Source organism: Brasilonema sennae CENA114, from assembly GCF_006968745.1.
GTDB lineage: Bacteria > Cyanobacteriota > Cyanobacteriia > Cyanobacteriales > Nostocaceae > Brasilonema > Brasilonema sennae.
This window is the reverse complement of record NZ_CP030118.1, coordinates 3,204,422-3,262,092: the sequence shown is the minus strand read 5'-3', so window position 1 is coordinate 3,262,092 and position 57,671 is coordinate 3,204,422. Positions and strand designations below refer to the sequence as shown.

52 protein-coding genes and 1 pseudogene (2 of these 53 running past the window's edge) are annotated in these 57,671 nt (G+C 42.1%); 28 read left to right on the top strand and 25 right to left on the bottom strand.

The annotated features are described in order from the left end of the window. Positions 1–283: the 5' portion of a hypothetical protein gene (locus DP114_RS13875; protein ID WP_169266231.1), read on the bottom strand. The gene continues 209 nt to the left of window position 1, outside the view; only the first 283 of its 492 coding nucleotides appear in the window; it begins with the start codon at positions 281–283; its stop codon lies off the left edge, out of view. A gap of 281 nt (positions 284–564) precedes the next feature. On the opposite strand from DP114_RS13875, the gene DP114_RS13870 reads away from it, so the two are divergent. The 4 genes from DP114_RS13870 (at position 565) to DP114_RS13855 (ending at position 3,768) form a co-directional block, all read left to right on the top strand. After that, the gene (locus tag DP114_RS13870) at positions 565–1,167 is read left to right on the top strand and encodes a superoxide dismutase (RefSeq protein ID WP_171976354.1); all 603 of its coding nucleotides are present in this window, start codon (positions 565–567) and stop codon (positions 1,165–1,167) included. Between the two features lie 245 nt (positions 1,168–1,412). Further along, positions 1,413–1,619 carry a hypothetical protein gene (locus DP114_RS13865; protein ID WP_169266229.1) on the top strand — a complete coding sequence of 69 codons (207 nt, stop codon included), beginning with the start codon at positions 1,413–1,415 and terminating at the stop codon, positions 1,617–1,619. A gap of 91 nt (positions 1,620–1,710) precedes the next feature. Then, a complete protein-coding gene (purM, locus tag DP114_RS13860; protein ID WP_171976353.1) occupies positions 1,711–2,739 on the top strand; it encodes a phosphoribosylformylglycinamidine cyclo-ligase in 1,029 nt (342 codons plus the stop codon). Between the two features lie 342 nt (positions 2,740–3,081). Beyond that, on the top strand, positions 3,082–3,768 hold the full coding sequence (locus DP114_RS13855; RefSeq protein WP_169266226.1) for a PHP domain-containing protein: 687 nt from the start codon (positions 3,082–3,084) through the stop codon (positions 3,766–3,768). Between the two features lie 329 nt (positions 3,769–4,097). Here DP114_RS13855 and DP114_RS13850 read toward each other — a convergent pair whose 3' ends face one another. Both DP114_RS13850 and DP114_RS13845 read right to left on the bottom strand, forming a co-directional pair. Then, positions 4,098–4,739, bottom strand: a complete 642-nt coding sequence (locus DP114_RS13850) for a Uma2 family endonuclease (protein WP_169266225.1) — start codon at positions 4,737–4,739, stop codon at positions 4,098–4,100. Between the two features lie 89 nt (positions 4,740–4,828). After that, positions 4,829–6,097 (bottom strand): hypothetical protein, encoded by a 1,269-nt coding sequence (locus DP114_RS13845; protein WP_169266224.1) that lies wholly within the window; start codon positions 6,095–6,097, stop codon positions 4,829–4,831. 85 nt (positions 6,098–6,182) lie between these two features. Between DP114_RS13845 and DP114_RS13840 the strand changes: the two genes are divergently transcribed. Then, a complete protein-coding gene (locus DP114_RS13840) occupies positions 6,183–7,235 on the top strand; it encodes a hypothetical protein (protein ID WP_169266223.1) in 1,053 nt (350 codons plus the stop codon). Here the strand turns inward: DP114_RS13840 and DP114_RS13835 are convergent. The 4 genes from DP114_RS13835 to DP114_RS13820 form a co-directional block, all read right to left on the bottom strand. Then, positions 7,195–7,560 (bottom strand): tetratricopeptide repeat protein, encoded by a 366-nt coding sequence (locus tag DP114_RS13835; RefSeq protein ID WP_171976352.1) that lies wholly within the window; start codon positions 7,558–7,560, stop codon positions 7,195–7,197. The genes DP114_RS13840 and DP114_RS13835 overlap by 41 nt on opposite strands. Position 7,561: 1 nt before the next feature. After that, positions 7,562–13,045 (bottom strand): nSTAND1 domain-containing NTPase, encoded by a 5,484-nt coding sequence (locus DP114_RS13830; protein WP_171976351.1) that lies wholly within the window; start codon positions 13,043–13,045, stop codon positions 7,562–7,564. Between the two features lie 970 nt (positions 13,046–14,015). Then, positions 14,016–15,368 (bottom strand): ATP-binding protein, encoded by a 1,353-nt coding sequence (locus tag DP114_RS13825; protein ID WP_171976350.1) that lies wholly within the window; start codon positions 15,366–15,368, stop codon positions 14,016–14,018. Between the two features lie 104 nt (positions 15,369–15,472). After that, positions 15,473–16,126: a Uma2 family endonuclease gene (locus tag DP114_RS13820; protein WP_169266219.1), complete on the bottom strand. Its 654-nt coding sequence runs from the start codon at positions 16,124–16,126 to the stop codon at positions 15,473–15,475. A 125-nt stretch (positions 16,127–16,251) separates the two neighbouring features. Here DP114_RS13820 and bchI point away from each other — a divergent pair, with 125 nt between their 5' ends. The 6 genes from bchI (at position 16,252) to rpmA (ending at position 19,976) form a co-directional block, all read left to right on the top strand. Next, on the top strand, positions 16,252–17,373 hold the full coding sequence (gene bchI / locus DP114_RS13815; protein WP_171976349.1) for a magnesium chelatase ATPase subunit I: 1,122 nt from the start codon (positions 16,252–16,254) through the stop codon (positions 17,371–17,373). A gap of 93 nt (positions 17,374–17,466) precedes the next feature. Continuing rightward, a complete protein-coding gene (locus tag DP114_RS13810; RefSeq protein WP_169266217.1) occupies positions 17,467–17,763 on the top strand; it encodes a hypothetical protein in 297 nt (98 codons plus the stop codon). Positions 17,764–17,913: 150 nt separating this feature from the next. After that, entirely contained in the window at positions 17,914–18,111 is a 198-nt protein-coding gene (locus DP114_RS13805; RefSeq protein ID WP_169266216.1) for a hypothetical protein, read from the top strand. Between the two features lie 475 nt (positions 18,112–18,586). Beyond that, positions 18,587–19,048 carry a hypothetical protein gene (locus DP114_RS13800; protein WP_171975125.1) on the top strand — a complete coding sequence of 154 codons (462 nt, stop codon included), beginning with the start codon at positions 18,587–18,589 and terminating at the stop codon, positions 19,046–19,048. 142 nt (positions 19,049–19,190) lie between these two features. Next, positions 19,191–19,664 (top strand): 50S ribosomal protein L21, encoded by a 474-nt coding sequence (gene rplU, locus DP114_RS13795; RefSeq protein ID WP_169267236.1) that lies wholly within the window; start codon positions 19,191–19,193, stop codon positions 19,662–19,664. Between the two features lie 30 nt (positions 19,665–19,694). Next, the gene (gene rpmA / locus DP114_RS13790) at positions 19,695–19,976 is read left to right on the top strand and encodes a 50S ribosomal protein L27 (RefSeq protein ID WP_169267235.1); all 282 of its coding nucleotides are present in this window, start codon (positions 19,695–19,697) and stop codon (positions 19,974–19,976) included. Positions 19,977–20,021: 45 nt separating this feature from the next. Here the strand turns inward: rpmA and DP114_RS13785 are convergent, their stop codons facing one another. Next, positions 20,022–20,447: a hypothetical protein gene (locus tag DP114_RS13785; RefSeq protein ID WP_169267234.1), complete on the bottom strand. Its 426-nt coding sequence runs from the start codon at positions 20,445–20,447 to the stop codon at positions 20,022–20,024. A gap of 326 nt (positions 20,448–20,773) precedes the next feature. On the opposite strand from DP114_RS13785, the gene cruF reads away from it, so the two are divergent. Together cruF and cruG are read left to right on the top strand one after the other, a co-directional pair. Then, entirely contained in the window at positions 20,774–21,679 is a 906-nt protein-coding gene (cruF, locus tag DP114_RS13780; RefSeq protein WP_169267233.1) for a gamma-carotene 1'-hydroxylase CruF, read from the top strand. A 31-nt stretch (positions 21,680–21,710) separates the two neighbouring features. Continuing rightward, positions 21,711–22,907, top strand: a complete 1,197-nt coding sequence (cruG, locus tag DP114_RS13775; RefSeq protein ID WP_171976348.1) for a 2'-O-glycosyltransferase CruG — start codon at positions 21,711–21,713, stop codon at positions 22,905–22,907. Between the two features lie 77 nt (positions 22,908–22,984). On the opposite strand, the gene rnhA is transcribed toward cruG, so the two are convergent. Beyond that, positions 22,985–23,881: a ribonuclease HI gene (gene rnhA, locus DP114_RS13770; RefSeq protein WP_169267231.1), complete on the bottom strand. Its 897-nt coding sequence runs from the start codon at positions 23,879–23,881 to the stop codon at positions 22,985–22,987. 582 nt (positions 23,882–24,463) lie between these two features. Between rnhA and DP114_RS13765 the strand changes: the two genes are divergently transcribed. Next, complete coding sequence (locus tag DP114_RS13765) at positions 24,464–25,111, top strand: S-layer homology domain-containing protein (RefSeq protein WP_169267229.1); 648 nt, start codon at positions 24,464–24,466, stop codon at positions 25,109–25,111. Between the two features lie 109 nt (positions 25,112–25,220). On the opposite strand, the gene DP114_RS13760 is transcribed toward DP114_RS13765, so the two are convergent. After that, positions 25,221–25,475, bottom strand: coding sequence for a hypothetical protein (locus DP114_RS13760; protein WP_169267228.1), 255 nt, complete (start codon positions 25,473–25,475; stop codon positions 25,221–25,223). Between the two features lie 120 nt (positions 25,476–25,595). Here DP114_RS13760 and DP114_RS13755 point away from each other — a divergent pair, with 120 nt between their 5' ends. Beyond that, positions 25,596–26,417, top strand: coding sequence for a carbonic anhydrase (locus DP114_RS13755; protein ID WP_171976347.1), 822 nt, complete (start codon positions 25,596–25,598; stop codon positions 26,415–26,417). A gap of 158 nt (positions 26,418–26,575) precedes the next feature. On the opposite strand, the gene DP114_RS13750 is transcribed toward DP114_RS13755, so the two are convergent. From DP114_RS13750 to DP114_RS13740, 3 genes are read right to left on the bottom strand one after another with little or no spacing between them, the layout of a single operon-like run. Beyond that, positions 26,576–26,863, bottom strand: coding sequence for a hypothetical protein (locus DP114_RS13750; protein ID WP_169267226.1), 288 nt, complete (start codon positions 26,861–26,863; stop codon positions 26,576–26,578). Between the two features lie 38 nt (positions 26,864–26,901). Next, on the bottom strand, positions 26,902–28,371 hold the full coding sequence (locus tag DP114_RS13745) for a ketol-acid reductoisomerase (protein ID WP_171976346.1): 1,470 nt from the start codon (positions 28,369–28,371) through the stop codon (positions 26,902–26,904). 15 nt (positions 28,372–28,386) lie between these two features. After that, complete coding sequence (locus DP114_RS13740) at positions 28,387–29,058, bottom strand: cysteine hydrolase family protein (protein WP_169267224.1); 672 nt, start codon at positions 29,056–29,058, stop codon at positions 28,387–28,389. Positions 29,059–29,179: 121 nt separating this feature from the next. Between DP114_RS13740 and DP114_RS13735 the strand changes: the two genes are divergently transcribed. Continuing rightward, the gene (locus DP114_RS13735) at positions 29,180–30,082 is read left to right on the top strand and encodes a LysR family transcriptional regulator (RefSeq protein WP_169267223.1); all 903 of its coding nucleotides are present in this window, start codon (positions 29,180–29,182) and stop codon (positions 30,080–30,082) included. 324 nt (positions 30,083–30,406) lie between these two features. Here DP114_RS13735 and DP114_RS13730 read toward each other — a convergent pair. Continuing rightward, a pseudogene (locus tag DP114_RS13730) lies at positions 30,407–30,541 on the bottom strand (glutaminase); the annotation flags it as partial. 998 nt (positions 30,542–31,539) lie between these two features. Here DP114_RS13730 and DP114_RS13725 point away from each other — a divergent pair. The 5 genes from DP114_RS13725 to DP114_RS13705 all read left to right on the top strand — a co-directional run bounded on the left by DP114_RS13725 (position 31,540) and on the right by DP114_RS13705 (position 36,976). Further along, positions 31,540–32,655, top strand: a complete 1,116-nt coding sequence (locus tag DP114_RS13725; protein ID WP_169267222.1) for a septal ring lytic transglycosylase RlpA family protein — start codon at positions 31,540–31,542, stop codon at positions 32,653–32,655. A 214-nt stretch (positions 32,656–32,869) separates the two neighbouring features. Next, complete coding sequence (locus DP114_RS13720) at positions 32,870–34,468, top strand: bifunctional pantoate--beta-alanine ligase/(d)CMP kinase (RefSeq protein WP_169267221.1); 1,599 nt, start codon at positions 32,870–32,872, stop codon at positions 34,466–34,468. Between the two features lie 281 nt (positions 34,469–34,749). Continuing rightward, positions 34,750–35,619 carry a DUF5895 domain-containing protein gene (locus DP114_RS13715; protein ID WP_169267220.1) on the top strand — a complete coding sequence of 290 codons (870 nt, stop codon included), beginning with the start codon at positions 34,750–34,752 and terminating at the stop codon, positions 35,617–35,619. A 5-nt stretch (positions 35,620–35,624) separates the two neighbouring features. Then, positions 35,625–35,792, top strand: a complete 168-nt coding sequence (locus DP114_RS13710; protein WP_169267219.1) for a hypothetical protein — start codon at positions 35,625–35,627, stop codon at positions 35,790–35,792. 230 nt (positions 35,793–36,022) lie between these two features. Beyond that, complete coding sequence (locus DP114_RS13705) at positions 36,023–36,976, top strand: M48 family peptidase (RefSeq protein ID WP_246163173.1); 954 nt, start codon at positions 36,023–36,025, stop codon at positions 36,974–36,976. 111 nt (positions 36,977–37,087) lie between these two features. Here DP114_RS13705 and DP114_RS13700 read toward each other — a convergent pair whose 3' ends face one another. Continuing rightward, entirely contained in the window at positions 37,088–37,315 is a 228-nt protein-coding gene (locus tag DP114_RS13700; RefSeq protein ID WP_169267218.1) for a hypothetical protein, read from the bottom strand. A gap of 366 nt (positions 37,316–37,681) precedes the next feature. After that, on the bottom strand, positions 37,682–40,474 hold the full coding sequence (treY, locus tag DP114_RS13695) for a malto-oligosyltrehalose synthase (protein ID WP_171976345.1): 2,793 nt from the start codon (positions 40,472–40,474) through the stop codon (positions 37,682–37,684). Positions 40,475–41,272: 798 nt separating this feature from the next. Between treY and DP114_RS13690 the strand changes: the two genes are divergently transcribed. Beyond that, the gene (locus DP114_RS13690) at positions 41,273–42,265 is read left to right on the top strand and encodes an NAD-dependent epimerase (protein ID WP_171978189.1); all 993 of its coding nucleotides are present in this window, start codon (positions 41,273–41,275) and stop codon (positions 42,263–42,265) included. Between the two features lie 14 nt (positions 42,266–42,279). Here the strand turns inward: DP114_RS13690 and DP114_RS13685 are convergent, their stop codons facing one another. After that, a complete protein-coding gene (locus DP114_RS13685) occupies positions 42,280–42,840 on the bottom strand; it encodes a methylmalonic aciduria and homocystinuria type D protein (protein ID WP_171976344.1) in 561 nt (186 codons plus the stop codon). A gap of 667 nt (positions 42,841–43,507) precedes the next feature. Then, positions 43,508–43,717 carry a glycogen debranching protein gene (locus tag DP114_RS13680; RefSeq protein WP_169267215.1) on the bottom strand — a complete coding sequence of 70 codons (210 nt, stop codon included), beginning with the start codon at positions 43,715–43,717 and terminating at the stop codon, positions 43,508–43,510. Between the two features lie 213 nt (positions 43,718–43,930). Here DP114_RS13680 and DP114_RS13675 point away from each other — a divergent pair, with 213 nt between their 5' ends. Continuing rightward, positions 43,931–44,887 (top strand): peptidoglycan-binding domain-containing protein, encoded by a 957-nt coding sequence (locus DP114_RS13675; protein ID WP_169267214.1) that lies wholly within the window; start codon positions 43,931–43,933, stop codon positions 44,885–44,887. A gap of 87 nt (positions 44,888–44,974) precedes the next feature. Then, positions 44,975–46,456 (top strand): hybrid sensor histidine kinase/response regulator, encoded by a 1,482-nt coding sequence (locus DP114_RS13670; protein WP_171976343.1) that lies wholly within the window; start codon positions 44,975–44,977, stop codon positions 46,454–46,456. 198 nt (positions 46,457–46,654) lie between these two features. Here DP114_RS13670 and DP114_RS13665 read toward each other — a convergent pair whose 3' ends face one another. Further along, positions 46,655–46,792 (bottom strand): hypothetical protein, encoded by a 138-nt coding sequence (locus DP114_RS13665; protein ID WP_171976342.1) that lies wholly within the window; start codon positions 46,790–46,792, stop codon positions 46,655–46,657. Between the two features lie 563 nt (positions 46,793–47,355). Here DP114_RS13665 and ldpA point away from each other — a divergent pair. Together ldpA and DP114_RS13655 are read left to right on the top strand one after the other, a co-directional pair. Next, the gene (gene ldpA / locus DP114_RS13660; RefSeq protein WP_171976341.1) at positions 47,356–48,477 is read left to right on the top strand and encodes a circadian clock protein LdpA; all 1,122 of its coding nucleotides are present in this window, start codon (positions 47,356–47,358) and stop codon (positions 48,475–48,477) included. Positions 48,478–48,584: 107 nt separating this feature from the next. Further along, positions 48,585–50,330, top strand: a complete 1,746-nt coding sequence (locus DP114_RS13655) for a R3H domain-containing nucleic acid-binding protein (RefSeq protein WP_171976340.1) — start codon at positions 48,585–48,587, stop codon at positions 50,328–50,330. A gap of 346 nt (positions 50,331–50,676) precedes the next feature. Here DP114_RS13655 and DP114_RS13650 read toward each other — a convergent pair whose 3' ends face one another. Next, on the bottom strand, positions 50,677–51,027 hold the full coding sequence (locus DP114_RS13650) for a hypothetical protein (protein WP_171976339.1): 351 nt from the start codon (positions 51,025–51,027) through the stop codon (positions 50,677–50,679). Positions 51,028–51,519: 492 nt separating this feature from the next. Here DP114_RS13650 and DP114_RS13645 point away from each other — a divergent pair, with 492 nt between their 5' ends. Then, positions 51,520–51,798, top strand: a complete 279-nt coding sequence (locus DP114_RS13645) for a helix-turn-helix domain-containing protein (protein ID WP_246163171.1) — start codon at positions 51,520–51,522, stop codon at positions 51,796–51,798. A gap of 8 nt (positions 51,799–51,806) precedes the next feature. Further along, entirely contained in the window at positions 51,807–51,962 is a 156-nt protein-coding gene (locus DP114_RS13640) for a hypothetical protein (RefSeq protein WP_169268953.1), read from the top strand. A gap of 67 nt (positions 51,963–52,029) precedes the next feature. On the opposite strand, the gene DP114_RS13635 is transcribed toward DP114_RS13640, so the two are convergent. The 5 genes from DP114_RS13635 to DP114_RS13615 form a co-directional block, all read right to left on the bottom strand. Then, positions 52,030–53,061, bottom strand: a complete 1,032-nt coding sequence (locus DP114_RS13635) for a GUN4 domain-containing protein (protein WP_169268954.1) — start codon at positions 53,059–53,061, stop codon at positions 52,030–52,032. Positions 53,062–53,078: 17 nt separating this feature from the next. Beyond that, on the bottom strand, positions 53,079–53,576 hold the full coding sequence (locus DP114_RS13630; RefSeq protein ID WP_169268955.1) for a hypothetical protein: 498 nt from the start codon (positions 53,574–53,576) through the stop codon (positions 53,079–53,081). An 831-nt stretch (positions 53,577–54,407) separates the two neighbouring features. Then, the gene (locus tag DP114_RS13625) at positions 54,408–55,502 is read right to left on the bottom strand and encodes a Gfo/Idh/MocA family protein (RefSeq protein ID WP_171976338.1); all 1,095 of its coding nucleotides are present in this window, start codon (positions 55,500–55,502) and stop codon (positions 54,408–54,410) included. A 166-nt stretch (positions 55,503–55,668) separates the two neighbouring features. Next, positions 55,669–56,661, bottom strand: a complete 993-nt coding sequence (locus DP114_RS13620) for a nucleotide-binding protein (protein ID WP_171976337.1) — start codon at positions 56,659–56,661, stop codon at positions 55,669–55,671. Positions 56,662–56,765: 104 nt separating this feature from the next. Then, on the bottom strand, positions 56,766–57,671 hold the 3' portion of the coding sequence (locus DP114_RS13615) for a precorrin-8X methylmutase (RefSeq protein ID WP_171976336.1). It continues 201 nt past the right edge of the window; 906 of the gene's 1,107 nt are visible here — the last part of the coding sequence; its start codon lies beyond the right edge, outside the window; it ends in the stop codon at positions 56,766–56,768.

The following is a 57,671-nucleotide window of genomic DNA, read 5'->3' as shown; positions in this document are numbered from 1 at the left end:
TCGCCTTCCTCTCATCCCGACTTTTACGATATACGCCCAATGCTAACCATACTCCTAACACTGAGGTAGGAACGCCGAAAATTAGACCATTCAAAGCAGTATTATCAAGTACATTAACGGCATCCTGATTACGAAAATCATTAAGAGCGATAACCTGTCTTAGACTTGGTTCGATACGCCTGTCCATAGCATTTTTCTGCATTACAGCAGAGGCTGATAGCGACAAAAACATGAATCCGAGTGTCAGTAGCCAACCCGCAGCCAATTTTTCAGCAGTCTTCATAGTTGTTATCTTTCTGATTCAAACCTTGTTTGTGATTCTAACGTCACTTTTTAGAAGCTTCCAGTCATTAGGAAACGTTGACTGTTCCTGGGGGCGATTCGCAATCTCGAACATATCCTACTTATGCATGAGGCTATTGAGGCCACATTTATTAGTAGAATCAAACTGTTTAAGTTTTATCACACAGTGCCAAGCTGTGAGAAGTGCTTAGTACGGGTACGTTTTTCCAAAGCTACCCCATAAGCTCTAAACTAAAATACCCTTAAGAGAGGATTGACACGATGACATTTGAACTTCCCCCACTACCATACGATTACGACGCTCTGTCTCCATTGATTTCAAGTGACACACTAAAGTTCCATCACGACAAGCATCACAAGACTTACGTTGATAACCTCAACAAACTTGTTCAAGATACAGAACTTGCCAACAAGTCATTGGAAGATATCATTTTGGCAACTGCCAATGATTCATCGAAAACTGGTATCTTCAACAATGCGGCTCAAGTGTGGAATCACACCTTCTACTGGAACGGCTTGAAAAAAGGCTCTGGTACACCCACTGGGGAACTCGCTGAAAAAATCAATGCCAGCTTTGGTAGCTTAGATGAATTCAAAAAACAATTCAAAGAAGCTGGTGCAACCCAGTTTGGCAGTGGTTACGCTTGGCTGGTGGTGGATAAGGGTGAACTGAAGGTTGTGAAAACACCAAACGCTGCAAACCCGATGACAAACGGTCAAACTCCCTTGTTAACCGCTGATGTTTGGGAACACGCCTACTATCTGGATTACCAAAATCGTCGTCCGGATTACCTGGAAACTTTCCTAAAGGAGCTGATTAACTGGGACTTTGTAGCCGAACAGTACGCCAAAGCAGGTAAATAACCTGGCAAAACTCGTCTGCCGATAACTTTGTGTTGCATAGTGTCAACAACCACCTAGGGTTTAAAACCCTAGGCTAATAGCTCAAGTCCTCTCAAGAAGACTAAATTCTTTAGATCACTTGGTTTTAAGTCTACTTGAGTAGACTTAAACTATGAGCCAGGAAACACGCTTCCTGGCTGTCTTTAATAAAACTTAATCCAAAATTTACCCAAAATTTACCCAAAATTTACAAGTTTAAAAGGCATATGGATAGTACTGAACTAGCGCAATACATGGAAGCAACTGATAGTATCACCAAACCTTGGCTATTGGTGCAATTGCGACTTAAGAAACTTCAAGAACGTCGAGCAACACTTTCAGACAGTGAGTATCTTCATCAGTTAGCAGACATTCACCAAGATTTGATGAACTTGGGGCAATGGTGGCGTGGTATAGAAGATCAGGTATTTTGAAGTTATCAGTCATTGGTAAATAATTTTGGACTCATTTTGGACGATTGACTGTAAACTTTAGCTACTTGAAGTGATCGCGATGTTTTAACTGATGGATTACAAAGATGCAGGAGTGGACGTTGAGGCTGGGCGAGAGTTTGTAAATCAAATTCGTAATTTGGTTCACAGCACTTTTAGACCAGAAGTTATTGGTGGACTGGGTGGCTTTAGTGGCTGCTTTCAACTACCAAGTGGTTATAAGGAACCTGTTTTGGTTTCTGGAACTGATGGTGTAGGTACTAAGTTAAAAATCGCTCATGCTCTCAAGTGTCACAACAGCGTTGGGATTGATTTGGTAGCCATGTGCGTCAACGATGTGCTGACATCTGGCGCAGAACCGCTATTCTTTTTAGATTATCTGGCAACAGGTCAGTTAGAGAAAGAGCAGCTGACTCAAGTGGTTGCAGGTGTCGCCTCTGGGTGTCAGCAGGCGGGTTGCGCTTTGCTGGGAGGAGAAACTGCAGAAATGCCCGGTTTTTATCAAGCGGGTGAGTATGACTTGGCTGGGTTTTGTGTGGGAATTGTCGAAAGAAGCCAAATGCTGGACGGTTCCCAAGTACAAGTGGGAGATGTGGCGATCGCACTCCCTAGCGCTGGTGTACATAGCAATGGCTTTAGTTTAGTCAGGAAAATTGTCAGCGAAAAAGGATTTTCCTGGAGTGATAGTTTAGAAATATTTGCTGGTAAAACATTAGGAGAAGTTTTCCTCTCACCCACGCGTATTTACGTTAAACCTGTACTGAGCGCACGTCAAGCAGGGTTAGAAATTCACGGTATGGCTCACATCACGGGTGGAGGTTTACCAGAAAACTTGCCCCGTTGTTTGGGTAAAAATCAAGCTGTGCAAATAAACTCTCAAAGCTGGTGTATTCCACCTGTGTTTCAGTGGTTGGCAGAAACTGGTTCTGTTAGTCCCCAAGCAATGTATAACACTTTCAACATGGGGGTGGGATTTGTATTAATAGTACCTCCCCATCAAGCAGAGCAAGTCATAACGTATATGAAGTTACAAAACGTTACAGCTTTTACAATTGGTAAAGTCATTACTGGCTCCGGTGAATTAATTGGATTACCAATATAGGTGACAAGATTTATACAATATAAAATCTTTATTTTTTGTCTGAAAATATGTTGATTTGTCCTATTTTTAAGATTTTCTTAATCTCTGCTGTTGTTAGTAAATGTTGATTAAACGGAGATTTGAGGCAATATTTCTGACTTTGGCTTATAGAACAAATCAAAAATACACATGACCGCTAGCTTTTAAATTTGCTAACGTAGTTTTAACATATTGAAAAATTTTGCCAATGATGCCCAGAAAGTCGCAACCAACACTTAATAACGGTGCTGGTCCAGTCTGGGCTGTTGGTGTCGTTTGTTTTTGTGTCTAAAATCAATTACGTATTTTGGAAAAGAGGGGGTTATGACTGTCAAAATCGTTGAGAAGTTTACTTCAAGAGAAGAATTAAAGCAAGTCTTCCAGACCATTGATGCAAAAAGTTGCCCAACCTATTTTAACTTTCATATGCATACTGTCCACTCCGATGGCAGGTTGCAACCGGTCGCATTGATGGAACAAGCGATCGCCATTGGTTTAAAAGGTCTTGCAATTACCGATCATCATGGTATAGGCGGCTACCAGGTAGCTCAAAGCTGGTTAGAAAACTGGAGGTGGAACAACCCTGGTGCAAACGCTCCCATTCTGTGGACTGGCGTAGAAATTAATGCCAACCTTTTAAATATTGAAGTTCATATTTTGGGTTATGCTTTTGAGCCAGAACACCCCAGCATAAAACCTTACATTCAAAGAAGAGTTACCACAGGGCAAGACTATCAAGCAGCTAACGTGATTTCTGCAATTCAAAATGCAGGCGGGTTAGCAGTACTCGCTCATCCAGTTCGTTACAGGCGATCGCACTTTGAATTAATTCCTGCTGCTGCAGAAGCCGGGATTGATGGTGTTGAAACTTTTTACGCCTACAACAACCCCAACCCTTGGAAACCAAGTGCTAGAGAATCGATGCAGGTGCAACAATTGGCTGATGAATATAGTCTTTTGAACACTTGTGGAACTGATACTCACGGTTTAAACTTGCTACAGCGGTTGTAAGCGGATGTCTATTTTTCTCAGAATACTCCTGGTTCAACAAGCCAGGGGGAAACAATTCAAAATTCAAAGCTATGTCCTCCGGACACGCTACGCGAACGACTTCGCTCAGCTTTGACGTCGAGCGGTTTACATTGAGCGAAGTCGAAATGAGCCGAGACGTCAAAATTCAAAATTCATGGTTGCTGAGCGCAGTCGAAGCAAAATTCAAAATCAAGAAAACCACTCCTAGCAAGTCGTCTTACTCCTAACTCTATGTAAATTAAATGGGTGATAACTCATCTTCAATTGTGGATTCTACATGGTAAAACTTACATTAGAGTTCTGCTAAATTACTGCTGAAATTGGGATAATAACCAAGCGCCAACCTTACTATGATTCATTTCACGAGTACGGCGAAAAGCATCTTGCAAAAGAGAAATTGCTAACCCAGGTAAAACTTGAGATTGAGAAATTTTACGGCTACCACCATTTTCTACAGCAAAAGCAAGAACTTGAACGTTTTTTACATCTATAATCCAGTATTCACCTACCCCTAATTCCTCATATAACAGACGTTTGTCTCCTTTATCATCAGCAAGAGAAGTGTTTGCAACTTCAATGACTAAATCTGGGGCTGGATAGTTATCAAGGTGAATAATGGAAGTACCCCAAGGGATGACGTCTGCATTTTTGCCAATGTAAAAAGACGCATCAGGTTGTGCATCGTCATAGCCTGTTTTCCGGTAGGTGCAATTATCGTTTCCATTCAAATCAATATCTTTGATGCTGGCAAACAAATGTACGGCATAGATAACAATCGAGTGATCTCGTGAATGGTCATTACCTACTGGTGGCATTTCAATCCTCATTTTACCATTGTAGTAGTAGCCTTTGGCTTTTTCATATCCTGGATTTTCAATGATTTGAAGATATTCATTCCAAGTTGCTGGTACCCACGTGTCAGTTGGTAATTTTATTTGTAGGTTACTCATCAAAAAGTTGAGGATAATTACGTTCTTTTTTTATTATGCCTTATACTATCTTCTCAGCTTAGTTCAATATTCCTTCTCAGTACTTACTTTTATTTATTTTTGTCTTTCAAGTAATGGTATAGGTTAGCAACAGTTAAATCAGGTATTTCTTGCCAATTTGAGGCAACCAATCCTTTATAGCCAGTTGCTGTTGCTTTCTGAGTTATATAATCTTCGTAATCTCTGCGCGAATCTGGCTTAATCATAAATTGAAGCTGATTATGTAGAGATGTATAATGAGATTTTTGCTTTAAAGTCTCATATAGTAATAACTCTTTTGGTTCGGTAACAATAGCGGAATCTTGATTATCTTGATAAAGATTAGTAGATGGAAGATCTGAATTTGCGAAAAAATCCTGTTCATGTAGAGATACAGTTTGTATCCAATCAACGTGGTTTTGCCAGGATTCCAACAAAACTAAATCATGCTTGCAAATCCTAGTAATTTCTGGAAATAAAAAATCTAGCTCTTCCTCAGATTCACACCGTTCAATAACAGAAACGCAATCTTGACGGATTTTATCTTGAAGTTGGATCAGGCGATCGCTTACAGCAGCAAACTGGTTCTGCAACTGGTATGTTAAGACGATCGCCTGATCAATCAACCAAGCACATTCCACTCGACGAAGATGCCCAGCCGCAGAAGTTTCTGATAACAAGTGTGGATTGTTATAATCTGCTAAAGCATTTGTTAAAATATGACGTGCAGTTGCTAAGTCAGTGTTTCTGATACTTAGCTCTGTATACAAAGCAGTTTTAATTAGCTTTAGCGCTGCCTGAAACTTTCCGTATGCTTGAATCAAGACTAAACGATGCTGCCTAAAGTTAATATCTTGAGCCACTTGCTCAATTCGTTTGATAATTTCTGCCCCCTGATCTGTTAGGGCTTTTTTCAAGTCAAAAAATCCATCCTTAACTTCGACTCGAAGTTGTTTGATGTCTTCTCTGAGTTTCAATGTTTGATAAAGGTTTACTGCTGATAAGGCTACACCTGCTACAGTTCCTACACCAATCAAAGCTGTAGTTGCTTGTAGAACACCAACATTCTTCTGGAGAGTATTTAAACATAACTGAATTGTATCTAGTTTTTCATAGGTTTTTTGAAAACCTTTATGGACTTGAATCATTTGTACACTGTCAAATATCATCTGTGGTACAGCCAGAAATGGCTGCGTGATCACACCAACAGCATGACCAACAATTTTACCTGTTTCCGTATCTCTAACCATACTCAGTGGAATCCCTGAGGATGATACTACCTGTTTTAGCGTACCATTGGCAAGACCAATCATGTGCTGTGGGCGAAATACAAAAATCATAATATTTATTCCGTTAATGTTTCAAAGAATACATTACTTAATATTGTAGTTTATATAACTTCTATTTTTCTTAGTAATTATACGGATGAATGAATATTTGATTGCATTTCAAAGGATTACCGAATCAGTTGAACCACTGCTGAAGGATGAGCAGAGTTCACTAGAAATTAAGCAAGCTGTTACAACTTTGAAACAGTCAGTTGAACCATGCTTCATAGAGCTTAAGGATTCAGCTACTAAACTCAAGAGCCGCATTCAGTTATGTTTTGAAAATTTGTATCATGCTGAAGATGTTTGGAACAGCAAGCAAAGAATTGTTGAAATACCAACCCTTGAAATCTGGGAAAAAATTGGCGAGTTGAGTGCGCGCACTTTTAGAATTCGTCGTCTAGGAGAGCAATGTGAATCTGAGGCGATTGAAAAAATGAGAAACAATTGGTGTCACCGAGAAAGAATTCTTACCAAAAAATATTTTTATAATCAGACAAATTTTAAAGATGGACTAAATATTTTTGAAAAAAATTACTTAGTGAGTGAATTCAATTTTGAATTACGTTCTCAGTTAGAAGTAGTAAAACAAATTCTTATCAAAAGCACAGATTTAATAATTAATCATGAAATTCAATACCACATCCCATTTATTCAAACATGTATCAATCAACTAGATGAAAAACAAAAATTTGAACTTATTACGAAGCTTAATTCAATATCTGAATCAACCGTGAATATAGTTGAAAAAGCATTTAATGCGCAGTTATACAAATCATCTACTAGTGTTACATATTTAGTTAATTCTGTAAGCAATGCTGCTGATAATTTGGGTAAGGAAGGTCTTTTAGGTATTAGTTGGCACCAGTTTAATAAATGCTCCAAAGAAGTTATGATAAAATTGGAAACAATTGTTGTTATCGTTTTTGAGGAACTAATCAGATTAGCTGAACAAGCGATTGAACAAACACTGGCATTCCATAACGACTTTCTTGAGCGGCAAATGCGATATCGCCAAGAGACACAAGAACAACGTGCAGCAGAAAAAGCTTGGATTGAGCAGCAACTTCAGGAACTGACGCAAGTGCAAAATGGGATAGAAGTTATCCTCAATCATTGCCCAGCAACTTCTTCAACTGTGCATCTGTAAACGGATTTTTCCCAGCACGTAAATCCTTCACCCACCTTTGGCGTTGGAATTTTCGCTCCTTATCATCAGTCTGGGCAATGAATGCCTCAAAATCCTCAATTGCTCCTTGAGTTTTACCTGTCATCGCCCTGGCTAAACCGCGACTATCTCGAATTCCTCCATTGTCAGGAGCAAGTTGCACGGCTTTTTCACAGGCAAACATCACATCAGCAGCGTGGCGATGCAGGCTACCGTACCAGCAAAGTGAGTCCCAAAAATAAGCATCAATTTCAACTTTTGGATCTAGCTCTTGGGCTTTTTTGTAGGCTGCGATCGCTTCCTTCACTTTACCCTCTATAACAAAATTGTTTACTTCTGCGTTTACTTCTGCAAGCAACCAAGCGCTCAGCTTCGCCTTTGTTAGCTAATTCTTGTGCTTTTTCCTTGGGGTCAAATTTTAAGTTAGGATTCCACTGCAAAGCTTTACGGAAAGTTGCAATTGCCTCATCAATATTACCTGCTCTTGCTTGCTGTTCACCTTCTTTAACCAAAAATGGAGCTGCTGCTTTTAAGTTAGATTTATTTTGGCAGACTTCTAGTTTTTCCAATTCTTTAGGGTTGATGACAAAATAATCATCCAGCCATTGGCAACCTTGTGATAAAAGTTCGTCGAAAGTTGTATATTGCCACACCCGCGCGGTTCTGTCCCACGAAGCAGTGAGAATGCGTTTGCCATCTGGGCTAAAACTGGCGCTGAGGACAGAACCTGTATGCCCTTTGAGTTCGGCTAATTGTTTGCCTGCGCTATCCCACACCCGCGCCGTTCTGTCATCTGAAGCGGTGAGAATGCGTTTACCATCCGGGCTAAAAACGGCGCTGTAAACACCAGATGTGTGTCCTTTGAGTTCAGCTAATTGTTTGCCTGTGCTATCCCACAGCCGCGCTGTTGTGTCCCATGAAGCGGTGAGAATGCGTTTGCCATCCGGGCTAAAAATGGCGCTGTTGACATTATCTTTATGCCCTTTGAGTTCGGCTAATAACTTGCCCGATATATCCCACAGTCGTGCAGTATTGTCAGATGAAGCAGTGAGAATACGTTTGCCATCCGGGCTAAAACTGGCGTTGAGGACAAAACCTGTATGCCCTTTGAGTTCTGCTAATTGCTTACCTGTGCTATCCCACACCCGCGCTGTTTTGTCCCATGATGCAGTTACAATACGTTTGCCATCCGGGCTAAAACTAGCGCTGTTGAGATCAGATGTATGCCCTTTGAGTTCGGCTAATAACTTGCCCGAACTATCCCACAGCCGCGCGGTTTTGTCCGATGAAGCGGTAAGAATGCGTTTGCCATCTGGGCTAAAAATGGCGCTGTAGACACCAGAAAGCTTTTTGAGTTCGGTAAATTGTTTACCTGTACTATCCCACAGCCGCGTTGTACTGTCTGAAGCGGTAAGAATGCGTTTGCCATCCGGGCTAAAACTAGCGCTGTTGACATTATCTGTATGCCCTTTGAATTCGGCTAATTGCTTACCTCCACTATCCCACAGCCGTACCCTTCTGTTATTTGAAGCGGTAAGAATGCGTTTGCCATCTGGGCTGAAACTAGCGGTGTTGACAGCAGATGTGTCCTCTTTGAGTTCTGCTAATTGTTTACCTGCGCTATCCCATACTGGTGCGCTATCCGATGAAGCGGCGAAAATGCGTTTGCCATCGCGCTTATAATTTGCAAAATTAGAATATATATCCTCTTTTTCCGGTATTTGCTCCGACATATCCCACAGCCGCGCCGTATTGTCCGATGAAACAGTGAGAATGCGTTTACCATCTGGGCTAAAACTGGTGCTGTAGATAGAACCGCTAGGCCATTTGAGTTGTGCTATTTGCTTGCCCGAGAGATTCCATAGCCGCGCCATGTCATCAGAAGCAGTGAGAATACGTTTGCCATCCGGGCTAAAACTGGCGCTGATGACGCTAGATGTATTCCCTTTGATTTGTGCTATTTGCTTGCCTGAGGTATCCCACAGCCGCACCGTATCATCAGAAGCAGTGAGAATACGTTTGCCGTCTGGGCTAAAACTGGCGCTGATAACGCTAGATGTATGCCCTTTAAGTTGTGCTATTTGCTTCCCCGAGGTATCCCACAGCCGCACCGTGTCATCAGAACCAGTGAGAATGCGTTTGCCATCTGGGCTAAAACTAGCTCTGTTGACGGGAACTGTATCCCCTTTAAGTTCTGCTAATGGCTTACCTGCACTATCCCACAGCCGCGCCGTTTTGTCCGATGAAACAGTGAGAATACGTTTGCCGTCTGGGCTAAAACTGGCGCTGTTGACAGGACCTGTATGCCCTTTGAGTTCGGCTAATGGCTTACCTACACTATCCCACACCCGCGCTGTATTATCCGATGAAACAGTGAGAATACGTTTGCCATCCGGGCTAAAACTGGCGCTGACGACAGAACCTTTATGCCCTTTAAGTTCTGCTAATTGCTTACCTGCGCTATCCCACACCCGCGCCGTTTGATCATCGGAAGCAGTGAGAATCCGTTTGCCATCCGGGCTAAAACTGGCACTGTTGATAGAACCTTTATGCCCTTTAAGTTCTACTAATTGCTTACCCGATATATCCCACAGCCGCGTCGTATTGTCCTCTGATGCGGTGAGAATGCGTTTACCATCTGGGCTAAAACTGGCGCTGTTGACGGAACCTGTATGCCCTTTGAGTTGATTTTGCTCATGAATATTGTCAACAATCGTCTGTAAAGCTAAGACAGGGCTAGCAGCTGGATATTCTGCTGGTTCATTTTCTTTATTTATGAGATTGTCTAAATCTTGCCCTGCGTTTAAAGCTAAGAGCAATGCTTCTATTTGTTGGATCTGAAAAAGCTTCTCTGCTGCAACGCCTTGTCGTTCTAGAATTGCACTTTTCTGTGCCTTGCCCACAAGCCCAAATGCTTGTAATGTGACAATTCCTGCAACAACAAAGGATGCAATCAACACTCCCGATCCAACACGAATCCGCTGCTGTGCTTTCTGGTTAGCTTTTGTTAATATCTGCTTAGCCTGCTCAGTTTGTTTTAACTGTTCTTCAGTTTGCAGGCGTTGCTTTCTTTCCTGTTCCAGTTCAGCCATCACCTGGCTTAACTTCGGTTCCTGTTGGTGGCGGATAAACTCAGCTAAATAATCATGCACCAACTGATAGCGGTTTGCCGGATTTTCTTTTAACAAAACCACCAAGCCAGATTCCACAAAAATCTCTAAAATCAAATCTAACTTGCTCGCATCTTTACTCAAATCTGCAGCTAACACCTGCAAATCCCGTTCTAGTTCAGCATGAGTCTTCAGTGGACGAGTTCCTTTTTCATCCGTCAGCAAATACAACACAAATTCCGCCGTTTGCTGATTTTCTTCTCCACAATCCTGAACCACTTCATTCAGATAACGTTTTACCAGTTCTTCCTTTGTGCCACACTCCTGATATTTTGCCAGAGTTCTGATGTTTTCCGCTTGCAGTTGCGCCCCCACAACCTGCAACTCAATCGGGCGCACTTCGCCCAGTTCACGCGCCAAATCCCGCACCAGTTCTGCAATTAAAGCAGGTTCTAAGTGAAAATTAGCCCGTTCAGTTAATTGCTGAATAATTGATTGAGCATCATCACGGGAGAAGTTACCCAACTCATAAAGAACATTCTCGCTCAGAATATCAATCTGAATCATCGAACTGTCGCGGAAGCGATTAAACTTGAGCAAATAATGTAAGTAATCTTCTCGCAACGACAATACTATATTCACCGATAAGATATTAAGGCAATCTTTTAAAAACTCAAAAAATAGCCACCTTTGCTGTGGTTCGATATCAACAAAGAAAAATTCTTCAAATTGGTCAAAAATCAGTACCGGACGAAGATTATATGTTTCACACTCTCGTAATTCTTTTAACAGCGTAGTTCGAGAGTCAGGCGTTTCAACTTCTGACACTTGCGCTTGAGTTTCTAAAGCTGAAGTTTCAGCTTCGCCATCTCCCCATCTTCCCATCTCCTGCAACGCCTCTTTTATCTGGCGTCCCAACTCATCCATCCAGTTGGTGTAAACTCGTATCGGCACAACCAAATTATCTTGAATGCCGATCGCCTTCTTTTTCAAACCAGGAACAAGTCCCGCATTAACCAGAGAACTTTTGCCAACTCCTGATTGTCCATGAATAACTATCAATTTATAATCAGGACGACCGATGCGTTCAATCAAACGTTCTACATCAAGTAAACGACCAGATGCACTAATTTCTGGCGCTATATTTTCCTGTAGAGACGTTGCAGGCAACTTCTCTACAATTTTGGATAAATTTGCGTGTCGTGTCGCTTGTAATCTTCCTGCACCAATAAACGCCCGCAAGCCAAATTGTTGTTCAACCGAAAGCCCTTCCTGTTTAATTTGAAAAGCTTCGAGATATTGCTTTTGTTTTAAATATAAACTTCGTAAATTTCTTAAAAGACTAAGATATAGTTCGGGTTTAGAGTCAGAAACACCTATTTGGATTGCTGTTTTTAAATTATTAATAGCCGCTTGCTCTTCGCCTAAGTTTTGTTGTGCTTTCGCTAAAAGAAACAAAAATTCCTGGCGATTAGAAATCGCAGACGGATTCGTAGATAAAACTTCTAACGCCTTTTCCGCTAAAGTTTTCGCTTCTTGCCATTTTTGATTTGCCAAAGCAACTTCAGCCAAAAAGCCATAATCTTGAGATACCCTCAGCAAATCTCCTTCAGCTTCATGGATGAGTAAAGCACGCTGCGCTAACTTCTTTAACTCCTCCCAATCTTGTAATTCACGTAAGATTTTGCCAAACTTATCAAGTAAATTAGCAATTAAATCTGAACGTTGAGCAGATTCCAAAACTTGGAGACATTGCTGAAGGTAATTTCTTGTTTCTTGCCAATCAGAATCTTCCGTTTTATCACGTTGTAGAGACGTTGCATGTGAGTCCAGCGCTGCGGGAGGGTTTCCCTCCGCAGGCGAGTGGCGAACCCGTAAGGGCAACGTCTCTACATTCTGAGGAGAATTTCTTTCTTGTTGTCTCGCTTTTTCGTAATAACAGAAAGTGATATTGCTCAGGACTTTGCCTTGCCAGACTAAATCATTGACTTGCTGCCAAAAAGCCAAACTTTGTTGATAATACTCCAAAGTAGTATCTAAGTGATTATCAACAAATTCTGTGAATCCCAACAAATATTCGATTCTCGCTTTTACTCCTGGTTCTAGAACTTGTCCGGAATTTTGCAAATCTTGCCAAGCTAACTTAATCTCGGAATATTTTTCTAAAGTCAGACTGAAATCACCAGTCAAGAATTGCTCTGCTGTTTCTTGCAAAAACTCCATCAACTCATTGGGAGCAATCGGAAAAATTTTCGTTGTTCCCCAACTTTCCAAATCAGGAGCAAACTGCATGAACTGCTTGTGAACTTCATCATCAATCCACAACACCACAGGGAAAGGAAAATGATTGCGAAACTCCTCCCGCACCTGATTTGCACTAATCAGCATTTGCTCAAGATTCCGCACTGATTCCAAACCCAAAACCATCAGGGCTTGCACATCATCCCCGGATTCTTCGCGAATGGCAGTATAAAGAGTCCTTGCAGATTCCTTCAGAACCAGGACGCGAATTTCAACTTGACAAATGTCACGTAATCGTTTTATTAGATGCAAGCGCAAACTACGATAATTGCACCGTGCCAGAATCAGCTTAAACTGTCCAACAGAAGCCTCAATCCCCCAAGCCAATTGCTTCAATGAGCGCTCATTGTTGACATCAACATTAAATTCATCTGCGTCCATCTACTTCGGCGTCCATCTGCGGTTCCTTAGCTCTTTGATGTATTATTGTTCACGACCGCCTGGGGTTAAAAAGCCCAGTCTCATAGCCAAAGTCCTCTCAAGAGGACTAATCACTTTCGCGTAGCTTTGTTTTTAGTCCATGACCGCCTGGGGTTAAAAAGCCCAGTCTCATAGCCAAAGTCCTCTCAAGAGGACTAATCACTTTCGCGTAGCTTTGTTTTTAGGATCGCCTGGGGTTAAAAAGCCCAGTCTCATAGCCAAAGTCCTCTCAAGAGGACTAATCACTTTCGCGTAGCTTTGTTTTTAGGATCGCCTGGGGTTAAAAAGCCCAGTCTCATAGCCAAAGTCCTCTCAAGAGGACTAATCACTTTCGCGTAGCTTTGTTTTTAGGATCGCCTGGGGTTAAAAAGCCCAGTCTCATAGCCAAAGTCCTCTCAAGAGGACTAATCACTTTCGCGTAGCTTTGTTTTTAGGATCGCCTGGGGTTAAAAAGCCCAGTCTCATAGCCAAAGTCCTCTCAAGAGGACTAATCACTTTCGCGTAGCTTTGTTTTTAGGATCGCCTGGGGTTAAAAAGCCCAGTCTCATAGCCAAAGTCCTCTCAAGAGGACTAATCACTTTCGCGTAGCTTTGTTTTTAGGATCGCCTGGGGTTAAAAAGCCCAGTCTCATAGCCAAAGTCCTCTCAAGAGGACTAATCACTTTCGCGTAGCTTTGTTTTTAGGATCGCCTGGGGTTAAAAAGCCCAGTCTCATAGCCAAAGTCCTCTCAAGAGGACTAATCACTTTCGCGTAGCTTTGTTTTTAGGATCGCCTGGGGTTAAAAAGCCCAGTCTCATAGCCAAAGTCCTCTCAAGAGGACTAATCACTTTCGCGTAGCTTTGTTTTGAGTCCATTTTAATGGACTTAGCCTATGAGCCAGGAACTTCTAGTTCCTGGCGGTTGTGAAACTTATAGAGAACATAGTAATTGTTCAGCCATTCAACTCCCGCGCCTCCGCCAAAATGGGATTCACTTCAAACCAAGACTCACCGCGATCGCGATATTCAAAAACAAACCGACTGCGAATCAGCTTCTGATACCCCAAATCATCACTCACTTTTTTCGTTTGCTTCACACGACGCAACAATTCCCACTCCTCATCAGAAATGGGCAAAACCATTTCATTGCGACGAGCACGAATCACAGTATCCAAAGTTTCACGACTCAAAGGAAGTGACATTTCCTCCATAATCCATGTATTCAGCAGCCTGAGCAAGTCGCGCACATGACCACCACTCATCCTACACAAGTGCTCAAGAGTTGCCTTACGATCAAAAACAAACGTAATATTACTGGCACGCTGGTCTGGTCGCAAGTCAGGATAAGCTCTTGCCATTACCATCTCTTGCATCAGCGCCATTCCCTCTTCATGAACACTGCCATCTGACCATTGTACAGGTACCATCGGTAACACTCTGGGATCTTCCAAAAATCTCTGTGTGAGGGTTCCATAGTCATTAGAAAACTTCAAAGACAGTGGCATTGTATACACAACATGACAATTCAACTTCGTGAGATACTCACCCTGATCCACAAACAAGTATTCTTGTTGTGGACGTCCCCAAGCCTTGGGACGATTATCAATTCTGTCAAGATTATCTACAATCACCACTAAACCTTTTTTGCCCTGCTGTTTCAGTTGGGCGATCGCAGGTTCCAGCAACTCCTTATTAATCGCGTCTAACAGTTTAATTTTTTGTGGCCCCAGATACTGGTTGAGTTTTTCCCGCAGTGTTGCGTCACTCTTAACCTTAGTCGTGATTTCCCCAATTCCAAAAGCCAAAGTAAACTTTTCTTTTTCAGAGGTGACACCAAAATCACCAACATTCGGAACTTTGAGTTTGACGCCAGTCACATCAGCATTTAAAACCCTGATAGCACCTTGCAGTAACTCTTTCAGCCTGCTGGGTTCTTCAAGATTGAGTTTTTCTAAACTTTGACTGACGCGACGGGCGATCCCCAACAGCACATCAGCAATATCCACATCAGTCATTTCCAAGTCTTCGCTAGACTCAAAATAGATAACACAAAAACCATCCGCTTCCAACTCCAGTTGCAGCCGCCGCAATTCCGTAGATTTCCCACACCCAATGTGCCCAGTAAAAAGCGTGCAGGTAGGGTCATTCGGCTTAAAAAATGTCATCTTCTGCTTTAGTTTGAAGATAATATCTCCACCACGCACAGAAGAAAAGTCAATATAATACTTCTTATCCTGTGTGTCCTTAACAACAAGAGTTCTGCTGGGATCTGTAGCTTCAAAAAACTTGCGTAAGTCTATCATCATAAAGCTTGTAATTTATAACTACTCATTTTTTATATCTTTGGTTTCCAAGGATATAAATAGCTACAGCTTTGATACTTGATTTTCCTGGCAATTTTAAGATGAGCTTAAATAGAATCTGGATCGACTCCCATCGCACGTAAGCGTTCCGCCAAGACTTGAGCGCGTTCTTCTGGAGTTAACAAGCGCTTTCCTGCTTCGTTATACCAGTACAGCCACTCCCGCGTAATTCCTTGATAAGTTCCCCGTTCCATACCAATTCCCAAACCAACTTCCGGTAACCAAACAGGATTATCTGAATGCAATTCATATGCACCATTCACCAACTTATACACTTCCAAACGCGGTTTACGGCGGCGAGTCGGATGATAAACGACGTAGTACAAAACCCCTAACTTTGCATACTCATCTTTCTTAGTGGTATATTCTCCACGATATCTCTGAGAAACAACTTCCAGCGTCAAAATTGGGACTTTCTCTTCTTCCCACAACACATAACTCGGACGCAAATTTTCATCAAAAAATCGCTCAACTCCCAAACTCAGAAACCCATCTGGTACAATCGGTGGTTGATTTGGATCATAATAAACACCCATATCAGCACCAAAAAACCAATCCATGCGATTTGCCCACACCATAGCGAGTATGGCTTCTAGCAAACCAGGAATCAAATGTTGTAATTGATTATCCACAGGCGTATCATCAGAGTCTGGTAATTCCTCAGAGGAGGGCAAGCAAGCTAATGAATCGTACTCTAACATAAGGAGTTCGGCATTTATTTTATAATTCCGATCATATCTTTGATTCCCTCTTCCCTTTGTCCTCGACAACCCCACCTATGGCACAATGAAAACGGTAATAAAAGAAATATAGATAAGGTAATTTAGTGAGTTCAACTGCTCAAGCTACCGCTGCGGCGCGTCGCGTGGTATTTCCATTTACAGCAATTGTCGGTCAGGAAGAAATGAAACTGGCTCTATTGTTGAACGTGATTGACCCGAAAATTGGCGGTGTGATGATTATGGGCGATCGCGGTACCGGAAAATCCACAACTATCCGGGCGCTAGCTGATTTGCTTCCAGAAATTCCCGTCGTTGCTAACGATCCCTTCAACAGCGATCCTAGTGATCCCGATCTGATGAGTGATGAAGTCCGCCAACAGCTACAGCAAGGGGTGGATATTCCCGTTATTCCAAAAAAAGTCCAAATGGTCGATTTGCCCTTGGGAGCAACAGAAGACCGAGTTTGTGGTACCATCGACATCGAAAAAGCATTATCAGAAGGTGTTAAAGCCTTTGAACCAGGACTCTTGGCAAAAGCCAACCGGGGTATTCTCTATGTGGATGAAGTCAACTTACTAGATGATCACTTAGTAGACGTGCTTCTTGACTCCGCCGCCAGTGGTTGGAACACAGTAGAACGAGAAGGAATTTCCATACGTCACCCGGCGCGTTTCGTGCTTGTAGGTTCTGGTAACCCAGAAGAAGGAGAACTGCGTCCTCAACTTCTAGATAGATTTGGAATGCACGCAGAAATCCGTACAGTTAAAGAACCAGCTTTGCGGGTGCAAATCGTAGAACAACGCTCAGAATTTGACCAAAATCCACCAGTATTTCTCGAACAGTATAAATCTCAACAGGAAGAACTCCAACAGAACATCATTAACGCCCAAAATCTGTTGCCATCTGTGGCAATTGATTACGATTTACGTGTCAAGATTTCTGAAGTCTGTTCCGAACTTGATGTTGATGGCTTGCGTGGTGACATTGTGACTAACCGTGCGGCAAAAGCGATCGCCGCATATGAAGGACGTACCGAAGTAACAGTAGATGATATCCGTCGCGTGATGACTTTATGTCTGCGTCATAGACTGCGAAAAGACCCCTTAGAGTCAATAGATTCTGGATACAAAGTACAAAAAACCTTTAGCCGCGTCTTTGGCGTAGAAGTACCCGAAGAGACGACACAACAAAACGGTACAGGACAAAAATTAGGAGTTAGAAATTAACAAGGAAGAGTGAAGAAAGAAAAGACATTGCTTTATCTTTTTTTTCTTTCATCTTCTTTATAAAAGATTATCACTTAGCACTTATAACTTAATATGAGATTTTGGCACTTTTGGTTCAATAGCTTTGTTTTATCCAGCCAATACAACCCACCTCGGTTTGTAGAGATGCTGATGGTACTGCTAGCAATTGTTATGCTAATAGTCTGGAACTTCACACTACAGACACCCTATATGATACTTGGCTGGAGCTTTGTAATTGGGGCATCAATTTCTATCTTAGTACGAGAAGCTATTGCTCCTTCACCAGATATAAGAGTTAACCAATTAGCAGCATTTTTCTTCCTCAGCATTAGTCTTTATGGCTTTGTTTACGTATTTCAAACTCTCTGAAATAACTTATATTGCTTCTTATGCGTTAAGCGCGATGCACTGCGCCGCCCTGAGCTTGTCGTATACGCAAAGCGCACGCTAAAAGCGAAGGCGTAGCTAGTCCGTTCGCGAAGCGTGTCCGGAGGACACAGGACTCAGGGAGCGTGGTCGTTGTGTTCCCTACCTCTACTTTATCAATTCACCCTATGGCTAACGCCACGCCTTACGGCTATCGGGTATGTCTTCGACACGCCTGAGCGCACAGCGCACGCGGCTTGGGCGAACGGCGAACGCAGTCGCCTCTGTCGGGAAACCCTCATCAAGCACTGGTCTAACCAACTCAAACCGAATTCCTATAGTAGAAGATAACAATTACTTGAAAGCTTGTGACTGTCTGTATCTGTTAATTCAGTATTTACCAGTATATTTCTCCAGATTTAATGTTTTATACGTAAGTATAGTTGATTTTTAAACTGACACGTAAAGTAATATTTAGTAATGCAAATTTTCTCATAAAATTATTCAATTTAGATGCATTTCTCAAGAAAAAGTTGCCATACTGATAGGGGTTAAAACCATTTTTTACTTGAGAAAATTTTCTTAATAAGAGTGCTAGTTATGACAACTATAAAATCCTGTGTTTCAACTTGTCGTCACTGTCGGTACTACACTCCAGAGGGTCAACGTGGTGGTACTTGTCAATTATTAAATGTATCGGTCAAATCAGGATGGAAAGCCTGCTCTTTATATGTCCGATCTTTTGAACCTTTTTGCGAAGCTCTTGTTAGCGCTAAATAAATCACTGTAGTGGTGTTTTTCAAGAACAATTGCAGTTTCCATTTGGGTGCAATACACTCTCGAATTGGCTCCCCTACACGCTTACACACGCCAGATACCTACCGAGGGAGACCCTCTCCGTTTGCGTAGCGCCCCCTATGCCTGCGGCACGGCTACGCCTATCGGGGCTAGTTGCACGCCAGTCCCCTGGCTCGGGGGGAACCCGACAGCCAGTCGCCACAACGGGGGGAACCCCAACGCCAGATGCCTGCGACGGGAAACCCGTCTTCAGCACTGGCTCCGCAAGGCGCTGCTCTGGGCACGGGGCTGGCTCCACAACGCGCTTAACCCGACGCCCTTCGGGTTCGCCAGTCGCCTACGGAGGGAGACCCTCCTGCAGCGCTGGTCTCACCAGATACCTCTGTCGGGAAACCCTCATCAAGTACTGGCTCCGCAAGGCACTTCTCTGTGCAGTACTGGCTCCCCTACACCCTTTTCTTGGTCAAGAGTTAATCCTTATTTATTTTGACATACTTGTAGTCATTGAGGTATATTGAGAGATTGTGTGTCTCAATCCTGCTCGGATCAGGTAAAGGCAATACGAAAGCTGGAAAGCAGTCTTAACGAGCATATAGTCCAGCTACCTGTACGGCAACCTCAAGGACAATTTTATGACCTACGCAATTATTGAAACCGGCGGCAAGCAAGTAAAAGTCGAAGCTGGTCGGTTTTATGACATTGAACTGCTGCATGTTCAACCAGACGAGAAAGTTACTATAGATAAAGTATTGCTAGTGCAGCACGACGGCGAAGTCACCATAGGACAGCCGCTTGTGGGAGGAGCAAAGGTAGAAGGCACGGTGATGCGGCATCTAAGAGGTCGCAAAGTCCTGGTTTATAAGATGAAACCGAAAAAGAAAACTCGTAAAAAACGGGGTCATCGCCAGGAAATCACTAGATTATTGATTAATTCAATTAGCCTCGACGGTTCGGTGCTTGCTTCCGAAGAAAAGGCGATCGCCTTAAATGCAGCAACTGAGGTGACTATAGAACCAGCCCAAACAACTGAAACTCCAGAGACTGTCGATGTTGTAGCACAACCAGTCGCCCAGAATTCACCCGCTGAAGAAACAGCTGCTGAATAATAGATACAAGTAGAGACACAAGAGGAAATTATGGCTCATAAGAAAGGAACAGGTAGTACACGCAACGGTCGTGATTCTAACGCTCAAAGACTGGGTGTAAAGCACTACGGTAGTGAAGTTGTCCGGGCGGGAAATATCTTAGTGCGTCAGCGCGGGACTAAATTTCATCCTGGTAACAACGTTGGTATTGGCAAAGATGACACTTTGTTTGCTTTAATTGACGGCGTAGTCACATTTGAACGCAAGGGCAAAACCCGTAAAAAGGTTAGCGTTTATCCAGTTGCAGCACCAGCCGAGGCAGTTGCAAGCTAGTCATTAGTTAAACCTAACAGTCCATAGCAACTATGGACTGTTGAGTTAAATCAACTTATGAATCAACGCACCTAAGGCTAAACTCGTCAAACACAAGATAGACAACAAGCAAAAGGTTTGTCCTTGATTAAAGCCAGCTGTTTGAAGATCCATCCTTGCTAATGCAGTCGCAGCAACGATGAGCAACGTATCAAGAAATAGTCGAAACCTGGCTATCATTAAAAAAAACAAGAAAGCCGCTAAAACGCTAAGACCAAAAGACCTAAGATTTGATTTGAATAACAATAAAGAAAAGTTTGCAAGCCTTGTCCCGGAAATCGTTAAACCTCCCGTGATAAGTAAGATAGCAATAACAGCCAGTAGCCACATATACCAAGGAGTGTATATTTTAGATATTATCCACCCAGTGCTGGTGTAAGTAAGCAGTAGTAATGCTAGGGAAAGCAAAGGCGGTCTTTTCGAGATTGACATTAGTTGTTCCCAACATACAGAATAAGCTATAATTTCACAGCTATCTAAAGCATATACGTACTGCTTTGTAGCAAAGCATGAATCGCAACACTATAAGCCGTCACAGGAAAGCCAATTTAATTGATAGATAATGGCTTGAATAGCTTAAACTATATGTTTATTATCATATTTTTTTTACCTTCTATCAAGAGGCTGTTATGCTTTCCATAAAGAAAGCAAGGTCAGTTTGCAAAAAATTCCCGCTCAAAGTATTAAAAAATTTCTTAAACATTTGTAAACTATTACAAGCTTTGTAGCCGCGTATCATGTCTTGTTAAGGGATTATCATGAGACAACTTGTTATCGCTCAGCGTGTATGCCTCACTGGTCATATCTTGGCAAAGGCTTTTGGACTAATAGGCATTCTATTGGTCATACCTAATGCCGAAACAATTTTCAATTCAGGAGAGGTTGGACAAAAAGCCATGCAGTTGAGTATGGCTGATGGTGGTGTGGTAGATATTATTTTGGGGACAATAGCCGTCTCCATTTATGCATATCGAGTATTGGGATGGCGCACTTGGCTAGGGTTTCTACTACCATCTGTATTAATATCGGTGGGCAGTGAATTACTGGGCACAAGTACTGGATTTCCCTTTGGATACTACAGTTACTTGAGTGGCTTAGGATATAAGATTGCGGGGCTTGTGCCATTTACAATTCCCTTATCCTGGTTTTATGTGGGCTTGTCTGCTTACCTGATTGCTCGTACTGGTTTGAGGGTAGCTCAAAATCCCAGTTTAGTGGGCCAAGTAGGCGCTATAGCATTGGGCGCTTTGCTTTTTACCTGCTGGGACTTTGCATTGGAACCAGCCATGAGTCAAACATCTCTCCCCTTTTGGTTTTGGGAAAATCCAGGTGAGTTCTTTGGAACACCCTATCAAAATTATGCGGGTTGGTTTGGCACTAGCGCCCTGTTTATGAGCGTGGCAGCATTGCTGTGGAGAAACACGCCCATAAAATTGGAGCGATCGCAACTCAATGTCCCCTTAGTCGTTTATCTTAGCAATTTTGCTTTTGCTGCAGGACTGAGCTTAGCAGCTGGATTTGCTATCCCAGTTTCATTAGGCTTTGTCTTGGGCGTAGTTCCAGCTGTAGTACTTTGGTGGAGATCAATTGCTGCATCTGCTAATGTTGCTGTTGCACCAACAACCGAAGTTACTGTAGCAAGCGTCAAAGTTGCTGTCAAATAAAGCTTTGATTTCCATCCCCAGGTATTTTGCTGTGCAAGACGCGTTGAGTTTCGCAAGTGCTCTTTCATTGTTATTACTGCTCATCCAACTAAGCGCAACAGCAATTTTGCTGTCGCGTCTGTTAAAAGGACCTAGCCGCCATCCTCCCATTACACCCCAAAATTCCACACCAGAACTTTTGGGGTGTGTGAGTGTCGTCATTCCTACCTTAAATGAAGCTCTTCGTATTGCCCCTTTGCTAGACGGGATTTCTCACCAAAGCTATGAAGTCCGAGAAATAATCATTGTAGATAGCAAATCTAGTGATGGCACACCTGAGTTAGTCAAAACCGCACAGCAAAAAGATCCTCGCTTTCGCCTGATGAGCGATGATCCCTTACCAACTGGTTGGGTGGGGCGTCCTTGGGCTTTGCATTACGGCTTTTTGCACACCTGTGAGGCGAGTGAGTGGTTTCTGGGTATGGATGCTGATATACAACCATCACCTGGTTTGGTTGCGGGTTTGGTGAAGACAGCAGAAACTCAAGGCTATGACTTGGTTTCTCTCTCACCCCAGTTCATTCTCAAATATCCAGGAGAGTGCTGGCTACAACCAGCTTTGTTGATGACTCTGCTTTACCGATTTAATCCTGCTGGTGTGAATGCTCAGCAGTCAGAACGAGTGATGGCGAATGGACAATGCTATTTGTGCCGTCGCTCTGTTCTAAAAGCTGTGGGTGGATATACGAGTGCGAAAGGTTCTTTTTGTGATGATGTCACTTTAGCACGGAACATAGCTGCCTCTGGGTATAAAGTTGGCTTTTTAGATGGGGCAAAAGTGCTCAAGGTAAGGATGTATGAGGGAGCAATGGAAACTTGGGAACAATGGGGGCGAAGCCTTGACTTGAAAGACGCTTCGTCCCGTGCTCAAGTTTGGGGAGATTTATGGCTCCTCACAGCAGTTCAAGGTTTACCGCTTGTAGTTGTCCTCATCTACCTCTTTTTTTCTCCACTGCTCAATACCTCCCCTGCTCCTCTGCTTTTCCTGGTGGTACTGAATCTTTTTCTACTGCTGATTCGCTTTGCTATGCTTTTTGCGATCGCACCCTCCTATGATCGCAATCAAGCAAAAGGCGGTTGGTTGTTCTGGCTTTCGCCTTTGGCTGATCCAATCGCGGTGCTGCGGATTTATCTATCTGCATTCCGTACCCCTAAAGAGTGGCGAGGACGTAAGTACAGTACTCAGTGATGAGTCCTGAAGTGCTGATTGTTTAACGACTCGCGTAAGTTCTTACCCCAACAAACAGGGGATTTTGTTGGGATACTTCACGATTCCGTCTCACTTTCTACCTTATCGCCCCGTTCCAATTCCCAGAGAATTTGATTACCTTCACGCCGCACCCGTGAGACAAGCCAGTTTCGCCAGCGCCACTCGTCTCCACGACTGGTAACAGCGCTGGCGTGAACATCCATCAAGTCTGCCAGTTCAGAACTTGTGATCAGGTAACCTTTCTCGGCAATTTCGTCCGCAATGCGGAGAGTTTCTACTAAGTTGCGCAGTTGTGTTACCCTGATTTCTCGGGGTAATTCCTCATTTGCGGAACTAGGAGAGTGGGTTTGTGGTTCCATATTGGTTATATCTGTTGCAAGAGTAGTGATTGCTTCTTTCTTTGTGTTAATGATTGTAGGATTTGTTTCCGAATCTGATACTCTTGATATACTTAGACCGTTCTTTTGTTCCAAAGAAAAGTTTTGTTGTTGCAAGGACAAAGTTTTGTTATTGGCAAAGGCGCGGGCGATCGTATCACAGCGTTCGTTACCAATATTACCTGCATGACCCCGCACATGCTCCCATCTAACTCGTGGACTATTAAGATCGTCTAAGATTTCTAACAGGTCTTGGTTCAGCACAGGATTTCCATCTGACTTTTTCCAGCCTTTCCTTTTCCAGCTTTTCACCCATTTTGTCACGCAGTTTATCAGATATTCGCTGTCGGTGTGGAGGGTGATGGCTTCATTTTGTCCTGAGTCTTGCAAAAATTGGAGGGCGGCGATCGCAGCTTGCATCTCCATTTTATTGTTAGTCGTTCGGGAGGATGCACCGCCCATTTCGTGAATCGAACCATCACTGAAATAGACAACCACACCCCAACCACCAGGGCCAGGGTTGCCTGTGCAAGCACCATCAGTGTATATACTTTTGATTGTGGAAACTAAAGACATAGTTAATATTAAACTCTCCTGGCTTTGAAAAACCAGGATTTTGAACTGATATTGCTATGTGGACTAAAAGTCCTACTAGTCAACGTTATTCTGTGCTGAACGCACTTTGACTGGTTCAAACAGTCCTACCCGCCTCAACTTATTTCTAGGCTGTGCGGCTACTTTCGTCTTTTCCAACCTTAAAGATTTTACGTACTGAAGGCAGTGAAAAACTCTTCTCAGTACAACCCATATCTTTAGTTGTTATGGTTCAGTATGGAACAGGTTTTGTTTGTTGGATTTTTTCATCCTTGTGTTACCATCATCCCATCTTAAGACATTTATCAGATGATGCAACTATACAACTATAGCAGTCGCCATAATTGTTAGGACATTTCCCTGTTCCCTGTTCCCTGTTCCCTCTTAAGAGAAATACGATGTCCTAAACGATATGTCTGTTGCTATACCATTAAGCCTCTCTCGTCAAAACAATTTGAATTTGAGCGTGATCGTGGATCACCAAGCTAATAATTCCCGTTTTCTGCTGATGGGAAAAATAATACATAGCAAGAACATCAGGAAAATAGCTAGCTTGGAGCGACAATGGCATCTACTCCTAAATCCTTTCGGGATATTCAAAATCAATGGGCACGCTTATTTGTAGAATCATTAGCGAATGAAGGGGTTATCACCGGGTTTCCCAATAGGACGTTTCGCCCTGACACTTCAGTAACCCGTGCTGAATTTGCTGTTATTCTTACTAAGACATTTACAAAACTTAAGAAAAAACGGGACTATATTCGTTTTATCGATGTTGCGGCTCATCACTGGGCAGCAAAAGCTATTCAAACAGCTTATGCAATAGGATTTCTAAATGGGTTTCTCAATGATCGCTTCTTTCCTGACAGTAGGATTTCTCGATTAGAAGTTTTGCTGACTCTGGTAAAAGGCTTGGATCTTGCCTTAAAAGTAAAGCCTGAGAAGCTTGCAACCCTTCAAGAGATTTATCACGATACCAATCTAATTCCTGATTCTGCAATAACTCAGGTTGCAATTGCCACAAGTGCAGGTCTTGTAGCTAGTTACCCAAATACAAAATTACTCAAGCCCAATATACCAGCAACTCGCGCCGATGTAGCAGTTTCTGTGTATCAAGCGCTTTTTTTTATGGGTGAGGTGCAAAAAATTCCCTCTGACTACCTTGTCGTCCCACCACAACCGCAAACTGAGTTAGAACACGCTTCATTATAACCTTTGCGACTGTTGAACCAGGAACTTATACTGTGTGTGGAGTGGATAGCTTGGGGAATCAGAGTGCCCAAATGTCGATTGCAGTGAGTTGAAATAATATGAAATGCGATTAATGACTGGAGTTTAGACAGTCTAAACTCCACTTATTTAACAAGATAAAGATTATAAAAATAATATAATTTTTTGCCCATATTTTTGGTTCGTGCCGATTGATACGCTCAGGTGCAAGATATAAAGGATTGGCATAAATGCGATCGCCAAGGCACGTTTCGGGGGGAAGCGGAGGAACGTAAGCTGCCGCACTACCAACGACTTTTACCCACACCAACTCAGAAGTGATACTCAAGACAGTTGCTGCTGACACCCATGAGCACTTAGATTTGCTTGAATGACAAATTGATAAAATTTATAACATTTTTATACTACACTAACTATACAGGGAAAATTTTTCTGATATTGCCTCTATTTGTCAAAAGTTAGCTGTATGAAGAAATTAATTAAAGGTCTGCGTGAATTTAAGGCTAATTATGTTAGTACACACCAAGAACTCTTTGAACAACTATCTCAAGGTCAAAAACCCAGAGTGTTATTTGTTACTTGTTCTGATTCACGTGTAGACCCAAATCTAATTACACAAGCTGATTTAGGTGAATTATTTGTTATCCGCAATGCTGGCAATATTATTCCGCCATTTGGAGCAACCAAGGGCGGTGAAGGTGCGACAATTGAATACGCTGTGCAAGCTCTAGGTATTCGACAAGTTATTGTTTGTGGTCACTCGCATTGTGGTGCAATGAAAGGGCTGATGAAGTTACATAGCCTGCGAGATGAAATGCCGCTTGTTCATGATTGGTTAAAGTATGCAGAGGCAACCCGACTATTGGTAAAAGAACATTACACCCAATACAAGGGGGAAGAACTACTCGAAATTTTAACCGCTGAAAATGTACTGACTCAAATTGAAAATTTGCGGACTTATCCAGTTATCCGCTCCAAGCTATACCAAGGACAACTAAAGATTTACGCCTGGATTTATAACATTGAGAAAGGAGAAGTTTTAGCCTTCGATCCAGAAACTCATGCTTATGTCTTGCCTCAAAGTCAACTCAAAAGTGATGACACAGATGAGAGACGACTTAAGGAAGAATTTTTAAATGGTAATAACATAAAAAATAACATTTCTGAACAAGAAACGGCAGTTGATCCGCCTCAAGAATTTTTCTATGACGTGCATCAAAGGTTTCCAATAACACGACTTTCAAAAGACCAAATGGATCGAATTTACCGAGGTTCAAGAAGAAACTGAATTTGAGAAGACTTTCATAGCAATTTTATTTGATTTGTGTGAAAGTGCCTGCGCGTAGCGCATAAGTTGAGGAACGAAACCCAACACCTGCCTCGCTTTTGTTGGGTTAAGCCGAGCGCAACCCAACCTACAATTCTTCTTAACTGAACCGTATTGCCCTAAAGCGCTACTACAACAGAACGCAACTTGGTATCAGGACGATTTCCCACAACTTCCTGCCAAACTTCCAGCCATGTTTGGGCTGCTTTGTCGCTTACCATTTCTGAGATCAAGGCATTGATGGTTTTTTCTGGGACAAGTCCCTGTGCTAATGTTGGGCAGACTTGGTGCTTGTCGTAAAGCTCAATCAGGGTTGTGATGCGGGTTTTCCACAGCGCTGCATGATTTGTGCTGTTAAACAGAGTACGGATAATTAACTCCGCATCCCCGACATCTACCTTAGCCACCTCGGTAAAGCAGTTAAACCCATACTTTCAGCTCAATTTTATCCAAAAATATCGACAGAAGGTCGCAGCTGAGTACAAATCGACAACGCTTGGTGAATGTCATTCGTCAAAAAGTTTTCAAAAACTTTTTCATCTGTCTGTTTGTTATCATCCAATGCAGTAAAAGCCTGCTGGCAGAAAATGTAATCGAATCGTGGTGCCCATTTTCTAGTTCCAAGCTGTGCTGTCATGGAACAATTATTAAGCATATGAGCCACCCCTTTTTGATACATGTAAGGGTTTAAAGAATCCACCGCTTCAATAATGGACTCATTGACAATTTCAGAGTAAAGATGTCCCTTTTCCTTCAATAAGTCTACTTGAGCCATCATGGTAGCGATATAAACTCCAGCAGTTACAGGATGAATGGAAACTTTCTCAGGTCGTCTATTATCACGAACATTGACGCCAACTTGCCACATTTCTGTGCCGTCAATTTTTCCTATAGGAAAACGCTGATGACGATTGTTTGCTTCAATCACGCTACGAATTTCATTTCCAGAAGCAACTTCATCATAAATCTCCATTAAGATTTCAAAAGCAGGATGATAAGCAGCAGAGTAAGCTTTTTTGAAGGTTTCTTTTTCGGCATCAGTTAGAGATATATAAATGGACAAGAACCCATTTTTAGAAATCATATTGCTAATTGGTTGAGTGAGAGATTCTACAGAATTTATATAAGCTTCCTCCTGAGAATGTCCAGAACGAATCAACCAGCGATATAAACTTTCTACAATTCCGTGAACTGCTCCCAGCAAAATTCCTCTTTCTCCAAAAATGTCAGACTTATATTCTGATTCAAGAGTCGTTTGGAAGATTGTAGGAGAACCAATTGCTACTGCCCATGCAAGTGCGTAATCTGTTGCTCTTCCATTAACATCTTGATGAATGGCAAAGCTGGAGTTAATGCCAGCGCCATGAATTTCTTTACCCTGTTCATAAAGTTGCCTGACTGAAAGTCCCATCCCTTTAGGACAAACAGCAATCACGTTAATGGTTTCAGGAAATGAATCCCCAATGTTTTTTAGATGTCCAAGCAAAAATCCATGAGATAATCCGAGTGTAGTTCCAGGACGAATAGCCTCAAAAATTTGCTGATAATTTGCTGCCTGTGCAGCATCAGAAATGAGAAGAATTAACAAATCAGATTCAGAGATGACTTCATACATTTCTCCTAATGTGCCATTGTCTCTAGTAAAGCCAGCTTTTTCTGCCAATGGAATAGAAGATGAATTTTTCCGAAGACCTACTTTGACCTTGATGTTAGTTCCTGCTAGAGAATCTCTTAAATTTTGTGCTTGAGCAGGACCTTGGGACGACCAACCAATCACTCCGATTTGGTGAATTTCTGCAAAAGCTTTAGGTAAAAGTGGAAAAAGATGGCGTCCTCCTCCAACGATATATTCTTCTTTCCCTGCTAAGATAATCTTCTCTTTCTCGAATGTATTTGTGCTAAATTCTAAGCTCATCGTCTGTTATCCTTATCAATAAAAGCTTTTTCCGGAAGTTTTTACTGTTTGTGTTGCTAAAGCTATGCACTCTTCAGTACTCATCAAAATCACGCCAATATTCCTTAGCTCTTGCAAACCTCGCTCATAGACTTGAGATGTAGCATTTGGAATGAAAACGACTCTAAAATCTCGTTCACTTGCCTCATAAATGGTAGTGCGTGGGCAGTTAGGAAAGTTACATCCGCAAATCACTAAAGTGTTAATGGAATACTCACGTAAATGTTTTTCAAGAGAGGTTTGAAAAAAAGCTCCCCATCTTGGTTTGTACATAATCCATTCATGATGACTAACCCATTGAAAAGCTCCTGAAATTAGCTTATCTATATCAAGCATTATTTGAAATGATGGTTTTAATTCGTTGACAAGTTCTACTCCATCAGTGCCATGAACTGCAACCTGCTTGCCATTTTTAATATCTTGTCTGCGACATAAATCAACATTGGAACCATCGGGTAAATAAATCCTGATAACATGAATAATCGGTTTCCCGCTTTGTCTAAATGCTTGTAATAATTGCTGAATTTTAGGTATCACTTCCCATGTACCAAGAATCTCTGCACAAGCCCCAGGTAATGCAAAAGATTTTTGTATATCTATAGTCAGCAAAGCAGCATTTTCCCAATCAGGACTGGTGTCGTCTTTCATGGAATCAAATCCCTAAATATTGGTTATTTTGAATATTCTTGTTGTTACTTTCTAACATAAGTGCTAATGTTTTCACTGTCCAACACATTTTTGATAGGCAATTAACACTTAAAATGTTCTAATGGAGCTTCGACATTTACGCTACTTTGTTGCTGTTGCAGAGGAACTGCACTTTGGTCGAGCTGCAGAACGACTGCACATGACTCAGCAACCTTTAAGTCAACAAATCCGTCAGCTGGAGGATGAATTAGGCGTACTCTTGTTTGAGCGCACTAAGCGCCGAGTTCAATTAACAGAACCAGGAAAAGCATTTTTAGTAGAAGCACGTCACATTTTACTGAAAGCAACTGAGGCTGTAGAGATAGTAAGACAAGTGGCTCAGGGAGAAAGCGGACGACTCAAGGTGGGATTCTCTGGTTTTGCTACCTATAGCGTTTTACCCAAAGCTTTGAGGATTTTTCGAGAGCGTTTTCCACGCGTGGAACTCGAATTAGAGGAAATGACAACAAGTGCTCAAGTGCAGGCGCTGCAAGAACAGCAAATCCATCTTGGTTTGATGATTCCGCCTACACCTGATGCTTCTTTGACTCTTGAACCAATCCTCAAGGAGCCACTTGTTGTGATATTGCCAGAGACTCATCCTTTAGCAACTCAGCCAGAGTTAGCATTACCCATGCTGGCTAATGAGTCCTTCATTCTGGTATCACGTCAATTAGAACCGGGCTACTACGACCAGTGTATTAGTTTATTCCAACAAGCAGGTTTTAGCCCTAAAGTCGTGCAAAAAGCCAGCCAAAAGCAGACAATTCTTGGTCTTGTCTCTGCTGGTATGGGTGTCTCCCTTGCTCCTGCATCCATACGTAATATTCACAGAACAGGAGTTGTATACATTACTTTGAATCTATCGGATGCAGAGGTGGAGCTAGTAGCTGTCTGGCGACAAGATGAGTCATTACCAGTTTTGCGGACATTTCTTGAGGTTATGAAAGAGGTTGTGGATCAAAATTTCAGTCCGATTTTATAAAGGTAGAGGCGCAAATGCATGTACAAATCTAAACAATGTTATCCAACGCAGTGATTTAGGATAACTTTTATTCCAGGGAGGGTGTGAATTACCACTCTTTTTCCCTAAAATAAGTTTCTTTGCGAACACTCGAACAAGTGTAAACCAAACTGCTGCGAAAGTTCTTCACAAACCTTAACCCCCCGAACACTATTAACCCAAGTTGCTAGTTATCAAAAAACGCCTGAGTTTAAGTACCAGTTCTCAATTAATAGTATTTTGCAATACTTGAAAAGGGAGTTTTCGTATGACTTATATACCGTTTCTAGGGACTAATTAGCAACTTACGTTATTACCGCGTGAATCGAGAGGTAGTGAAAACACTCCAATCCCCATGACATTTGGAACAACAGCAATAATTCCACCAGAAATTCCACTTTTTGCCGGAATACCAACCTTATATGCCCATTCACCTAAAAATTTTCTTCAAATAACATTAGCATTGCTGTTTTGTCAATTTCGCTCTGTGTATAATTTATTTTACTGAATTAGGACTTACGTGCTTTATAAAAGTAACATCATGTGTATAACGTAGTTTGGTCGTTCCAGACTTTTGAGAATTACCACCAGATGGGTGGTGATCGCTTAAAGATTATCGAAAAATCAGGTTTGAATGTCCCAAATCCATACTCCATATTTCGTATTTCCTGTCAATGCGTAAGTCCTATGAATATTGTGTCTTATCTTGTCATTTCAAATATGATGAAAGACTTAGTATATATAGCTACTAAACAAATAATGATTTTTCAAGTTAACCTGAATATTTATATCGTTTTGCAAGCGAAAACTGTGTTAATGCGGTTCTAATTTGGCTAAGGTACATATTTATCTGCGTCCAGGGTGCGTTTACCTGCGGTTTCTTCTTTCTTGCTGTACCTTAGCCAGGCGGGAAACGCTATATTACTTGCAAAGCAACTCAGAAATAAGACCAAAAAGTTAGTTTTTTCAAAAAAATCTTTCTTCGTAGTTATAAAGAATACTAAATATACTTATTGTTTATTTAAACTTTTTGTTAAAAAAAACTACTGTAAATAAAGTAAAAGTATGTTCAGCAGTTTAAATCACCTTTCTTTAGCATCAATTATGTTTCTAGACAAGCGTATATGCTACTGCAATCAATTTAATTACTAAATTATTATGAGGTTTTGATAATAAAATTTCTAATCATAAAAAAACTGTCACATAGCCAAAATGCTCATATTTGTAAGGTTTGTGACTTGAAATGAGAGTTAAATTTTGATAAATTGACCAAGGATTAATCAAAAACCTGATCCCCAAACATCTAGGTTTGTGATAGTCTGTTGCAGTTACGCAAAAAGTGAACGCAGAACGAGTTGAAATTTTTTTTAAGATCTATCACTCATCAGTGGTGCAAATTTAGAAACCTCTGTTCTTCAGTCGCTTTAACATTCGGACGCATGAATCAAAAACATTTGTGGACTGTTGTCGCTGTCTTTTCTACTGTTTTCGGGACACAATCTATAGGTCGCGCCCAAACGACCAAAGAAACGTCTCCAAGTTCGTCACTTCCTTCTGGTGACGTGGTGAAAGTAGGAGAATACAAATCCCCACCGGGAAACCCTGCTTCTAATGCTGTGATGACTGAAATTCAGGCTCATGAAGTCGCAGGACGTCAAGCGGCAACACTCTATATTCGTAAAATTCCGGTTCTTACGTTTGTGGGTGAAAATGTTGGTCAGCAGCCAACTGCAAGTGCCCAGACAAAAGTTGGTGCATTTAGTGATGAAAATGGCACGAAGCTTGACAGCACAAATGCAAGCAGCCCAACAAAAGTAGTATCAATTGGGGAAAGCATAGATGTCAAAAACCAACCTAACTCTACTCAAGATGACCCAATTCATAGGGCTTCGGTCGTAGCCGCCAAGATAAACCAGCTGATCTGGGACAAAGTGGACGCCAACAAGATTACGGTGAGTTGGATAGCAGCAGGTGAGTCCACACCAAATCAGAGCCAGCAGAAAAATGGCCAAGCTGGTCAGCAATCAGTACAAGGTCGCTACATCATCAAGGCAAATGGCGACGAAATCGTGGAAATCGATGATCATACATGGCTAGCAGATACAACCAAAGATCGAGCTAAAGACGCTCTGCAAGCCACAAATCGTCTGCGAAGACTAGTAGGTAAAGCATCTCCCCTGAATGAAATTGCTAACTTACCTACAAATACCCTGGTACAAATACCAAAAATATCCGTGCCAGATTTGCCAGGACAGATAGTCAAAGGACTAAAAGGAGTAGCTTCCTATTATGGCTATGATGGTTCTGGCAACCGCACTGCTACTGGTGAAAGGTTTAATCCAGAAGGGATGACTGCTGCCCATCGCAGCTTACCTTTTGGAACGCGAGTCCGTGTTACCAACACGCGTAATGGTCGTTCAGTAGTAGTTCGGATTAATGATCGAGGACCATTTATTCGCGGTCGAATTATTGACATTTCTGTTGGTGCAGCGCGGATTTTAGGAATGATGGGTAGCGGTGTTGCACCTGTGCGGATAGAAGTGTTAGGAAGGTAAGAACCGGGGATGAGGAGGCAGAGTGCGTCCTTGGGAGTTTTCCCCTTTGTACCTGCCATGGAAATGAGGGGGATGAGGAAGATGAGAAAACGTCAGGAAGTCATTTTTTCTCCTGTGCTCCATACCTCCTCATCAATCCCCCTAGCTGCTGGTCTACTCCTCAAATTCAGATATAAACTACTGGGGAGAGATAGACAACACTAGGGGTATTTTTGTGCGCCTGTTAACAACAGTCGCAGCTTTACGCTGCTATTTAGCTCAACACCGTTTTGAAAACCAGCTTGTGGATCAAGCGCAGCTGTTAGCATTTGAGGTGACTGCTCGATCCCACACAGCAGTTGGTTTAGTTCCCACAATGGGAGCGTTGCATCAAGGTCATTTAAACTTAATTCAACGGGCGCGGCAAGAAAATGCCATAGTGATTGTTAGTATCTTCGTGAACCCGCTGCAATTTAGTCCAAACGAAGATTACCAACGCTATCCTCGCACAACAGAGCAAGACCAATTACTTTGCTCACAAGCAGGGGTAGATGCAATTTTTGCTCCGACTCCGGAAGAGATGGGAGTTGCCCAGAAGATTATACAAGAATCAAAAGTTACACAAGTTATCCCACCATCTGCTATGATATCTGGCTTGTGTGGTCGTACTCGGTTGGGTCACTTCCAAGGTGTAGCCACAATTGTCACCAAGCTTTTCAACTTGGTGCAGCCTGACCGAGCTTATTTCGGTCAAAAAGACGGTCAGCAACTTGCCATTATTAAACGGCTTGTAGCTGATTTGAATTTTTCAATAGAGATTGTTGCTTGTCCTACGGTGCGAGAAGCATCTGGTCTTGCCGTAAGCTCTCGTAACCAATATTTGACCGCAACACAAAAACAACAAGCATCAGTGTTGTATCGTGGTTTGCAAAACGCTCAAGCAGCTTTTAGCGCCGGAGTTCGTGATGCAAAAGCCCTCATAGGGGCGGTACGGCAAGAAGTGGCAATGTTCAGTTCTGTTTTAGTGGAATATATTGAATTGGTTGAACCAAATACCTTGATGCTTATAGAAGAAAAAATTGAGGAAGAAGGAATGCTCGCGATCGCTGCTCGTCTTGGTTCTACACGTTTGATTGATAACATCATTCTGCGCGCTCGCCAACCCATCATCGCCATAGACGGACCTGCCGGAGCTGGAAAATCTACTGTCGCTCGTCAAGTCGCAGCAAACCTGGGTTTAGTGTATTTAGATACAGGAGCAATGTATCGTGCTGTCACTTGGTTGGTGCTGCAAAAGGGAATAGCTTTAGATGATGAGTGTGCGATCGCAGAAGTAGCCAACCACTGTGTCATTGAACTATCTCCCGGCAAAGACTTACAAACACCAGTGCAGGTTAGGATTAACGATATTGATGTTACCCAAGCAATTCGTACTCACGAGGTGACATCTAAAGTATCGGCGATCGCCGCTCAAAGTGCTGTACGTCAAGCACTGCTCAAACAACAGCAGAATTGGGGTAAAAAAGGTGGTTTAGTTGCAGAAGGCAGGGACATAGGTACCCAAGTTTTCCCTGATGCAGAAGTAAAAATCTTTCTCACCGCCTCTGTCAGCGAGCGTGCTCGTAGACGCCAGCAAGACTTTCATAAACTTGGTCAACCAGAAGTGAGTATACAGCAGCTGGAAAAGGATATCGCTGAACGTGACTGGAAAGACAGCACTCGCAAAGTATCCCCCCTACAAAAAGCTCCAGATGCTGTTGAAATAACGACAGATGGTATGAGTGTTTCTGAAATCACAGAACAAATTGTTGACTTTTACACCAATTTGCGATAATTATAAAAGACCATGAGTTGAAAGCAGGTTAAGCCTGTTTTCACCTCATTTTAGACGTGTTGTCGCACATTTGCCCATTCTTAACCAAATACCCCAAATAGCCGATTTTACAGGCATTTGTTAAAATTTTGAGTATATTATGCATGACTTGCTGAAGAAACTTATTGAGTGCTTTTACTCATAATATTGATTGTGTTTCAAGCCACTAAGTGAATTGAAACCTCAAGCATTGCTAAACCATGTAAACTTGATCTGCAAAACACTGACAAGCGCCTAAGACGATGAAATTATCTGTAAAATTCGACTTTGAGGATGAGAAGTATAATGCACCAGCTTCTCAAGTCATCCCTTGGTGTCAGATGATTAATCCTCGCTATGGCACAAATGGCTTACAGCCTCACGGTTTGGCAATTAAACCGGATAATGCTACGTTAGTGGGTTTTCAACCCGATGACAATTGGCATGAGCTAGAGCATGAATTTAGCTCTGGAGTCGAAACGGTGTATATCACTACCACTCCTCGGATAGTCGTCGTGCGTCGGGGACCATTATCTGTTAAAGACCGAGAAACTGGTGTGAAATTGGGTACACTCAAAGACAATTATGATGCTTTTTTAGCAGACAAACTTAAATTTAAAACATTTACTCGCTATTTAATTTATTTAGTAGGAGAAGATAAAAAGTTTTTACATGAATCCCCTCTACAGTTAACTCTTAATGGAGCAGCTGGAGCAAGTTTCAGCAAGGCTTACTCTGACTACCAACAAGGTAAAGTCACTAGCGGGTTCGTTGCTGAACTAGAAAGAGCTTATGCTGGATACCGCAAGCAGCCTCTGACACCAAAAGGTGGACTATTCCATGCTCACGGAATTTTTTGCCCTATTATCAACTGTGAAGAAAGAGGAATTGAACCAAACACAGTTTTGGTAGCTTCTACTGTAGACTACAAACATCCCACAGTTGCCAGTTTAACAGACTACCTGATTGCTTCCGATTCCCAAGAGTCTGAAATTATCTCTAAGACTTTTGAAGAGTACAAGGACTTTGGAAAGGAAACTATGAAAGCGGAGACACCTCGGATGGAGATGGCAGGAGTTTCTAGTTCCTACGTTTATCCGGATGAAGATGATTATGCTTATCCACCGTATTAGTTACAGTGAATAAGTTCCCTGTCTTTAAGCTAAAGTCCTTTTTCAAGGACTTATTCTTTGCGATCGCCTTTGGCGATGTTCATGCACTGCGCCTTTATGAGGCGATCATGGATGCTAGTGGTGCATTCCACCCAGCACTAATAGTTGTATTTATTACTAACTTGTATCTGTAGTTTATTTCAACAAGTAGTCCTTGAGCGTTTATGCAGGACTGCGGGTGATGGCGGTAGATGGAACAGTGTTCGATGTGCCTGCGCAGTGACGCTTTTTCAGGAATGATAAGTAATCAAACGAACTTAATATAAGAGGTTTCTTGAATAGAGCAATAGAGCAATCGCTCTACTTAACCTTGTATCTTAAGAACAGGGTAGCAAATTATGAGTCAGTAAGGCGATAAATTCAAATGCAGACAATCCACCTTAAGAACATCAAGACGCAACAACGCGCAGTCTTGGACAGGATTTCCAATTTAGCCTCAACTGCGACACCAAACACGATTCAAATACAAGAACTGACTCAAACCATAACTCAAGTTGTTGCAACGATTGAAAAAATCTGTGCCCAATCGCAAGCAACACCAGCTAATCTCACAAGGTGCTCACGTCACATTTATGCATGGATGAAGTTTTTGACTCATGAAAGCAACCTCCAACTTCACCTACAAACGACTTATAAAATAAAGCAAATTGCTCAAACGCTGTGTGAAACACATCAGCAACAGTTAGTCAATATTGTTGTTGAATTAACCCAAATAGCCGGGTTATGTAAATACAAACGTTCCTTAGTAGGTATGACTATTATCCTGAGTGAAGGTTTCATCAACGCTAGCGATGAAATCTTAGAAGCACTAGTGAAATTAGCTTTATTTGGGAAATGTCAACATAGTACAAGACTTATTAGAAATTATGCAGAAAGTGAAGAATACAGTTATGTCTTGACAGAACTTGATGTCATTACTGAAGTCGTTGTAGAAAATGCCAAAGGAAATTACTACGATCTCAATGAGTTATTTCATAAAGTCAATCATGAATATTTTGCTTCTTCTTTAATCAAACCACGTCTGATTTGGGGCAGGATTAACACTTATCGCAAATTTGGTCATTATGAGTCAGCAAGAGACAAGGTAATGATTGCTTTGACTCTTGATAATGCGAGTATTCCTGAATTCGTGGTAGAATTTGTTTTGTACCATGAACTGCTGCACAAGTACCACGGTGCAACATGGATAAATGGCAGAAGAATGGTTCACACAACAGAATTTCGTCGGGATGAACGTAAGTTTAAATTGTACAAAGAAGCTGAGGAATGGTTGAATAACTTGTCATCTTGTGACAAAAATCCCATTCCTTCGCTTTAGAAGTAAAATTTTTCACCTTCTTGTAACCACGTAGTTGCACTCTTGATAACTCACCTTACTTTTCTCACCTTATTCAACTGAAAAGTAGCTTAACTCAAACAGTATTTGCTCCTAATAACGCACATAGTGACCACGAATCCATACCCGACGACCATTTCGTCTTTCCCAATGTGCAGGAACCCATCGACGTCGATCATATCGGCTAGCTATGACCTCTTGTCGTACAGGTCTCGCGTGAAAGCCAGGATCTACGCGAATCTCTAATGCTGAAGCCTGTGTTGGTATGGAGGCGATCGCCAAGGGTAAAGCAAGCAACGTACCTACAATTATCTTTTTCATTAATAAACTTCCTTTGACCACTTTGATCAATTATCTTTGGTTCAATCGGCTTAAAAATTTAACCGATTTGATATCTATAGTAGGAATAGGAAGCTGTCATACAGTAGAGAAAATGTGACTGACTTGACTGTTACTTTATTACGATCCTAAGTGTGACTAATGTCATGGGTTACATTGAACAACAAGATTCCCGACTTCGCAAAAGTTGTCGGGAATCTGAGAACGCGCGATTTATGCGCTATGCGCAGGCTGCGCCAACACAAATCACAATAAAATCTTTCCCTCTCCTTAATAAGGAGAGGGATGCCCGATAGGGCAGGGTGAGGTTCCAAAGGATTTTGAGCGAGAATCGTAGCTTGGGTTAAACTAGCCTTGACTAACCAACAAACCCACAGGGAAGTGTTTCAGCGCTTCGCCAATCAGCAAAGTGCCATTAGCTTCAACAGTTTGCTCGCTGATTGCATCTTTCCACGAAGTGACTTGTGTAGGTAACTTCAAGGTCGTGTCATTCCAAATATCTTGTCCTAGCGGGTACTCTCCCGGTTGAATTAAGCTTGTAAAAAAGCGGGGAGCAATGGTAATAATCGTCTTATTTCCATCATTCCTTGCAAAGGCAATGATATTCTCTTTAAACTTGCCACTCACTTCTAAAGGTAAGTAGTCGCCTTGCTGAAAAACTTGTAAATATTCTGTCCTTGCTTTCAAACCTTGGACAACGAGGAACAGTTTAATTTTGGCATCTTCCTTATTAGCAAGTAACTCATCTATGAGCTTGAGAATATCTGTCAATGCGTGTTCCTTAATTGCTTTGAGATAAGATTCCCGAGTTTTAAAGTTAACCCGACGGCGATTATCAGGATCAACTAAGCTAAAATCCCATAGTTCAGTTCCTTGATAAAAGTCGGGAACTCCAGGCGAAGTAATTTTCAGTAGCGTTTGAGAAAGAGTATTGTAGATACCATTCTCAGCAACCCATCTTTGGAAAGGCAAAAATTCTTTTAAGAATGGATTGTCTTTCAAGGGTTCAAAAATTGCCGTGACAAAATCAGTAAAAGCATTTTCGTAAACGCTATTTTCTCGTAGCCATTCCGTATGAACTTTCGCTTCTCTGATAGCTTTAATCACATAATCTTTGACCCGTTCAATACAAGAGGGAAACTCTTCTTCATTAAATGGAAAGACTCCTACAAGTGCTTGATACAAAACATATTCATCATTCCTATCTGGCATTGTTAACTGGTCAACTGTCTTTCTGTGGGAACTATTAATTTCGCTCCACTTGCGAACTTGTTTTTCCCATTCCTCTGGAATTTCGGAAAGAACATTCAGCCTTGCCCTAGAATCTTCACATCGTTTAGTATCATGAGTAGAGGTAGTACTCATAGCACCAGACCATTGCTTGTGGCGTTTTTGATTAAACTCATGGAATTCTGAAGTACTAATACCAAAATGACTCGGTTCGCCACCGACTTCGTTTAAAGAAATAAAACGGTTATAAACATAGAAAGCAGTGTCTTCGACCCCTTTCGCCATCAATGGTCCTGTGTACTGTTGCACTCTCATGACAAAGTAAAGCCACTGGTCTTTCTCAGTTTGAGTAGTATCATCATCATATTCCAGCAACAGCAATTTTTCGATCAAGTTTAATTCATGGTTCAAGAATGGTGTGTGTGGTTTTGTCGCTTCAATCACTTCATGAACATAAGCGCGATCAATTTCAGAGATACCCTCTTTAGTAACGTAAGTCCGGTAAACAGGAAAGCGACTAAGGACTTCTGCAAGTGCTCGCTTTAAACCATTGATTGTAAAGTCATTTCCATACCGATGCTTACTCGCAATTTTCTTTAAAAGAGAAGTGATATTATCAATATCCCCGGCTAACGTTCTCTCTAGAATGAGGTGCTTTTTGTCGGGAACCATTTCCTCAAAAGATGTTGTTAGCCCTGTAAAACCTGAGTATATTTCAGTAAACTTATCTTCGTTTTCAGTTTTACAAAAAATTCCGTTGATGTAATTCAGATAATCATAGCCAGATGTACCTTGAACTGACCAGTCATTTGGTAAGTCTTCTCCAGGCTGTAAAATCTTTTCAACAGTAATATATGTATCTCCCGTCTTTTCTCTCAACCTGTCTAAATACTGTTTTGGATCGTATAAACCATCAATGTGGTCAATTCGCAAGCCTGTAAACTTACCTTCACTGACTAGCTTATTAATCAAATTATGAGTCTTTTCAAAAACCTTTAAATTTTCCACTCTGACTGATATCAACTCATTCACAGCGAAAAATCTTCTATAATTCATTTCTTCCGCCCCAACTTTCCAGTAACAGAGGCGGAAAAACTGTTCTGAAAGTAAACTTTCTAAAAGATCAAAGCTTTCTGCCTTTCCTGGTTCACCGTTAAAAAGTTGCAGATTTTCATCAATAAACGTTTTCACTTCCGGATTTTCTGTATACAATTCCCAAAGGAGTCCTTTGACAAAAGCTGCTTGGTCTTGTCTTTGCTGTGCTACTGTCTCTGAAGGAAGACTTTTTACTATATACAAGACACCAAGCAACCTCACAAATATCGGGTGCTCCCTTCCTAAAGCTTGAGCCAATTTATCTAAATTCTCACTCAACAAATTGGCGTATGATTCTAATTTAAGAGGAATCTTTAAACTAAAATAGTTAACGTTTAGTCCTGTCTCGTCATACTTAAGTTGAATGTCGCCATTTTCTAAACACTCTCCGTAAAAGTTGCCCAGTAATGGAGCCAGTATCGGTTCGTAGTTTATACCAAAAGGAGCATTCCAAGGAATATCAAAGTAATCAACATAGCTGGAATGTATACCGTATTCCAACACATCCATCAAATATTTATTTTGGCTATCATAACCCATGTGATTAGGGACAATATCCTGTAACCAACCGAGCTTATGCTGTTGTAATTCTTGGACTAAGCTTTCAAAAGCTTCTTGAGTTCCTAATTCTGGATTTAACTGAGTGGGATCAACAACGTCATATCCATGACTACTTCCAGGTCTGGCTTTGAAAATGGGAGAAGCGTAGAGGTCAGAAATTCCCAACTCTACCAGATAGTTTGTAATTGCTTTTGCGGCATCAAAACCAAATTCTGAATTGAATTGAATTCGATAAGTTGCTGCTGGAATCCGCATATAAATTATTCCTCGGGTATATGTCTAAGGAGCGTTTTTTTCGTATCCTGTTTATGCACTTAAAATCACTATAAGGGTTTTCAATTGAATCCAGTACATCAAAGAGTTAAACAACCACAGATATAAATACTCTCTGAGTAACTTGTCAGAGAATACGCAGGCTGTAGTAAATGAATTTGTCTTTCATTCGAGCCAGAACCCTTATAGATTTTTTAGTGAAAATTATCAGGCTTGGTTAAGCAAACAAGTCTCAGATATTACTTTCAGTTGTTGCACATTGCTATTTTTTATGGTAACGGTAAACTACGACATTGCCATTTTTCATGAGTATAAGAGAAAAAATTTCTTCAATTTTTTTCTGAAATTATTATAAGTTTAAATTTGACATCAATTTGATTGAAGTTGATTAAACTGAAATCTTGCACAATTCTCAATAACGCAACCACGCGAACGGCGATAAGCTGGAGGACTTGGGCGTTCGCGCTACAACGACCGACTCAGCACAAGTCAGTCGTTCGCGCAGCGTGTGGTTTGCGCATAGGCTTTAGCTTGTGTGTATCGCCTATAACTGAAGCTACACGATGTATTCCACCCAACACCATCAAGCGCTATAGTCATCACCTTCACACAATTAATTTTTTCATATGATTTTTCTGCTTTGGCGAATAGCACACTCAGACTAAAAACTACGTCAGCCTGCTAGTGAAAATCCCCCCAATAAAATTCCTGGCTACAGCGATGGCTGTAGTTCAAGCAATGACTATGATGGCTGTTATAGACTTTTGAGGGATATTGATGATGAGGGTACTGGTTACTGGTGTTGCTGGATTCATTGGCTATCACTTAGCACAACGTCTTGTGAAAGAAGGTGTCGAGGTGATAGGCATTGACAACTTAAATGACTATTATGATGTCAACCTAAAAAAAGCTCGTTTGGCGCAGCTTGACTCGCAGCCGGGGTTTACGTTTGAGTTTTTGGAGTTAAGCGATCGCCTTGAGGTTGCGAAACTCTTTCAAAACTACACTTTTGATTATGTCGTCAATCTTGCAGCCCAAGCAGGCGTACGCTACTCTTTACAAAATCCTTGGGTTTATATAGATAGCAATGTTACAGGCTTTGTTAACCTTTTGGAAGGATGCCGCCAAAGTCAAATCAAGCACTTAGTATTTGCCTCTTCAAGTTCTGTTTACGGCATTAACACCAAAGTTCCCTTCGCTGTCAATGATAATGTTGACCATCCTATTTCACTGTATGCTGCAACTAAAAAAGCAAATGAACTGATTGCCCATACTTATAGTCATCTTTATCACATTCCAACAACTGGGCTACGCTTTTTTACAGTTTATGGTCCCTGGGGAAGACCCGACATGGCATATTTTAAATTCGTAAAAGCGATACAACAAGGCAAGCCCATTGATGTCTACAATTTTGGTAAAATGCAGCGAGATTTTACATACATTGACGATGTTGTCGAGGGCGTCTTTCGGGTGATGCTTAAACCACCTCAACCCAAGATAGCCAACGTAGCAAACAGTCATGCTCCTTACAGGCTTTATAACATTGGTAACAATAACCCTGTGGAATTGATGACGTTCATTGAAGTGATAGAAAAGGCGCTTGGCAAGAAAGCCGTGAAAAACTTATTACCGATGCAACCGGGAGATGTTCCTGCAACTTATGCCGATGTAGATGACCTGATGCGTGATGTTGGATTTAAGCCCAGTACACCCCTCGAACAAGGTATAAATTGCTTTGTGCAATGGTATCAAGAGTACAAACAAGCTGAATAGAAAGTATAAATTTTTCATCTTTCATCTTTTATCTTCCAGTCATGCAGGGGGGCTATGCTCTTGATAACCCACTCTATGATCATTGGGGGAGCTTGTGATATCAAAATTCCAGGATAAACTGCCATTCCCCACTTCGGGTGGACTAATAAACGGCATTTGTTCTGAATAACCGGATAATGCAGTAAAGCTTTTACAGCTGCGGTATCATCGTGCAGAATTTTCCCTGGACGGGAAAGCAAAGGATAGCCAGTGCGGGGGTCGATTAGGTCTGTTAAATAATGGCGATCGCGCAGATTAAATGCCACATCACAGCCAAATCTCATAAACTTTTCCCGTAACCTTTGTTTTTCTGTCTCAATTTTCGGTGTACTTTCTACAAGTTCATATCTTGATTGCTGTAAAACAATCACCACCCACAAGAAAAGCTGTTTTTTCCAATCTGGTAATATCTGCTCGCGGTTGGCACAGATATACAGACTAGGAACATGAATTGAAATTTGAACTGCTTGTCCCCTTTTGCCAACCAAATTAATGGGACAGCCTCCAGCAGAAGTGTAAACTGTCGGATATTGCACTCAACTTTATTTGGTTTTTACAAGTTTTTGACATCGATCTTTTTTTTTGATGATAACTCTTAAATAGTCAAAATAAATATCAATTTTCCCTACTAGAAGAGATACTTTCAAGCTGTTTCTAGTATTATACTTATCTTTAATAAATCTTTAATCTTTCTTTTACCTTTTATGATAAGTTTTTTATTTTCACTTTGCTATAGCAGTCCTATTTGAATTGTGAGACACTCTTGCGCATCGAACTCACGTCAAAAGTAAGCCAGTTCTCGACTCAACACTGCTCGGGTTTTGCCCAAAAAACAAAAATGTGTAGGTTGGATCCAGTGAACGAAACCCGACATTTGGGACGCTTTGTTGGGTTTGACTTGGTTCTTCTCAACCTACTACTACAAATATTCTTAGTCAAAAGTGAGGCAGTCCTCGATTAGTAGTGCAACACACTAACTTTGACGGGTTGATGAGGTGAAAAAATCTTACTCTCCCCGTGCTTGCCTTAACCTGGCAATTTTGGGTTGTCAGAGCACTAGGTTTCCACGCTCTGGGGGGAAACCTGGGGAATGGGCGAACCCCAAGGGCGTGCTGCAAGAGCGTCGTAATTTCCGTGCGCTCATTTATCGGTTTTATGTGGATGATTTGCAATCGTCGGAATTGAGAATTCTGACTTGCGGCTTCAATCCAACTTTAAAGCATTCACCGGAACGTCATCCCAAGAATTAACTGTTCGCAACCGCGCCACCCACCCCCATGCCTTTTGCTCCTCAGTTAAATTTTGCTTAAATGACTCATGACAGTCTTTGGCTTGGGACTCGTTACAGCAAGCAATACAGGCATAAATCATTCCAGATGGATCAAGTTGTTCATTTACCCAGATAGTTCTCATGGCTCATTATCACCAAAACTGAAGCAGAAAAAGCAATATGCCATATAATGACGCAATTGCACAACAAATTTTTGAAATCTTCTGGAATTAATAGATAAATTATTGAAGCAGTTACAGGCAAAGGTTGTAGACGATACTCTAGGAAACAATCTATAAAATCTATGGGTATACTTTACTTGCCTGTCATTTTTACGAAATAAAGAACTAAAGAATATGGCACAAGATCCCAACGGAATTTGGATTTGGAAGCTTTCAGAGATTCGTGCTGATTATCTGGACAAGCTTGTTGAACGAAAAGTACAGCGTGTTTATCTTAAGGTTTTTGATGGAAAATATCAAGGTAAACCAACTTTTTGGAATTGGCAGTGTTCTCCAGAAATTATTCAGGAATTTAAGTCTCGTGAGATCGAAGTGTATGGATGGGGATATCACTATGGTACTGCTGATATTACTAGACAAATTGTAAAAGTTAGGCAAGCTCTTAACTGTGGACTGGATGGCTATATTGTTGATGTAGAAAAAGAAGTAGAAGATCCAAGCACACATACAAATCTAGACAAGCTTCTTTCTGCTGTGCGTATGATCGTCAAGGAAGGAACTTTAGGATATACAACTTTTGGAAATCCTCGACTCCACCCTAATGTTCCTTGGCAGATTTTGGATAAGTATTGCGACTTAGCGTTCCTACAAATCTATTTTGAGAAGTTCACTTTCAAACCCACGACTCCAGAAGAAGTTAAAGATTGTCTAGATGCTTACAAAAATTTGGGTTTGAAAAAACCAATCTTACCCGTTTGGGATTCGGAAAGTGATACAGCAAAACCTGCAACAGCCGCTGAACTTCAAGATTACCTGAATAACTATCCTGGCTCATCAATTTGGCGTATTCCCAAGGAAGGTGAACGTGGTGAAGCTTGGAATTTGACATATTCTGGCTTTGTATTACCAGTACTTAGACGTAATCTTCGTCAAGGAAGGATAGGAGATGATGTCAAGGCTGTGCAAAAAGTGCTGAATGCAAGAGGGTACAACGCAGGAAGCGCAGATGGAAATTTTGGTCCTCAAACGGAAGCTGCTGTCAAAGCATTTCAGAAAGCAGCCGGTTTAACTGTAGATGGAGAGCTGGGTAAACTAACTTGGACCACTCTTGGTGGTAAATTTGATGCATGATGGTAACAGACAGATTTCAGCCACACTAAGCTGAAATTTGTCTTGCGTGCCAAATATTTCTCAAATTGCCATATCAGTTTTTTTGAAATGCATAGAAATCAAGGTCAAGAATATAAAGGCAATATTCTAGTCGTTGATGATACACCAGACAACCTACGTCTGTTGTCAGCAATGCTGACTGCACAAGGTTATGAAGTTCGTAAAGCCTTAAATGGCAAAATGGGACTGATGGCGTGTCAAATGGTTTTGCCTGATGTCATTTTGCTAGATATTAACATGCCAGGAGTAAATGGGTATGAGCTTTGTCAGCAACTTAAGGATGACGAAAGAACTTGTGAAGTCCCAGTGATTTTTATTAGTGCTCTAGATGATGTGTTAGATAAAGTAAAAGCCTTTGATGTGGGAGGTGTAGACTATATAACTAAACCTTTTTCTGTGGCGGAAGTTATCTTACGAATTGAAAATCAGATTAACTTGCGTCTATTAGAAATTAAACTTCAAGAAAAAAATCTTTTGTTGCAAAATGCTCTTGACGATTTAAAAGCTGCTCAAGTTAAACAAATTCAAAATGAGAAGATGGTCGCATTGGGGCAATTGGTTGCCGGAATTGCCCATGAGGTGAATAATCCAATCAGTTTTATTTATGGCAATCTTGAATATGTTGGGCAATATATGCAAGAACTGGTCGGTGTGATTTCACTCTATCAGCAAGAATATCCACATTCGACACCAAAGATTGAGCAGATTGTTCAGGAGATAGACCTAAATTTTTTGATGTGTGACCTGAAAAACTTATTAGGTGCTATGAACAGAGGTGCCGATCGCATTCGGCACATTGTACTAGCGCTACAAAAATTTTCTCGGGTTGACGAAGCCCAGATGAAGTCGGTAAACATTCATGAAGGTATAGACAGTACTTTGGTGATGTTGCAGCATCGACTCAAGGAAACAACATATCGTTGTCCCATTGTTGTCGTAAAAGAGTATGACGACAATTTGCCGCCTGTCACTTGTTATGCTAGCGAACTGAACCAAGTGTTTCTGCATATCTTGAATAATGCGATCGATGCCTTGGAGTCAACACAGGCGCATAGTAAGTGGAAGATGTCGTCTTGTTCTGGTGGACAGATGAACACAAGTCTTAGTAGCGCAAGCCATCCAAAATTTCACCGAATAGGGGAAGATGAGCACAAGCTTTGTGATCAAGACATCTGCCAATGGGAAGATGGCCAAAAAATAAGACCATTACACTTTACCAACTCACCAACTCATGACGTTAGCTCCACAATTTGTCCTCCTGTGATTCGTATTCGTACAGAGTTGGCAGATGATAATACAGTCAAAATTAGTATCACTGACAATGGATTTGGTATGGATGAGTCAGTCCGATCAAGAACCTTTGACCCATTTTTTACGACAAAGCCTGTTGGTAAAGGCAGTGGACTGGGATTAGCAATCAGCCATCAGATTGTGGTACAAAAACATCAAGGGCAAATTAGTTGCAACTCCTTACCAGGAGAAGGAGCAGAGTTTATCATCGAAATCCCAGTCAAGCATCCAAATACATAATTAACTATTGAGTGACTATAAATACAATCAGCCTGTTCAACTGCTCAGCCTTTCACAACACAAGCAATATCTTAAGAAGACCACAGAGTAGGAACTCAGAATACATCACGGCAAGCGTTCTAAGGAGGAAACCTCCAAGACCGCGTTGCCTCCCGATAAATAAGCGTGGATTTGAACAAGGATGCCTCAACTTCAGTACTATGTATCTCGAAATATATCTTTATGTTTAAACACAGGAGCCAGTGCTGTGGGCGGTGAAACCAGTGCTGCGGGAGGGTTTCCCTCATCTGCCACTTCTGTGCCCAGAGCAGCGCCTTGCGGGGGTTCCCAAGGCACGTTTTCGGGGGAAGCTTCCCCCGAAAAGCTGCCGCCCCGTTGTAGGCGGAACGCCTTCGGGCAGGGTAGAATGTGGCGTCAGGCGACGGGCGTTCCCGATAGCCCTCCGGGTTCGCCAGTCGCCTGCGGAGGGAGACCCTCCCGCAGCGCTGGACTCACCGTAAGGCGTGGCCGTTCCCACTAGGGCGTTCGCCGTAAGGCGTGCGCTCTGCGCACACCCAAAGGGGTTTCCCGACTTGTAAGCGCAAGCGCACGAATCGAGCGAACGCGCAGCGTCTGGGCAGGAGATACGCGTAAGCGTGTCCCTTTGGGACTTACAAAGCAGCGTCTGGGCAGGAGTTAGCATCTGGCGTGGGCTTGTATCCTTTTTACTGATTCTGAGTACTGAGTTCTGTGTTCTGAGTTCTTTCTTCGGTCATCAAACTCCCAAAATACAGATTCTCAACAAAATCTCACGCAAGACTTGAAAACAAAAGTTTTCTCATTTGAAATAGAAAAAAATAATCATCAAAACTTTTGTGAGCCACCTCTTACATTTTTCCGTCCCATAGCATAATAGAGATGTGACTCATCTGCTAGACCCTTTACGATCCCTCAAACAAGGTCACTGGTTCAAGCTCATCTGCGGGGCCAGCTACCAACATCTGCCTGCGGTTAGAAGTTTAACACTAGCCTACACTTTGGCTGGCGCTGACTGCATAGATGTTGCCGCTGATCCAGCTGTTATTGCCGCAGCCAAAGAAGGGCTGCAAGCTGCCTCTGCCTTATCAGAGGTTGCTGGGCAGCAAGGATTTGGCTTGCCTGGAAGGTCTCCCCTGTTGATGGTTAGTCTCAACGACGGGGAAGATCCACATTTCCGCAAAGCTGAGTTTAATTCTACAGAATGCCCCAAGGAATGTGATAGACCATGTGAAAGGATTTGTCCAGCCCAAGCAATTGTTTTTAATAGTATAAAAAACGAATCATCAGGGATTATATCACAAAAATGCTACGGGTGTGGTCGTTGCATACCCATTTGTCCATACGATATAATTTATACAAGGTCATATGTATCAACGCCAGGAGCGATCGCACCATTGATCCTGTCATCAGGAGTAGATGCCGTAGAAATTCATACAAATGTTGGGCGTTTGACAGAATTTACAAGATTGTGGCAAGCGATTTTACCTTGGGTTGAGCGTTTGAAGTTAGTCGCCATCAGTTGTCCAGATGGAGACGGTCTGATTGACTATCTTCACGCCCTTTATAACGTAATTGCCCCCATACCGTGTGCTTTAATTTGGCAGACTGACGGTCGTCCGATGAGTGGGGATATTGGTGATGGTACCACTCAGGCCGCCGTCAAGTTAGGGCAAAAAGTCTTGGCAGCTAAATTACCGGGATATGTGCAATTAGCTGGTGGAACCAACAGCTACACTGTTGCCAAGTTGAAGGCAATGGATCTTCTGAAGAGAGCGGGGGAAGCTTATTCCTCTTCGTCCTCTTCCTCCTCTTCCATTGCTGGTATCGCTTACGGTAGTTACGCCCGGGTACTACTGTCACCAATTCTTGAGCAATTAGAAGCAAGGGAGGTGAAAAATGCTTATGTTCAAACAACTGTCCGCTTAGAAGAAGAACCAGAATTGCTCGCTCAAGCGGTTTCGCTTGCACATTCTCTCGTTTCCCAGCTCAAGTCACAGCAGTAGGGAACACTGTTCCCGATTCGCGCGTTGCGGACACTTTCTGGTGGCGGGGTGATCCTCCTCGTACTACAAGTGTCCAAGTATCTCTAAAAAACGTCACCATAAAAAGCATGACGATTAAAGACGATCTTCAAAAATTGTTGGACATTTTACCCCAAGATTTGCAGCAGATACTAGAAAAGCATCCTCAACGAGATAGCCTAGTAGAAGTGGTCTTGGATTTGGGTCGTCGTCCTGAAGCTCGCTTTCCCAATCAAGCAGAGTATCTGGGCGAAACACCGGTTACGCAAGAACAGATAGATGATTGCATCAAGAGAGTGGGAACCTTTGGCGCGGATAATCGGGCAGGAATTGAGCAAACCCTGCACAGAATTAGTGCCATCCGCAACCGCAGTGGTAAGATTATCGGCTTAACCTGTCGTGTTGGTCGGGCAATATTCGGCACAATTGGCATGATCCGCGATTTGGTAGAAACTGGAAAATCAATTCTCATGCTAGGACGCCCTGGTGTGGGTAAAACCACTGCACTACGGGAGATTGCCCGTGTTTTAGCGGATGATTTCCACAAGCGAGTAGTCATAATTGACACTTCTAACGAAATCGCCGGAGATGGTGACGTTGCCCACCCCGCGATCGGTCGCTCACGGCGGATGCAAGTGGCTCATCCAGAACAACAGCATCAAGTGATGATTGAAGCTGTGGAAAACCATATGCCAGAAGTCATCGTTATTGATGAAATTGGTACAGAACTGGAAGCCTTAGCAGCTCGTACTATTGCCGAACGAGGTGTCCAGTTGGTAGGAACTGCTCACGGTAATCAGATTGAAAACCTGATCAAAAATCCGACGCTTGCTGACTTGGTTGGTGGTATCCAGGCTGTGACACTGGGAGACGATGAAGCCAGACGGCGAGGAACTCAAAAGACAGTTTTAGAACGCAAAGCACCTCCCACTTTCGAGATTGCGGTGGAAATGTTAGAACGGCAACGCTGGGTAGTTCACGACAGCGTCGCTGACACAGTTGATACTCTCCTACGGGGGCGTCAGCCTAGTCCGCAAGTTAGAACTGTGGATGACAATGGCAATGTGAACGTCACTCGTCAGCTTACCGCAATCAACGGTCGTGGACAAACACTCGGTGGAGAAGAATCTTTCCCAGCACCAGCACGACAAACAAACGGCTGGCGTGCTACTGGGCAAATGATACCCCTACCGACATTGTCTGGTCAACAAAGCCAAAAGAGTTCTGGAGTTAGTGAGTTTGACCGCTTACTCGATGAATCCTTTAATGGTTTTGATGGCTTTGATTTCGACTCCACCACTACTAGACATGCAGGACCTAACGGCGAAGATTTGCCACTGCACGTATATCCCTATGGCGTTAGCCGGAGCCAATTGGAACAGGTAGTTGGGGTTCTTTCTTTACCAGTAACATTGACAAAAGATCTTGATAGTGCTGATGCTATATTGGCGTTGCGATCGCACGTCAAAAACCACGCCAAATTACGGCAAATGGCTAGAGCACGTCAAATACCAATTCATATGATCAAGTCCAGCACTCTACCGCAGATTACCCGAGGCTTGCGGCGGTTGCTGAATATGGACGATCCGGAAGTTAACGACGATCGCGAAATGCAACTGTTTCTCCACAGCGCCAGTGATGATGAAATGGACGCGCTGGAAGAAGCAAGACTTGCTGTAGAGCAAATCGTGATTCCCAAAGGACAGCCAGTCGAATTATTGCCCCGTTCTCCTCAAGTGCGGAAAATGCAGCACGAATTGGTAGAACACTATCGGCTGAAATCTAATAGCTTTGGGGAAGAACCAAATCGGCGTTTGCGGATCTATCCGGCTTAAAACAGTGAACAGTGAACAGTGAACAAGGGGTGGACGAGTCCGTTTCCTACCTGATAACTGATAACTGTAAAAAAGCAATAAGTGACAGGTTACAGTTCCCCTGTACCCTGTCACTTGTCTTCTAAAATCTCTGTTTACTCAGATCTTGCATCTGCTTTTTAGTCCGCCAAAAAATCAATTTCTTGGCTCAAAATCAAAGTTCGTTAAAACGGACTGGGTAAGCCTTTGAGTCCGTTTTAACGGACTTGATCTATTAGCCTTGAACTTTAGTTCAAGGCGTACTCACCGGTAAAGTGCAAGATTTGAGTTTACCCGTTTATCTGCCTAGTTTGCTTTGTCCTTTATACTAGTCCTTTACACTATCAGCAGTCCTTTCAGCAGTATCTGGGTACACCTTACCCAAGTCTTTTACAGCTTCAGCTGATTGTCCTGCAATTCTTTTGGCACGTTCAGCAGGAGCACCTTCGGTTTCCCGAGCTTCTTTAAACCATTCTCCTACTGTTTGCGGTCTGTCGGAAGAGTTCCGCTCTAGGGCTTGGTTAACTCTGTTGGTTAAATTTTTGTCACTACTCTCATTAGTAACATTTGTTGTCAGCACTAGCAACCCAGCTAGAACCACAGCGAAAAAACGTTTTACCTGAAGTTGGTTAAATAGAGAATTGATCTGAGCAAATGCCTTAGAAATCAAATTTATCATTACAAGACTCCATTCGTTAATTTTCAACACTTTTTACAGTTTCAGAACCGGAGCAAACTCGCCTCAATCACAGGTTGGCTCCGGAAAAGGAGTCAAAATCAACCTATCTTCAAGCGAATGAGCCGTCCTGAATATAAGTCAAGACTAGCTGTAAAAACGTAATTATTCTTCTAACAGAAGTCATAGGTTGTTTATGGACAATATAAGACTATGTGCGGATTTGCTGGGACACAACTCAAGCAGTATATTTGATCTCCTGGTTAAGATACGTTGGTTTTTTCTGGATTTTGGGGTTGCGACTTTCTGGCAACGAAGCGAGAGTTGAACCTCACCCTGCCCTATCGGGCATCCCTCTCCTTAGTAAGGAGAGGGAAAGATTTTAGCGCCGATTCAAGCGAGGGTGAGGTTTTGAGTGAGATGTGTACACCACGGTAGCCCAAGAGATTGAGTTAGCAGAACAACGAAAAAGAGATTATTTAAGCAGGAAGCAAAATGATGAGTGATGTAGAGAAATACATTGCCAGACGCAAGCAAACCGATCCGGAGTTTGGTAAAGATTTTGAATCTGGATTTTCCAGTTTTAAAATTGGGGTGCTGCTGGCGCAAGCAAGAATTGAAGCGGGAATCACACAAGAAGAATTAGCACGTCGGTTAAATTTGCATGAATCTATAATTATCAGAATCGAAAACGATGGATCTGATGTTGGTATCTCTACTTTAGAAAGATATGCGAATGCCTTGGGGAAGAAACTTTATGTAGAAATTCAATAAGTGCGTAGATGCAAAATGACTGGGAAGCAACGAACCAAGAAATAGAAGAAGTGGCGTGCAAGTTTATCTTCGCGAATTGTTATAACCCACAATTCGCCAGCATCGTACTACAAGCACAAGAAGAAGATCCAAATTGGATGCAGTGCCAGGTAACGAAAACGTAGAAACCGTAATACTTCGTGGAAAATCACTTGCTTGCGAATCTTTACAATTCTGTGTGAGCCTTATATGTTACAGTTTACAAGTCTGGACGCGAGAAAAGAGATCTGGCCATAAGTCTTCATTCTTCTTCACCCCCCTAAAACCCCAAACAGGGAGATGTCCTTGGGGGGCTTTTGTGGAGAAGGTTAATTCATTGTAATACAGCCACTCTTTCTTCCAAGGCATTCCTTTGCGCCAACCCACGCGATCGCCAAACTTTTCATAGTCTTTACCCACACTTTCCCAAACACGCTTTTGCACACTAAAGCCAAAGCGCCCACTACTGTATTTTACCCAAAGTTGGTCAATTGTGCGGAGGTCAGTGCAGGGAAAGTTTTTGATGGATTCGATATCCAGCCAGCTTTCTATTTCTCTGCCAGCTGCCTTGAGCATGAAAGTAACAGTTTCGAGATCCGCTTCTTTCCACTGTCCTGCTTTTAGCAAATTTCGTAATTTGGTGTAGTTTACACCGCGTTCACTGCTGAGGTCATCACCTGAATCATCTCGTTGATTTTGCGGGGTGTTTTGAGTTTTAATAACTTCTGGGTTTCTCAGTTCTTGGGTAGTGGGGACTTCTTTGTTCGGTTCACTACTGAGGTCATCGCTTTGACTTTGTGGGATCACCTTCAGAGTTGGCACTGGCTTGTGCCCAGTTATGCCCCAAATAAGCTGTTCCATTGGATCGGGTTCTTGCTGGCGAAAATCAACCCAATGAAAACTCTTTATAAATCTAGGAACGCTGTTTATAAGTTCTTGAGGACAATCAGGCAATATAACCAACCCCATGCGAAGCTGGCGGCTAGCGAATTCAACCAAAAACTCTCGCATTTCAATATTTGCCCACGGTCCTACTCCTGATGAACCAATGAATACGGCTACAGCCTTTATCTGAGGAATAATTTCTTCTAGTTGATCTTGCCAAGGTCTAAACGGCTCAAAATCATACTTATCCAGCCAAGCTAAAATACCTTGCTGCTTTAGCTGAGCCCTAATTCTTTCTACTTGTTGTTTTTCTTTGCTGTTGTGACAAAGGAAGACTTCATAATCTTGGGATGTGGTCATATCTCAGCTTTTCCCCACTACTGTTCTACACCAGCAATGATTGCCAAAGCATTTGCATATTGTTCCAAATCCCTTCTCAACGCTTCCAACTCATACCGCAAATTCGCTTCTTGCGACCAATTGCGCTCATGCTCTTTTAGACTCAGGTGAGGAGGACGCTGTGCTTCCCATGTCTGCAACAGTGGATGCCATTTGGCAAGAAAAGGACGCAAACCCTTATTCAGCACCGCTATAGCAATACCTCCCACTGACTCACGCGATGCACCAACATCTGGTCCAGCTTGTTTGAGGACTTCCCGTGTGATGCCAAATAAACTATATAAAGATGTCAGCGCTTCACGCAACAGTCCTTCGTCAATTTCCAGAGGTTGAACAGCAATCCGGGTAACAAGTTCAACATACAACGACCATGCAGCCCGACGTTCTGTTGGATCGGCTTGCCATTCAGCGGAACCGATGCCAAAGGGAAGGCTGACAGAGACTTTTTTTAGTTTGGCGGGGTCTATTCTAGGCATGAGTTTGTTGTCACTATATATATAGTTGCTTGTTTTAAGTTTTAACAACTTTCCGCTTGCCATAGTTGGCGCGGCTGCAGGAAATTCTGTTTAATAAGTGAATAATTCTATATTACATACAGCTTGCTAGGTGTGAATTCCGGGTGAGTAGGAACAAAACCCAATCTTCAAAATTTTTCCCTCTCCTTAATAAGGAGAGGGATGCCCGACAGGGCAGGGTGAGGTTCCGAGTTTTGAGTCATTTGATGAGTTGTGTATACACCGTAGAAATTACCTCACCCCTGCCCCTCTCCTTATAAAGGAGAGGGGTGCCCGACAGGGCGGTTTTGCCAAAATTTAGGGTGATTCAATGAGTTGTGTGTAAATACAACTATATCCAAAAAAAACCCCGATCTTGTCGGGGTATGCTGTGCTTTTATTTATGCAGCGTATTCCAGTGTTGTATTGTATTTTCATTTGAAGAAAACAATTTCACACCATCCTAAAGGAGTAAAACGTAAATATGTAACTGAATATACATATTTTTTTCAAGATGAAAGTTTAAGAAAAAAGCCGAAATTGTTTACGAAAAACTAGATTCAAATTTAAAAAATAGCCTGAATGACTAAATCCTATCAATTATAAAAAACCCCGAGCATGTCGGGGATGAAGGTCTTTGCCAAAACAGGTTTCCTGTGACGTTTCTATTTTGATCTATAAACAAGCTCTCGCACCCCATCCAAAAGATAGAAAGCTGAAAATCGTGATGGTGTATACATGCTGTTAGTTTATAATTTTTTATTTAATAAGTCATGAAGTAAGGTTTACGATGAAACGTTAATTACCCTACTATTAAGCAAGAAATTCTTCCAAGCTTGGTACATTTACCCAACTTGAACTGTTATTAGATTCATGGGATAAATCCATTAATAACTGAGAGTAAATTCCTTCTCGTAAGGATGGAACGATTTGTTTTTTGGATTCAATTCCTTGCACCCATTCATCTACAACTCTCACAAACGCAGAAATACGACCATCAGAGTGATTTTCTGGAAACAATAACCGATTGGGAATTTCAATTTCAGTTAATGTTTTACCTGGTTGAGAAGACAAAACACGAAACCCATGTACGTAATCTTTTTGATTTTCACTTCCTAATACTAAAGTCGCGCGATCGCCATACACTTCTATCCAATGAGTACGCGATGCATGAACCACAGCACTGATAGAAACTTGACAAGGTGTCCCATCTGCCAACTCTAACATCAGCATACAGGTGTCATCGGTTTCTACGGGCTTTAATTCTCCAGTGTTGGAGTCTAGTCGTTCGGCGATCGCCGTAGTGAAATGGGCGTTTAACTTGCGTACAGGACCAAACAGCCAATGAATATAATCAAAAGTGTGAGAACCCAAAGATCCCAATGCACCGCCTCCTTGGTCTTTACGAGAATACCAGTTCCAAGGGCGTCCAGCATCAGCACGAGAAGAACCTAGCCAATCAATTCTAATCAAACGCTTTGAACCCACATAACCTTGTGACAACAGTTCCGAAAATAATTGCCATCCTGGTACAAACCGAAATTCAAAATCTACAACTGCAATCACGCCTGCTTTTTGGGCTAACTGGTAAAGTTCTTTAGCTTCGGCTGCATTTAGAGTTGTGGGTTTTTCGATTAATATATGTTTTCCTGCTTGCAGCGCTGCTTTTGCCATTTCGTAATGCAAAAATGGCGGTGTGGAAATGCTTACTGCTTGGACTTCTTGCAGCCTAACGATATCTGTGATGGTGTTGCAGGCGTGAGGAATATTGTAGGATTGTGCGATCGCTTTAGCTTTATTTAAATCTTGGTTATATACAGCAACGATCTGTGTCTGAGGATGAGCCAGAAATCCAGGAATATGGACTTTCTGACCAAATCCCGTGCCAATAACAGCAACGCCAATCACAGTTAAATTAATTCCTTTTTGTATTTTTCTGGGTTATTATACCATTAACAGGGAACAGGGAACAGTGAAGGAGTCAGGAGTCAGAAGTCGGAATTCTTTATTTCTTCCTTCTGAATCAAGAATTGCTGTATTCTGAATTCTTCTTCAAACTGATAACTGATAACTGTTAAGCTGTAGCGAGTTTGTTGCTTTGAAAGCGCTCAAATGGATTGAAACCAGGTTGAATTTGTGCTGTAAAGTTGACTCCTGCCCAATCATGTGCAGTTTCTTCGTGATGGTAAAGCATTCGAGTTAGCAGATTTTCCCAGTTATGTGAGGGAAGCTGACGCAATAAATCGGTAAAGTTGTAGAATGCATCCAACACCGTGAAGCTGGCTTCGCGCACATGAGGTGGACGAGACAGAACTAACGAGTCCCGTTGGACAAAAAATGCGTCGTGGGGAATGACTGCATCTACAGTTCGCATGAGATAATTTTCAATTGCTGGGACTTCCTGACGGGAACGGATGTCAGTCGCCACGACTAGCATGTCAAGACCAAAGTTTTTGGCGTGTGCGAGAAAATCTCCTGCATTGCTGACTGACTTGCGCGTTGGTTTGACAACATAGATATTTCTGTCGAACAAGCTTGGTAAGGGTGAAGCGAAAACATCTTTCCCTGCTGACATATCAACAATAATCGCCTCGTTGTGATCTTCCCAAACGTGCTTTAAGAAAATCTCAATCGCCCCTGTTTTGCTATGAAAGCACTTCTTGCGATAATCGTCTTGTGTAAAATCACCAACCCGAATCAATTCAACTCCATCAATGAGAGTGACATAGCGTTCGCGCCACTCGGCTGGTTCTCTTAACCGCAACAAACGCGATCCTTCCCCAGGCGGAGTTGTTTTTATCATGGGTAAATCAGCAGTAATTCTCGGATTGGTACCAGCAAAGTAAGAACGCAACCAATCTAAATCATTACCAATATCTCGTGCAGTTCCCAAATCTCCCCGCTGCATTTCGACGGGCGTTGCACCCAGTTCTTCAGCTAGATGCAAATTGTGATCGCCATCAATACCTAAAACTTGGAAGTCACAGAAATAGTTCAGAAATTGCAGAAGGCAGGTACTAATAGTGGTTTTTCCACTTCCTCCTTTGCCATAAACAGCTAATCTCATCGTTTAGTTTGTTTTGTCCTAGTTTTTGATTCACAACGATATTGGATCTTATTCTCAAATGTTCAATTCGGAAACAGTGCTGGGGAAACTTTTCTATACAAGTATTAAGAGTGACGTAAGTAACAATGACAATCAGGTTTTTCAATAAGTGACTCTACCAAAGAATTCAGGACAGTCGCAGCTAACAAGCCGCCTCCCAAAGTTCCTTCAACTGTAATAAAAGGTACGCATGATTGCATCAATTGTCGCTTAGCAGCTGGAGCATGACTAAAGCCAATGGGCATACCAATGACTAGCGCTGGTTGAATTTCTTGGTTTTGAATGGCTTTACATACAGAAAGCAGCACACTAGGAGCATAGCCAATCACCAACACACAACCTGGGGAGACTTGCTGTAATTTTTCCTGCCATTTTTGATCCTGCCAAAATGCTTTTTCTGCTTCTGTGGCTGTCGTAATATGAGAGTTATCAATCAACGTTTCTACCGGACATCCCAAATGAGCTAACCGAGTTGTATCCAACGCAGCAGCTACCGTTGGAATATCCGCAACTATCTGACAGCCGGATTTGAGGACTTCACGACTTGTGGCGATCGCCCGATCACTCAACCTGACAAACGACGCTAAACTAACATCTCCACAAGCTAAAACCAGGTTTGAGATCAAGTCTTGTTCAATTTCAGAACGGCTAGAAAACTCAGGTAGCAAGCGTTCCAAGGATTCTGCAAAAGCTTCTGGATGAGCATGAACTTGAGCATCCAACCCATTCCAGAGTTTTTCCAGTCCGCCGAGTCCTGTTTGAGTATCTACCTCCAGTAGCTTGAGTTGTGCCAAAACTTCAGCTTGGATGATTTCACAATCGCGATCGCGCCCTAGTAACCCTTCCAATGCAGATGCTGTTTGCCGTAGTTGTGAAATTTGCTGTATGACTGCGCGATATTGTTGCTGCAGTTGCGTCATCAAACTAGCAGTTGTGTCTTCTTCTGGTTCCACTTCCAGTATTTGGCGGAT

Excerpts from the sequence above, each read along its gene's own strand:
- DP114_RS13825 (WP_171976350.1), bottom strand. The coding sequence starts at position 15,368 with ATGATGATAGACTTACGCAAGTTTTTTGAAGCTACAGATCCCAGCAGA.
- DP114_RS13635 (WP_169268954.1), bottom strand. The coding sequence starts at position 53,061 with ATGACCACATCCCAAGATTATGAAGTCTTCCTTTGTCACAACAGCAAA.
- DP114_RS13650 (WP_171976339.1), bottom strand. The coding sequence starts at position 51,027 with ATGATAAATTTGATTTCTAAGGCATTTGCTCAGATCAATTCTCTATTT.
- DP114_RS13820 (WP_169266219.1), bottom strand. The coding sequence starts at position 16,126 with ATGTTAGAGTACGATTCATTAGCTTGCTTGCCCTCCTCTGAGGAATTA.
- treY (WP_171976345.1), bottom strand. The coding sequence starts at position 40,474 with ATGCGGATTCCAGCAGCAACTTATCGAATTCAATTCAATTCAGAATTT.
- purM (WP_171976353.1), top strand. The coding sequence starts at position 1,711 with ATGGATTACAAAGATGCAGGAGTGGACGTTGAGGCTGGGCGAGAGTTT.
- rnhA (WP_169267231.1), bottom strand. The coding sequence starts at position 23,881 with ATGTCTTTAGTTTCCACAATCAAAAGTATATACACTGATGGTGCTTGC.
- DP114_RS13640 (WP_169268953.1), top strand. The coding sequence starts at position 51,807 with ATGCAAAATGACTGGGAAGCAACGAACCAAGAAATAGAAGAAGTGGCG.
- DP114_RS13855 (WP_169266226.1), top strand. The coding sequence starts at position 3,082 with ATGACTGTCAAAATCGTTGAGAAGTTTACTTCAAGAGAAGAATTAAAG.
- DP114_RS13675 (WP_169267214.1), top strand. The coding sequence starts at position 43,931 with ATGGCACAAGATCCCAACGGAATTTGGATTTGGAAGCTTTCAGAGATT.
- DP114_RS13655 (WP_171976340.1), top strand. The coding sequence starts at position 48,585 with ATGACGATTAAAGACGATCTTCAAAAATTGTTGGACATTTTACCCCAA.
- DP114_RS13765 (WP_169267229.1), top strand. The coding sequence starts at position 24,464 with ATGGCATCTACTCCTAAATCCTTTCGGGATATTCAAAATCAATGGGCA.
- rplU (WP_169267236.1), top strand. The coding sequence starts at position 19,191 with ATGACCTACGCAATTATTGAAACCGGCGGCAAGCAAGTAAAAGTCGAA.
- DP114_RS13810 (WP_169266217.1), top strand. The coding sequence starts at position 17,467 with ATGAGATTTTGGCACTTTTGGTTCAATAGCTTTGTTTTATCCAGCCAA.
- DP114_RS13725 (WP_169267222.1), top strand. The coding sequence starts at position 31,540 with ATGAATCAAAAACATTTGTGGACTGTTGTCGCTGTCTTTTCTACTGTT.
- rpmA (WP_169267235.1), top strand. The coding sequence starts at position 19,695 with ATGGCTCATAAGAAAGGAACAGGTAGTACACGCAACGGTCGTGATTCT.
- DP114_RS13845 (WP_169266224.1), bottom strand. The coding sequence starts at position 6,097 with ATGATTTTTGTATTTCGCCCACAGCACATGATTGGTCTTGCCAATGGT.
- DP114_RS13830 (WP_171976351.1), bottom strand. The coding sequence starts at position 13,045 with ATGGACGCAGATGAATTTAATGTTGATGTCAACAATGAGCGCTCATTG.
- DP114_RS13700 (WP_169267218.1), bottom strand. The coding sequence starts at position 37,315 with ATGAAAAAGATAATTGTAGGTACGTTGCTTGCTTTACCCTTGGCGATC.
- DP114_RS13705 (WP_246163173.1), top strand. The coding sequence starts at position 36,023 with ATGCAGACAATCCACCTTAAGAACATCAAGACGCAACAACGCGCAGTC.
- DP114_RS13755 (WP_171976347.1), top strand. The coding sequence starts at position 25,596 with ATGAAGAAATTAATTAAAGGTCTGCGTGAATTTAAGGCTAATTATGTT.
- DP114_RS13680 (WP_169267215.1), bottom strand. The coding sequence starts at position 43,717 with ATGAGAACTATCTGGGTAAATGAACAACTTGATCCATCTGGAATGATT.
- DP114_RS13785 (WP_169267234.1), bottom strand. The coding sequence starts at position 20,447 with ATGTCAATCTCGAAAAGACCGCCTTTGCTTTCCCTAGCATTACTACTG.
- DP114_RS13620 (WP_171976337.1), bottom strand. The coding sequence starts at position 56,661 with ATGAGATTAGCTGTTTATGGCAAAGGAGGAAGTGGAAAAACCACTATT.
- DP114_RS13840 (WP_169266223.1), top strand. The coding sequence starts at position 6,183 with ATGAATGAATATTTGATTGCATTTCAAAGGATTACCGAATCAGTTGAA.
- cruF (WP_169267233.1), top strand. The coding sequence starts at position 20,774 with ATGAGACAACTTGTTATCGCTCAGCGTGTATGCCTCACTGGTCATATC.
- DP114_RS13690 (WP_171978189.1), top strand. The coding sequence starts at position 41,273 with ATGAGGGTACTGGTTACTGGTGTTGCTGGATTCATTGGCTATCACTTA.
- DP114_RS13630 (WP_169268955.1), bottom strand. The coding sequence starts at position 53,576 with ATGCCTAGAATAGACCCCGCCAAACTAAAAAAAGTCTCTGTCAGCCTT.
- DP114_RS13735 (WP_169267223.1), top strand. The coding sequence starts at position 29,180 with ATGGAGCTTCGACATTTACGCTACTTTGTTGCTGTTGCAGAGGAACTG.
- DP114_RS13670 (WP_171976343.1), top strand. The coding sequence starts at position 44,975 with ATGCATAGAAATCAAGGTCAAGAATATAAAGGCAATATTCTAGTCGTT.
- DP114_RS13715 (WP_169267220.1), top strand. The coding sequence starts at position 34,750 with ATGAAATTATCTGTAAAATTCGACTTTGAGGATGAGAAGTATAATGCA.
- DP114_RS13740 (WP_169267224.1), bottom strand. The coding sequence starts at position 29,058 with ATGAAAGACGACACCAGTCCTGATTGGGAAAATGCTGCTTTGCTGACT.
- DP114_RS13850 (WP_169266225.1), bottom strand. The coding sequence starts at position 4,739 with ATGAGTAACCTACAAATAAAATTACCAACTGACACGTGGGTACCAGCA.
- DP114_RS13645 (WP_246163171.1), top strand. The coding sequence starts at position 51,520 with ATGATGAGTGATGTAGAGAAATACATTGCCAGACGCAAGCAAACCGAT.
- DP114_RS13865 (WP_169266229.1), top strand. The coding sequence starts at position 1,413 with ATGGATAGTACTGAACTAGCGCAATACATGGAAGCAACTGATAGTATC.
- DP114_RS13745 (WP_171976346.1), bottom strand. The coding sequence starts at position 28,371 with ATGAGCTTAGAATTTAGCACAAATACATTCGAGAAAGAGAAGATTATC.
- DP114_RS13870 (WP_171976354.1), top strand. The coding sequence starts at position 565 with ATGACATTTGAACTTCCCCCACTACCATACGATTACGACGCTCTGTCT.